Below are 54106 nucleotides of genomic sequence, written 5' to 3'. Positions count from 1 at the left end.
CGCCAGGGCACGGGTGACCACCCCCAGCCTGCCTACGTCTCCGCGGCCCCGGCGGGTTTGATCACCCGTAGCGTGGCGTACCAATCATCGGCGGCGGCCGTCGCCACGGAGAGGACCGTGCCCTCCACGGGGTGGGCCACCGCCTGGTACCCGGATGCCGCGGCATGGCCGAGCGCCTTCTTCAGACGCCGGGCCCGCAGCTCGGAGGCCTCCTGCCCGGTCGGCTCGGAAGCCTCCCGCCCGGTCGGCTCGGAAGCCTCCCGCCCGGTCGGCTCGGAAGCCTCCCGCTCAGCCGGCCCGGACGCCTCGTGAGAAAGGTCACCCTCCCCCGCGAGCACCTGGGACATCCCCCGAAGCAGCTGCGCCAGGATCGTCCCCGAATTGCCCCGCGCCCCGATCAGCGCACCGTGCGCCATCGCCCGTACCGCCTCGGCGAGCGACGGGCCGTCAGGGGAGTCGGCCGCCTCGTGCGCGGCGAAGATCGCCTCCACCGCGCGGGCCGCCGATTCCACCGTCAGATAGAGGTTCGTGCCCGTGTCCGAGTCGGCCACCGGATAGACGTTGATGGCGTCGATCTCCTCGCGGGCCCGCCCGAGAGCGTCCAGCGCGAGTCCGCACCAGCCGCGCACCACGAGTGCGTCGGGGGTCTGCGGCACTGTGCCTCCTGTGAGCAGCGGGATCATTCGCAGACTAGTGCTGACCGGTGCCGCAGCGGACCAGGGCCCGGAGCTGGGGGTGGGCCGGACATGGTAGTTTTCTTGTACCGACGCAGCCGATGTATGCTGCTTCGGTTGCCCGATTCGGATCGGGCCATTCCCTGGCAAGCCACTCAGATCCTTTACGGAACTCGACTCGGCATGCCGGGTTTCAACCGTAAGAGCATCTGAAGTCTTTGGAGTGACCCGTGGCTGCCAACTGCGACGTCTGTGGCAAGGGCCCGGGCTTCGGCAACAACATCTCGCACTCGCACCGCCGTACGCCGCGCCGCTGGAACCCGAACATCCAGCGCGTTCGTACCGTGGTCGGCGGGACGCCGAAGCGCGTGAACGCTTGCACCTCGTGCATCAAGGCCGGCAAGGTCTCGCGCTAATCGCAGCGCGGCCACCTAGCTGGTTGCTGCAGAGCCGGTTCGCCTTCGGGCGGGCCGGCTTCTTGCTTTTCCGTGCCGCGGGGAGTGATCTCCGTGAGCGGATACGTGAAGGGGGCCCGAGCTCATCCGCTCGGGCCCCCTTCACGTATCCGGGTCATGGCTTCCGCATCGCCCACGCATGGTCGACCGGCCCGATGCCCGCACCGAGCGCGAACCCGGCCGCGATCGCGCCCGTGACGTAGTCCTTCGCCTGCCGGACCGCCTCAGGGACCTCGAGCCCCTTCGCGAGCCCCGAGGCGATCGCGCTGGCCAGGGTGCAGCCGGTGCCGTGGGTGTGGCGGTTGTCGTGGCGCGGGGCGCGCAGCCAGAACTCCTCGGACCCGTCGGTCAGCAGATCGACCGCCTCCCCCGGCAGATGGCCGCCCTTGATCAGCGCCCAACGCGGTCCGAACTCCAGGAGCGCCGCGGCGGCCCGCCTGAGGTCTGCCTCCGCCGACACCCGTACACCTGTGAGCTGAGCCACCTCGTCCAGGTTCGGGGTGGCGACCGTCGCGACCGGCAGCAGCTTCGTGCGTACGGAATCGAGCGCCGCCTGGGCGAGCAGCGAGTCACCGTGCTTGGAGACCCCGACAGGGTCGACCACCGTCGGTGCGTCCGTGCCGGCCAGCAACTCGGCGACCGTCTCGACCAGTTCGGCCGAGGCCAGCATCCCGGTCTTCACGGCCTGTACGCCGATGTCGTCGGCCACGCTGCGGTACTGGGCGCGTACCGCCTCGACCGGAAGTTCCCAAACGCCCTGGACGCCCACCGAGTTCTGCGCGGTGACCGCGGTGAGCACGCTCATGCCGTGCGTGCCGAGCGCCAGCATCGTCTTGAGGTCCGCCTGGATGCCGGCGCCGCCGCCGGAGTCCGAACCGGCCACGGTGAGCACCAGGGGCGGGCGTATCGCTGCGGCACTCACGACTCGATGTCCCCGCCGAAGTGGTCCCAACCGCCCTTGCTGGTCCAGGGCGCGCCGTCGACCGTCACATGGGGCAGCGCGGAGGGGTTGAGGACCTCGCCGATGACCTTCCAGCGGGCCGGGAGCTTCACGTCCGGGGGGAAGGTCGCCACGATCGCGTGGTCCTCGCCGCCGTTGAGCACCCACTGCAAGGGGTCCACGCCGACGGCCTGTCCGATGTCGTTCATCTGCGAAGGCACGTCCATCGCACCGGACTTGATGTCGATACGGACCTTGCTGGCCTCGGCGATATGGCCGAGGTCGGCGATCAGACCGTCACTGACGTCCGCCATCGCGGTCGCCCCGAGACCGGCCGCCGCGGGGCCCGCGTGGTACGGCGGCTCCGGCCGGCGGTGCGCCTCGACGAACGCGCGCGGCGAACGGAAGCCCCGCGAAAGCACCGCGTGTCCTGCGGCCGACCAGCCGAGCCAGCCCGTGTACGCGACGACATCGCCGGCCTGTGCACCGCCGCGGGTCACCGGATCGTGGTTGCGCAGATCGCCAAGTGCCGTGATGGCCACGGTGATCGTGTCGCCACGGACCACATCGCCGCCCACGACGGCCGCGCCCGCGACCTGAGCTTCGTCGCGCAGTCCGTCCATCAACTCCGTTGCCCACGTGACCGGGAGATCCGCGGGCACCACAAGTCCGAGAAGCAGCGCGGTCGGTACGGCGCCCATCGCGGCGATATCGGCGAGGTTCTGCGCGGCCGCCTTGCGGCCGACGTCGTACGCCGTGGACCAGTCGCGGCGGAAGTGCCGTCCCTCGAGCAGGATGTCGGTGCTCGCCACGACCCTGCGGTCCGGCGCGGACACGACCGCGGCGTCGTCGCCGGGGCCGATCCTGACCGCCGGAGTCGTCGTGAGCCGGGAGGTGAGCTCTCTGATGAGCCCGAACTCGCCGAGCTCCCCCACGGTGCCCTTCATCCCATCGCCCTTTCTGCGCCAGTGCCCTTGCGGTAGCGGGGCCGATCGGCCGCGGGTACCGTCAACGAATACGTCAACTTCTTATGCGCGCACGCCGAGGCACGCGCAGCTGCATACGCCCCGGCGTACGTACCTGCGGCCCCGCGGGTCTCCCCGTGGGATGCGGCAACGCGATACCGTGGCGTCCTTTCTCCCCGCATGATCCCCGCGATCCCCGCGATGATCCTCGTGGCCGCCCTGGAGGTTCCGTGGTACAGGCGTACATCCTGATCCAGACCGAGGTCGGCAAGGCGTCGACCGTCGCCGATCTGATCGGCAAGATCCCGGGAGTGATCCAGGCCGAGGACGTCACCGGTCCCTACGATGTCATCGTGCGCGCTCAGGCGGACACGGTCGACGACCTCGGTCGCATGGTGGTCGCCAAAGTCCAGCAAGTGGACGGCATCACCCGCACTCTGACCTGCCCGGTCGTGCACTTGTAGCCCCCGTTTACGCTTGGCCGGTGAACTTTTTCCGTCACCGGCTCGTCCAGCTCCCCACCCTCGGCGTGCTGCTGCTCGCCACAGGCTGCTCATGGACGGACGACACGGTGACGGCTGCGGTTCCCTCCCCCGACTCCCGGACGTCCGGCCACTGCCGGAAACTGCACGAGGCACTGCCCGAGCAGCTGGACGGCCTCGACCGGAGTGATCCCGAGCCGAGCTCGGAGTTCACCGCGGGGTGGGGAGGCTCGGCGATCATACTGCGCTGCGGAGTTCCGCAGCCCCCGAAGATGCTGGAGAAGAACCCGCCGTCCACCACGGTGGACGGGCTCGGCTGGCTCGTCGAGGAGCCGGGGGACGGTTCGTACCGTTTTACGAGCGCACTGCGCGAGGCCTACGTCGAGGTCACCATCAGCAAGGAGCACGCGAAGCAGGGTGCGGGCTCGCTCGTGGACCTCGGGCGCGTGATCAAGAAGACGGTGCCCGAAGGCATCGCGACCTGATCCCCGTACGCAGACAGTTGCACGCATGGAAAAGCCGGACCCCGTACGAAAGGGGTCCGGCTTTCGCGGTACGCGGCCGCTCCTAGCGCAGCCCGGTCGACCGCCGCAGCGCCGCCTGCACCAGGCGGTCCACCAGTTCCGGGTACGAGACGCCGCTCTCCTGCCACATGCGCGGGTACATGGAGATGGGCGTGAAGCCCGGCATCGTATTGATCTCGTTGATCACGAACTCGCCGTCCTCGGTGAGGAAGAAGTCCGCGCGCACCAGACCCTCGCAGCTGGCCGCGTCGAAGGCCGCGACCGCGAGGCGCTGCACCTCGGCGGTCTGCTCGGGAGTCAGCGGCGCGGGCACGATGCCGGAGGCCGAGTCGATGTACTTGGCCTCGAAGTCGTAGAACTCGTGGTCGGTGACCGGCGGGATCTCGGCGGGCAGGCTCGCGCGCGGCCCGTCCTCGAACTCCAGGACGCCGCACTCGATCTCGCGGCCCCGGAGCAGTGCCTCCACGAGGAACTTCGGGTCGTGGCGCCGCGCCTCCTCGATGGCCTCGTCCAGGCCGTCGAAGGAGTCGACCTTGGTGATGCCGAAGGAGGAGCCGGCGCGGGCCGGCTTGATGAAGAGCGGCCAGCCGTGCTCACCGGCGAATTCGGCGATCTTCTGACGGGCGTCGGCCCGGTCGGCCTCCCACTCGCGCGGGCGGATCACCAGGTACGGGCCGACGGGCAGCCCGAAGGAGGTGAAGACGCGCTTCATGTACTCCTTGTCCTGACCGACCGCGGAGGCCAGAACTCCCGAGCCCACATAGGGCGTTCCGGAGAGTTCGAGCAGTCCCTGGAGGGTGCCGTCCTCGCCGTACGGGCCGTGCAGCATCGGGAAGACCACGTCGACCTCGCCGAGCGCCTTGGGCACGGTGCCCGGCTCGGTGTAGACGACCTCGCGGTTGGCGGGGTCGACCGGCAGGATGACGCCGCCCTCGCTGTTCTCCGCGACCTGCTCGACGGTCGGCACCTTGCGGTCGGCGATCGCCATCCGCTCGGGCTCGTCGGCGGTCAGCATCCAACGGCCGTCCGAGGTGATGCCGATCGGCAGCACGTCGTACTTGGTGCGGTCGATGGCGTTCAGGACCGCGCCGGCCGTGACGACCGAGATGCCGTGCTCGGAGCTGCGTCCGCCGAACACGACGGCCACACGCGGCTTGCGTACGTTCCCGCCGGAAGGCGCGGGCACAGGGCTCTGGGAGGTGGTCTCGCTGCTCATATCGCGTCGAGACTACCTTGCGTGACCGCGCCCCTGGGAGCCCCGGCGCGCAGGTCCGGCGGGTGTCACGGACCGTGACACCGCTATGACATGACGGTCAGTGGCGTCGGCGGCGTACCGGTCAGTGACGCTCGGCCTTCGCGCTGCGCGACATGAGTTCCTTGACTGCGACCAGCGGCGGCTTCCCGTTGTGCACGATGTCCACCACGGTGTCCGTGATCGGCATCTCCACGCCGTGCCGCCGGGCCAGATCGGCCACGGATTCACAGGACTTGACGCCTTCGGCGGTCTGCTTGGTGACCGCGATGGTCTCCTCCAGGGTCATGCCCTTGCCGAGGTTCGTACCGAAGGTGTGGTTGCGGGACAGCGGCGAGGAGCAGGTGGCCACCAGGTCGCCGAGGCCCGCGAGTCCGGAGAACGTGAGCGGGTCGGCGCCCATGGCGAGCCCGAGCCGTGCCGTCTCGGCCAGACCACGGGTGATCAGCGATCCCTTGGTGTTGTCGCCCAGGCCCATGCCGTCCGCGATGCCGACGGCGAGACCGATCACGTTCTTGACGGCGCCGCCGAGTTCGCAGCCGACGACGTCGGTCTCGGTGTACGGGCGGAAGTACGGGGTGTGGCAGGCGGACTGCAGTCGCTTGGCCACGGCTTCGTCGCTGCAGGCGACGACCGCGGCGGCGGGCTGTCGTGCGGCGATCTCGCGGGCGAGGTTGGGTCCCGTGACGATGGCGATCCGGTCGGCGGGCACCTCGGTGACGTCCGCGATGACCTCGCTCATGCGCATCGCGGTGCCGAGTTCGACGCCCTTCATGAGCGAGACGAGCACGGTGTCGGGGGCGAGCAGGGGCGCCCACTGCGTGAGGTTGGCACGCAGGGTCTGCGAGGGAACCGCGAGCACCGTGAAGTCGGCGCCGGCCGCGGCTTCGGCGGCGTCCGTCGTCGCCCTCACCCGGTCGGGGAGCTCGACGTCCGGGAGGTAGTCGGGGTTCCTGCGCGTGGAGTTGATGGCCTCGGCGAGCTCGGGCCTGCGGCCCCAGAGCGTCACCTCGCAGCCCGCGTCCGCGAGCACCATCGCGAAGGCCGTCCCCCACGAACCCGTACCGAAGACGGCCGCCTTCACCGGTGCAGTCACTTCTTCTCTTCCTCACCTTCACGTTCGGCCAGCTTGCGCCGCTGCTCGATCCGCGCCAGACGCGGGTCGTACGGCTTGTCGGGAGCCTTCTCACCGCGCAGCTCCTCGAGCAGGGCGGTGACGTGGCGCATGATGACCTCCGTTGCCTCCTGCAGGAGTTCGGGGGTCATCTCCCGGTCGTAGAACGCCGAAAGGTCCACCGGGGGGCCGGCGAGCACATGACTGGTCTTGCGCGGGAAGAGGTCGGGCTTCTTCGCATACGGCGCGAGCAGTTCGTTGGCGCCCCACTGCGCGACGGGAATCACCGGGCACTTGGTCTGCAGCGCGACCCGTGCGGCACCGGTCTTCGCGACCATCGGCCACAGGTCGGGGTCACGGGTGAGCGTGCCCTCCGGGTAGAACGCGACGCATTCCCCGCGCTCGACCGCCTCGATGGCGGCGCGAAACGCGCTCAGCGCATCCGTGGACTCGCGGTAGACGGGGATCTGCCCGGTGCCCCGCATCATCATGCCGACAAAACCGGTCTTGAAAAGCCCGTGCTTGGCGAGGAAACGGGGCACACGTCCGGTGTTGTACTGAAAGTGGGCGTATGCGAATGGATCCACATGAGAATTGTGGTTCACCGCAGTGATAAATCCGCCCTCGGCCGGAATGTGTTCCATCCCGCGCCAGTCCCGCTTGAGGAGAACAATCAGCGGCGGTTTGGCGATGACCGCCGCAAGGCGGTACCAGAAGCCGATTCTGCGGCGGGGCACTCGGACACCTTCCTCTACGGACCTGTGTGTGGCTGGGTGGGCGGCCGCACAAGTGTCGCCCCAGGTCCCCGGTCTGTCGAGAACACCGTACGCCCACGCCTGCGGACGCACCGCTCCTGCATGGGCCCCTCGGGGCCCGCTCCGGCGGACGCCGGGCCAGAATGGGCGCGATGCGCACCGACAACGGCAGGCCCACGCCGCTCGCGTGGACCCTGGTCATACCCCTGAAGCCCTTGGCGCGGGCCAAAAGCAGGCTCGTGGAGCCGGCGGTGGCGCCGCTGCGCCCTTCACTGGCCCTGGCATTCGCCCAGGACACCGTGGCGGCCGCGGCGGCCTGCCCTGCCGTACGGGATGTGGTGGTCGTCACGGACGACGAGCTGGCCGGACGGGAACTCTCGGCCCTGGGCGCCCGGATCGTGCGCGACGAACCCGGCACCGGCCTGAACGCCGCCCTCAGGCACGGGGAGCAGGCCGTACGTGCCCTGCGGCCCGAAGCCGCGATCGCCGCGCTCAACGCCGATCTGCCGGCACTGCGCCCGGCCGAATTGACCGCCGTACTCGACAATGCGGCGCAATTTCCGCGCGCATTTCTCGCGGATGCCGCCGGAATCGGTACGACACTGCTCTCGGCGTCTCCCGGAACGGAACTCGCCCCGGCCTTCGGCGGCGCCTCACGCGCCCGCCATACGGCGTCCGGGGCGGTCGAACTCACCCTGGCCGGCGTCGAGAGCGTCCGTCAGGACGTGGACACCTGGGAGGACCTGCAGGCCGCACACCGTCTGGGCCTCGGGCCGCGCAGCGCCGAGATGTTCAGAAGGTCTGCAGAGTCACCAGCGTGATCCGCCGGTCCTCGCCTTCGCCCGCCACCTCGATACGCACCCGCTGACCGGGCCGGAGCAGCCGCAGACCACCGGCGTCGAAGGCCTCGGCGGCGAACTCGACGGGAGTGCCGTCGTCGAGGAGGACACTGCCGCTGCGGGACTGGGGATCGTACGTGTACGCGGTGGCCTGCATGCCCGCAGCGTATCGGGCACCCCAGGGGCACTTGAACCTGGCGGAACGCACCGCGGGCCGGTCCCCCGGTAAGGGGACCGGCCCGGCGCGTGAGTGAGCCTTGCGAGGTGGGTGTCGGCTTGGGGCGAAGGTGTCCCGGGGTTTCTGGGGACTCCTATTCGTCGCCCCCAGCGCCCCCAGCGCCCCCAGCGTCACTTCTTCCTGGCGGTGGCCTTCTTGGCGGTGGTCTTGCGCGCCGTCGACTTCTTGGCGGGCGCCTTCTTCGCCGTGGCCTTCTTGGCGGGGGCGGTCTTCTTCGCCGTCGCCTTCTTGGCCGGGGCCGCCTTCTTGGCGGTGGTCTTCTTGGCCGTGGCCTTCTTGGCGGCCGGAGTCGCCTTCTTGGCCGTGGTCTTCTTCGCCGTCGCCTTCTTGGCGGTCGTCTTCTTCGCGACCGTCTTCTTGGCGGTGGTCTTCTTCGCGGCCGCCTTCTTGGCGGTGGTGGCCTTCTTGGCAGCGGCCTTCTTGACCGTCGCGGAAGCGCCGCCGGACAGGCTGCCCTTGGGCGCCTTCTTGACCGCCACGTCGTTCTTCGGGAGCTTCTTGGAGCCGCTCACGAGGTCCTTGAAGCCCTGGCCCGCGCGGAAACGCGGCACCGAGGTCTTCTTGACCCGCACGCGCTCACCCGTCTGCGGGTTGCGGGCGTAACGGGCCGGGCGGTCGACCTTCTCGAACGAGCCGAAGCCCGTGACCGAAACGCGGTCACCGCTGACAACGGCACGGACGATGGCGTCCAGTACGGCGTCGACGGCGTCGGAGGCCTGCTGACGCCCACCGACCTTGTCGGCAATCGTTTCTACGAGCTGCGCCTTGTTCACGTCTTCCCCTTCGGAGACATCGCCGGAACGAATCTGTTCTGGCTTTTTCGCACGTTAGGCAGATATATACCGCAAATCAAACACGAAACGGGCGAATCACCCACGTGCCGCAGCGAACTGGGGCTTCAACCTCAGCAAACTGGGGGCTTCAAGGAGTTCCGTCCGTGGATCCGCCATCGGATAAGGCCCTTGCGTCCAGCTCGTCCATGAACTGCCCAAGGCGTCTTGCCGCATCGACGAGATCGTGTTTGGCCGCGGCCGTAATGACCAGCAGCTTCCGGGTCAGCGCCATCCGTACGCTCTCCGGTACTTGCAGTTCACGCACCTTGCGGTGCGCCTCTTTCAGCTGGTCCGCGACCTCGCCGTAGAGCTCGAGTTGGCGTTCGCGTTCCATGCACCGATTGTGCCATCTGGCCTGAGTTGTCGCCTCACGAGGCCTCAGCGTGCCGCGCAGAAGGGGATTTCGGGGCGGCCGGAGGCCTGAAGTCGCTCCTCGCGCAGGCCCCGTGGCGCGTCCGGTCGGAGCTGCCAACTCGCCGTCGCCCAGGAGGATTTGAGGCCCCCGCGGCCCAAAACGCCGAACCGCGGCCTGCACGCAGACCGCGGTTCGCAAAAGTTGCCGGGCTCACTTGCCCGAATGGCGCATCACACCTGGACGGTGCGCGGCTTGTAGGCGGGGCGACCCGACTCGTAGGCCGCGATGTCGGGCTCGTTCTGCAGCGTGATGCTGATGTCGTCGAGGCCGTTCAGGAGCCGCCAGCGGGCGTTCTCGTCCAACTCGAAGTCGGCGGTGATTCCCTCGGCGCGCACCTGGCGTTCCTGCAGGTCCACGGTGATCTCGGCCGTCGGGTCGGCCTCCGTGAGCTCCCACAGCGCGTCCACGACCTTCTGGTCGAGTACGACGGTCAGGAGGCCGTTCTTCAGCGAGTTGCCGCGGAAGATGTCGGCGAAGCGGGAGGAGATGACCGTCTTGAAGCCGTAGTTCTGCAGGGCCCAGACGGCGTGTTCACGGGAGGAACCGGTGCCGAAGTCGGGTCCGGCCACCAGAACCGTGGCGCCCTCGCGCTCCTCCTTGTTGAGGATGAACTCCGGGTCCTTGCGCCAGGCCTCGAACAGGCCGTCCTCGAACCCGTCGCGCGTGACCTTCTTCAGCCAGTGCGCGGGGATGATCTGGTCGGTGTCGACGTTGCTGCGGCGCAGCGGTACGGCCCGGCCGGTGTGCGTGGTGAAAGCTTCCATGGCTGATCAGACTCCAGCGGGCGTACGGGCGTCGGCTTCGGACAGGTCGGCGGGCGAGGCCAGATGGCCCAGAACCGCGGTGGCGGCGGCGACCTGGGGCGAGACCAGGTGGGTGCGGCCGCCCTTGCCCTGCCGGCCCTCGAAGTTGCGGTTGGAGGTGGACGCGGAGCGCTCGCCGGGGGCGAGTTGGTCCGGGTTCATGCCCAGACACATCGAGCAGCCCGCGTGCCGCCATTCGGCGCCGGCTTCCTTGAACACCTTGTCCAGGCCCTCGGATACGGCCTGCAGACCCACGCGCGCCGAGCCCGGGACGACCAGCATCCGTACGCCGTCGGCGATTTTGCGGCCCTCGACGATCGCGGCCGCGGCACGCAGGTCCTCGATACGGCCGTTGGTGCAGGAACCGACGAAGACGGTGTCGACTTTGATGTCCCGCAGCGCCTGTCCGGCCTCCAGACCCATGTACTCCAGGGCCTTTTCGGCCGCGTGGCGCTCCGAAGCGTCTTCGTACGAAGCAGGATCGGGGACGTTCGCCGACAGGGGCGCACCCTGGCCGGGGTTGGTGCCCCAGGTGACGAACGGCGCGAGTTCCTCGGCCTTGATGACGACCTCGGCGTCGAACACCGCGTCCTCATCGGTCTTCAGGGTCTTCCAGTACGCGACGGCGGCGTCCCAGTCCTCGCCCTCGGGGGCGTGGGCGCGGCCCTTGATGTACTCGAAGGTGGTCTCGTCGGGGGCGATCATGCCCGCGCGGGCACCGGCCTCGATCGACATGTTGCAGATGGTCATGCGGGCTTCCATCGAGAGCTTCTCGATGGCGGGGCCGCGGTATTCGAGGATGTAGCCCTGGCCGCCGCCGGTGCCGATCTTCGTGATGATGGCGAGGATCAGGTCCTTCGCGGAGACACCCTCGGGCAGTTCGTCGCCCTCGACCGTGATGGCCATGGTCTTGGGGCGGGCGAGCGGCAGCGTCTGCGTGGCGAGCACGTGCTCGACCTGCGAGGTGCCGATGCCGAACGCCAGGGCGCCGAAGGCTCCGTGGGTGGAGGTGTGCGAGTCGCCGCAGACGACTGTGGTGCCCGGCTGGGTCAGGCCCAGCTGCGGTCCCACGACGTGGACGACGCCCTGCTCGACATCGCCGAGCGAGTGCAGCCGTACGCCGAAGTCCGCGCAGTTCTTGCGCAGCGTCTCCAGCTGCGCGCGCGAGACCGGGTCGGCGATCGGCTTGTCGATGTCGAGGGTGGGGGTGTTGTGGTCCTCGGTCGCGATGGTGAGGTCGAGGCGCCGCACCTGCCGGCCGCTCTTGCGGAGGCCGTCGAAGGCCTGGGGGCTGGTCACCTCATGCAGCAGGTGCAGATCGATGTAGAGGAGGTCGGGCTCGCCCTCGGCGCGCCGGACGACGTGGTCGTCCCAGACCTTCTCCGCGAGTGTCCTACCCATCGCTTTCCCTCCGGCCGGCCATCAGCGCCCGGCTCAACTAGAGATGTGTGGCGGCTACGTCCGTTCCCCACGTACCGGACGTCCACCGCCGGACCCATGCTTTCCGGGCCGTCGTCCGTACAGGGTGGCAAGTTCCTGGAAAATTTGAACTTGCGTTTCACAGAGTGAGACGCGAATATCGACGCATGGACAACTCTAGCGGCGTCGGCGTTCTCGACAAGGCGGCTCTGGTCTTGAGCGCTCTGGAGTCCGGTCCGGCCACCCTCGCAGGGCTGGTCGCGGCCACCGGACTCGCACGACCCACGGCACACCGCCTTGCCGTGGCCCTTGAACACCACCGCATGGTGGCGCGTGACATGCAGGGCCGTTTCATTCTGGGCCCCCGGCTCTCGGAGCTCGCGGCGGCGGCCGGTGAGGACCGCCTGCTCGCGACCGCGGGGCCGGTACTGACGCACCTGCGCGATGTGACGGGCGAGAGCGCCCAGCTCTACCGCCGCCAGGGCGATATGCGCATCTGCGTCGCCGCGGCCGAGCGCCTGTCCGGTCTGCGGGACACCGTCCCGGTCGGCTCGACGCTGACCATGAAGGCCGGCTCCTCCGCGCAGATCCTGATGGCCTGGGAGGAGCCCGAGCGCCTCCACCGCGGCCTCCAGGGCGCCCGCTTCACGGCCACGGCACTCTCCGGCGTACGGCGCCGGGGCTGGGCCCAGTCGATCGGCGAGCGCGAACCGGGCGTCGCCTCGGTCTCCGCGCCGGTGCGCGGCCCGTCCAACCGTGTGGTCGCGGCCGTCTCGGTCTCCGGACCTATCGAGCGCCTGACCCGCCACCCGGGCCGTATGCACGCCCAGGCCGTCATCGACGCGGCCGCCCGCCTGTCCGAAGCGCTGCGCCGCTCGAGCTGAACCCCTCCTGTACGTACGGAAGGCCCGCCTCAACGCCGCGGCGGACCCTCCGAGTTGATGCCCCACCGTCCATGGGGCGCCCTTGTTTCCCGTACGACCTCTCCAGACGAAAACCCTCAAGCGACCTTCAGCCGGTCGGCCGCGCGGTCCCCGCGACGGCCGACCGGCTGAGTGCCGTAAGCGGCACCCAGACCGAACTCCGGCATGTTCACGTAGACGTTCTCGTAACGGCCCTCGGGCACCAGATAGGTCTCGTGCCAAATGCCCACCGCTCCCCCGGCGTTGCGCGCACTGCGGTTGTACGCGGTCCAGGCCGGCCGGTGCTCCTTGCCTGCATCCATCGCGTACGCGAGGAGCTTCTCCTTCGACTCCCAGTACTGGATGACGGTGAAGAGCCTCGGCCCGCCGAGCACGAGGCGGTAGTGGAGCAGCCCGGACTCCTTGTCCTGGGAGAGCTCGCGGAGCATGCGCGGCATCGCACGGAAGACCGGAACCCAACTCCTGAGCCTGCGCAGCTTGTTGATCCGCATACCGATGAGGAAGACGACGACATCGCCCTCCGCGGCGGCCGTCCTGCGCTCCTGGATCACTTCGGTACTCATGACATCCCCCTGCCATCGATGAAGCCCTACGGCACCACCCATCGGATAGTGCCGCTATCCATGCTTAGATAGTGCCACTCTCCAAGGAGGGTGGCAAGGGCTACGGAAGGGTGCGACGGCTTCATGAAGCTTGCGGAACTGAGCGAGCGCAGCGGCGTCTCGACGGCCACGATCAAGTACTACCTGCGCGAGGGCCTGCTGCAGCCGGGACGCCGGGTCACCGCCACCCAGGCCGAGTACGGCGAGGAGCATCTGCGCCGGCTGCGCCTCGTCCGTGCGCTGATCCAGGTGGGCCGCGTCCCGGTGAGCACGACGCGCGAGGTGCTCTCCGCGCTCGGCGACGACTCCCTCGACCAGCACAGCAGGATCGGCGTCGCGGTCGAGGCACTCCCCCACGCACCCCTGCCCGCCGAGGACGATCCGGCCACCGAGCACGCGCGCCACGAGGTGGCGAAGCTCTTCGAGCGGCTCGACTGGGACGACTCCCGCGGCTCCGGGCCGAGTTCACCGTCGTACGGGACGCTGGTCACCGCGGTCGCCGCGCTGACCCGGCTCGGATACCCGTGCGGGGTCGAGGAGTTGCTGCCGTACGCCCGCGCGGTGTCCCAACTGTCGGTGACCGAGCTGGACTTGGTGGCGCGCTTCCCCGACGAGGAACGGGTGGAGGCGGCGGTCGCCCTCACGGTCCTCTATGAACCGGTGCTCCTCAGCCTGCGCCGGCTCGCGGAGACCGATGAATCAGGGCGCCGCTTCATGAATACGTAGCGGAATAGCCGGATTCTGCGGGAATTGCCCGCATTGATGAAATGCGATGAGGAATGCAAAAGGCCCTCCCCGAAGGGAGGGCCTTTCGTCTGCGTACCCCCGACCGGATTCGAACCGGCGCTACCGCCTTGAGAGGGCGGCGTGCTAGGCCGCTACACAACGGGGGCCAGCTGTACTGCAGTTACTGCGCTGGGCTACCAGGACTCGAACCTAGAACAAAGGAACCAGAAACCTTCGTGTTGCCAATTACACCATAGCCCACTGGTGGTCTAGACCACCTGCGTACCCCCGACCGGATTCGAACCGGCGCTACCGCCTTGAGAGGGCGGCGTGCTAGGCCGCTACACAACGGGGGCCCTAGCGATCCTGCATTGAGGTCAGGGGGAGCTACCCACACTATCCTCACGGGAAGGATCTGTACCCCCGACCGGATTCGAACCGGCGCTACCGCCTTGAGAGGGCGGCGTGCTAGGCCGCTACACAACGGGGGCCTTGCGGATCGATGATCCGCGGGTTGCAGATGAGCTCTGCGAGCTGGCCTACCTGGACTCGAACCAAGACTAACGGAACCAGAAACCGTCGTGCTGCCAATTACACCATAGGCCAACAAAACGCAACCCCCGTCAGGGATCTTGTTCTGTGGTGTGCGTCTCCCACCGGGCTTTCCCCCTGCGAGCGGCGCAGGAAGAACATTACCCGAAGGTGTCCGGCGCTCCAAAACGGGTTTGGCCCGCGAGCACGGCCGGGAGCTGGTCGAGGCCGGTGATCCGGATCAGTTCGGGCCGGCCTCCCTGTCCGGAGCGGTCGAGCCAGATGCCCTTGAGGCCCGCCTCCACCGCTCCGCGCGCGTCCGTGTCGGGCTGGTCCCCTACATACGCGACCTCGTACGGGGCGAGGTCCAGCGCGTCGCAGGCTGCGTGGAACGCGGCCGCCTCCGGCTTGGCCACCCCCAGCTCGGCCGCGCACAGGACGGCCTCGAAGCGGTCGCGTACGCCGAGGGTGCGCAGTTTGCGGTCCTGGTTGAGCAGCGAGGAGTTGGACAGGACGCCGTGCCGGTAGGTGTCGGCCAGGGCGTCGAGCGCGGGGACCGTGTCGGGGAAGAGCGCCCAGGCCGCCTCGTAGTGACCGAGGTAACGCTCGAACCACTCGTCCGCCTCGGTGTCGGTGAGCGTGCGCCCGGTGAAGTCGCGGACTCGGTCGCGGCGCTGCCCCTCCCAGCCGACCAGGCCCGCCTCGAAGCGAGCCCAGTGCTCGCGGGTGATCCGCTTCCAGTCGTCGAGGGTGCGGGTGGTGAGGCCTTCGGCGGTGAGGTGGGCCCGCATGCCGGCGGTGTCGGCCGAGGCGTAGTCGAAGATCGTGTCGTCGATGTCCCAGACGATGGCTTTGATCATGCGCTCCCCGTGGCTTCCGTCGTCGGTCGGCATAGGCCCGAACGTACGCGAAAAGGCCCGGAAACCGTGATGGTTCCGGGCCCTTCGCTCGCTTACGGGACTCAGGTACGAGCCCCGCGTACGAGAAGGAGTTACGCGGCCAGCTTCGCCAGGGCCGCGTCGATGCGGGCCAGGCTCTTGTCCTTGCCCAGGATCTCCAGGGACTCGAAGAGCGGCAGACCGACCGTGCGGCCGGTGACGGCGACGCGGACCGGGGCCTGGGCCTTGCCGAGCTTGAGGCCGTGCTCCTCGCCCGCGGCCAGGACCGCGTTCTTGAGGGACTCCGGGTCCGACCAGTCGGCGGTGTCGAGCTTGGCGCGGGCCGTGGTGAGCAGGGCCACCGGATCGCCCTTCATCGCCTTCGTCCAGGAGGCCTCGTCCTCGACCGGCTCCTGGCGGAACAGGAAGTCGACGTTGGCCGTGATGTCCGAGAGGACCTGCACACGGGTCTGCGCGTGCGGGGCGATGGCCTCCCACTTGGCCTGGTCGAAGTCCTCGGGCGCCCAGTTGGCGTGCGGGGCCTTCAGCCAGGGCTCGCAGGCGGCCGTGAAGGCCTTCACGTCGAGCATGCGGATGTGGTCGGCGTTGATCGCCTCGGCCTTCTTCAGGTCGAAGCGGGCCGGGTTGGCGTTGACGTCCGCGATGTCGAACTTCTCGATCAGGTCCTGCACCGAGAAGACGTCCTGGTCGGCCGAGAACGACCAGCCGAGCAGCGACAGGTAGTTGAGGAGGCCTTCGGGCAGGAAGCCGCGCTCGCGGTACAGGTTCAGGGAGGCCTGCGGGTCGCGCTTGGAGAGCTTCTTGTTGCCCTCGCCCATGACGTACGGAAGGTGGCCGAAGGCCGGGATCGTCTTGGCGAAGCCCAGCTCGATCAGCGCCTTGTAGAGCGCGATCTGGCGGGGGGTCGAGGAGAGCAGGTCCTCGCCACGCAGGACGTGGGTGATCTCCATCGCCGCGTCGTCGACCGGGTTGACCAGGGTGTACAGCGGGGCGCCGTTGGCGCGCACGATGCCGTAGTCCGTGACGTTCTCGGCCTGGACGGTGATCTCGCCGCGCACCAGGTCGGTGAAGGTGGTCGCCTCGTCGGGCATGCGGAAGCGGACGATGTGGCTCCGGCCCTCGGCCTCGTAAGCCTGCTTCTGCTCGTCCGTGAGGTCGCGGCAGTGGCCGTCATAGCCGGAGGGCTTGCCGGCGGCGCGGGCGGCCTCGCGGCGGGCGTCCAGCTCTTCGGTGGTGCAGTAGCAGGGGTACGCGTACCCGCCCTCGATGAGCTTGGCCGCGACCTCCTTGTAGAGGTCCATGCGCTGCGACTGGCGGTACGGGGCGTGCGGGCCGCCCACCTCCGGGCCCTCGTCCCAGGTCAGGCCGAGCCAGCGCATCGAGTCCAGGAGCTGCTCGTACGACTCCTCGGAGTCACGCGCGGCGTCGGTGTCCTCGATGCGGAAGACCATGGTGCCGCCGTTGTGCCGGGCGAAGGCCCAGTTGAACAGGGCGGTGCGGACCAGGCCCACGTGGGGGTTGCCGGTCGGCGAGGGACAGAAGCGGACGCGGACGTTCGCGTCCAGTGGGTTAGCCACGCTTGATCACCTTGTTGGTGAGAGTGCCGATGCCTTGGATGGTGACGGCGACCTCGTCGCCGACGTTGAGGGGACCGACGCCCGCGGGGGTGCCGGTCAGGATGACGTCGCCCGGGAGCAGGGTCATCGCCTCGGTGATGTTGACGATCAGATCCTCGATGGAGTGGATCATCTGGCTCGTCGAGCCGAGCTGACGCTGTTCGCCGTTGACGGTGCACTGGATCGCGAGGTCGCTCGGGTCGAGTTCGGTCTCGACCCAGGGGCCGATGGGGCAGGAGCTGTCGAAGCCCTTGGCCCTGGCCCACTGCTTCTCGCTCTTCTGTACGTCACGGGCGGTGACGTCGTTGGCGCAGGTGTAGCCGAAGATGACGTCCTTGACGCGCTCGCGCGGGACCTCGCGGCACATGCGGCCGATGACGACGGCGAGCTCGGCCTCGTGGTGCAGCTCGTTCGAGAACGACGGGTACTCGATGGGGTCGCCGTCGCCGACCATCGACGTGGTCGGCTTGAAGAACGCCCACGGGACGTCGGCGGGCTCGTTGCCGAGCTCCTTGGCGTGGTCCGCGTAGTTGCGGCCGAACGCGACGATCTTGTTGCCGATCACCGGCGGCAGCAGGCGGACCTTGCCGAGCGGGACCTTGACGCCGCTGAGCTCGAAGTCCGCGTAGGGGATGCCCTTGATGATGTCGAGTACGGGGCCCTCGGGGCCCTCCTCGACCGCGCCGAAGGCGACATTGCCGTCGATGGAGAATCTGGCGATGCGCACGGAAGCCTCTTGATTCCTGCTGGCGGGGTGTGGGGGCGCCGCCCCCACGGGTACGCCGCGCACACAGCACTGACAATGCGCCGAGCCGCCACGATCCAGGCGGGGCGTGGGGCGGCAGCCCCACAAGGCTACTTCTACTTGGCGGCGACCGCGTCCGCCACGGTGATCACGACCGGCTCCGGGGTGGCCGGGGCGTTCTGCAGAACCGTACGGCGGGGGTTGGCCGTGTTGGTGGGCAGCTCGGTGGTGTGCTCGGCGGGCTGCAGACCGTCGAGGTCCGTCGCGTCCGTGAGGTGCGCCAGGGTCGTGCGGCGCGGATTGGCTATACGGAACATCGGCGTCGTCTTCACGTTCTTCACGGCTGAACTGACCTCGGGTCTCTACTGGATGCGGCTGCCTGTGCGGCCGCTTGACGAACAGGCCATCCCTGTAAAGCGTCAGGCTAAACATGCGAATTCCCCGCGCCGCCGGGTTCCCGCCTTGATCAGCGTGTGAGTTTGCTCACCAGGGAGCGGATGAATCGGGCATAACGGAGTGTCAACTGTCCGGTGAAGATCGGACATTACGTAGCTGAACCCATCATTCCGATTCTGATCATGGCGACTGGGACACCCCCGCCCCGTAAGCAATTCCTAAGGAAATGTCCGCTATCCCATGGATCCCGCTCTACACCTGGTGACCCCGCCCTCACATGGCGTCACGCAGGTCACGGCCCGATACCCGGCCCTTGTTGGAGATCCTGCACTGTGCTGGAATTCCCGGGACCGCCGCAGATATGAGCCGGCGCGCATGGCGCAACGCAGCGTCGAGCGGCGGCGGGAGAAGGGGGAGACGCGCCGGTCACTGACGACCACCGGGGCTTTCTCGCCCCAAAACGCCGACACCGTCCCGCCGTTTGCGCGGAGGGACGCCTGGTCCAGAGGTTGCGACGCTAGTGCAGGGACGTTTCAAGAGGGATGGCTCGGGCTCTGCCCAGGGCCGCCAGACCGGAGGGGTGGCCGAGCCGGAGCTGCGCGCCGGGACCGGCCCCACCACAGGCAACTCCGCACCCCCGCACGCCTCGGGCTCCTCACCGGCCGGTGATGCCGAGCGCTCCGCGGGAGGTGCCGCGGCAGGCGGTGCGACCACACCTGCCCTGGCCGCCGCGCGCAAGGGCCCCGGCCCTCGCGTAGCCCTGCGCAACTGGCGTATCTCCACACGTCTGGTGTCGCTGCTCGCGCTGCCCGTGGTCGCGGCCACGTCGCTCGGCGCGCTGCGCATCAACACGTCCATGGACGAGATCGAGCAGCTCGACAGCATGAAGCTGCTGACCGAGATGACGAAGGAGGCGACCGAGCTCGCGAACGCGCTCCAGGAGGAGCGCGACGAGACGGCCGGTCCCCTGTCCACCGGGTCGCCGAGGACCTCGCCGGAGATCGAGGGCCTCTACGACAAGACGGAGACCGCTCAGAAGCAGTTCCTGTCGGCCACCCAGGGGTTCGACGAGAACCGCGACGACCGGGCGCTCAACTCGGTTCGCAACAACCTCACGCAAATCGCGAGCCAGCTCAACACCATCAAGACCATCCGCGACGATGCGTACGGAGAGAACGTCTCCAGCTCGCAGACGGTCAGCTCGTACAACCGGCTCATCGAGCAGCTGCTCGACCTGTCGCGCGACATGGCGCTCGCCACGAGCAACCCAGCGATCATCGAGCGGACCCGGATCCTGTCGTCGTTCTCCGCCGCCAAGGAGTACGCGTCCATCCAGCGGGCCATCATCGCGGCCGCCCTGCCCGACAGCGACAAGGAGCGCGGCGAGCTCTCCGAGACCGACCGCCAGTACGGTGAAGCTGCGTTCAAGAACGAGAGCCTCGCGCTCGACAACGTGAAGCGCGACTACTCCTCCACTGGCGAGGACGCGGTCGAGCTCCTCGCTCCGGTCGACAACAAGCCGATCGTCAAGGAGACCAACCAATACGCGAAGCGCGTACTGACGCAGGCGACCGGTCTCAAGAGCGCGGACTTCCGCTCCTACAAGGACTGGAGCGACGACGCCAGCACCAAGATCGTCGCGATGGGCCTCATCGAGCGCCAGCTGCTCGACGACATGGAGCAGACCGCCCGTGAGCTCCGTCAGGACTCCGAGCAGGAAGCCATCCTCAACGGTGCGCTGATCCTCCTCGTCCTCGGCATATCCCTCGTCGGCGCCTTCGTCGTGGCCCGGTCCATGATCCGGTCGCTGCGCCGTCTGCAGGACACCGCGACCAAGGTCGCCCAGGACCGGCTGCCCGAGCTGGTCAAGCAGCTCTCCGAGTCCGACCCGCAGGACATCGACACCTCCGTCGAGTCCGTCGGTGTGCACTCCCGGGACGAGATCGGCCAGGTGGCCGCGGCCTTCGACGACGTGCACCGCGAGGCCGTACGTCTGGCCGCCGAGCAGGCGCTGCTGCGAGGCAACGTCAACGCGATGTTCACCAACCTCTCGCGCCGTTCGCAGGGCCTCATCCAGCGTCAGCTCTCGCTCATCTCCGAGCTGGAGTCGCGCGAGGCCGACCCGGACCAGCTGTCCTCGCTGTTCAAGCTCGACCACCTCGCGACCCGCATGCGCCGTAACGGTGAGAACCTCCTCGTTCTCGCCGGTGAAGAGCCCGGCCGCCGCTGGACCCGCCCGGTCCCGCTGGTCGACGTGCTCCGCGCCGCCGCCTCCGAGGTGGAGCAGTACGAGCGCATCGAGCTGGCCGCCGTGCCGGCCACCGAGGTCGCGGGCCGTGTGGTCAACGACCTCGTGCACCTGCTCGCCGAGCTGCTCGAGAACGCCACCTCGTTCTCCTCTCCGCAGACCAAGGTCAAGGTGACCGGTCACGCGCTGCCCGACGGCCGCGTACTGATCGAGATCCACGACACCGGTATCGGCCTCTCGCCCGAGGACCTCGCGGCGATCAACGAGCGGCTCGCGTCGCCGCCCACCGTGGACGTCTCGGTCTCGCGCCGCATGGGTCTGTTCGTGGTCGGCCGTCTGTCGCAGCGTCACGGCATCCGTATCCAGCTGCGTCCCTCGGACTCCGGCGGTACGACCGCGCTCGTCATGCTGCCCGTCGATGTCGCCCAGGGCGGCAAGAAGGCCCCGTCCTCTCCCGGTGCGGGTGCGGGCGGCGGTATCGCCCAGGCGGCCGCCGGTGCAGCGGCCGCGCGGCAGCAGACCGCAGCGAACCAGTCCGCGGGACGGCTCGCCGCTCCCCCGCAGCGCAGCCAGGTCGCGGGCTCCGGCCCGCGGGCGGCGCTTCCCGGACGTGACGGCGGTCCGGCCGCACCTCGGCCGAACGCGCCCCAGGGCAACCCGCAGCAGGGCAACGGCTTCGGTGGCCAGCGCGGCGGTACGCCGGCCGGCCGCGGCGGCAACGCTCCGCAGCAGCCCGCTGCTCCCCAGCAGCAGCCTCAGCGCGCTCGTGGCGAGGGCCGCCCCCAGGACGGCCGTCAGCTGCCGCCCATGGGCGGACCGCGTGCCGAGCTGCCCGGTGGCAACCCCCAGGCGCGTACGCCCAGTTGGGGCAAGGACATCCCGCAGGAGCAGCCGCGCGGGCACGAGGAGCCGGAATCCACCGGGCTCTTCGGGCGCCCCGGCGCGGGCCGCGACGACCGGCAGAACACGCAAGGACCTGGCTCCACGGCCCAGTTCGACCGTCCGGACTACAACGGTCCGCGCCCGGCCGGGATACCCAACCCGCCCAGCCCCGCGCCCCAGCAGCGGCCGCAGGGCCAGGACACCGGTCAGTTCCAGCGCCCCGGCTCCACCGGCCAGTTCGCGCAGCCCGGTCAGCCCTCGGGGCCCGAGCGGCCGCAGGCGCCGCGCGGTGGCGCAGGTCAGCGGGACACCGCCGACTTCGCCGTACCGCGTCCGCCGGCCCCCCGGCAGCCGGCACCGCGTCCGGTGCAGCCGCAGCAGCCCGTACAGCCTCCGGCGCCTCCCCGGCAGCAGGCCGACAGCGACGCATGGGCACTGCCGCCGGCCGGTCCGGGCGACGGCCGTACCCCGCTGTACGACACCCTGGAGACGAACTGGTTCCGCGAGAGCCAGCAGGGCCAGCAGCAGAGTCAGGCTCCGCAGCAGGCACAGGGCCAGCAGGACCAGGCACAGCAGGCACCCCTGCCGCCGCGCCCCCAGCAGGCACCGGCTCAGAGCGCCACCTGGCGCAACTCCCCCAATGACGAGCTCGGCCGTCAGGCCGAGCGGGTGCGTCAGCCCTCCGCGGGCGGCGTCACCACCTCCGGTCTGCCGCGCCGTGTGCCCCGCGCCAACCTCGTGGCGGGCACGGCCGAACAGCAGCAGCACCAGGGCGGCCCGCAGGTCTCCCGCCGTCCCGACGACGTTCGCGGGCGGCTCACGAATCTGCGGCGCGGCATTCAGCAGGGCCGGCAGGCGGGCTCCGGTGACACCGGCAGCTTCCCCAGCCCCTCTCACCAGCAGGAGCGATAGTTGAGTCCGATGAGCCAGGCGGCACAGAACCTGAACTGGTTGATCACCAACTTCGTGGACAACACCCCAGGGGTGTCACACACGGTGGTGGTCTCCGCCGACGGACTGCTGCTCGCCCTGTCCGAGGGTTTCCCGCGTGACCGGGCCGACCAGTTGGCGGCGGTCGCCTCCGGTCTGACCTCGCTGACCGCGGGTGCGTCGAGGATCTTCGAGGGCGGAAACGTCGCCCAGACCGTGGTGGAGATGGAGCGCGGCTTCCTCTTCCTCATGTCGATCTCCGACGGTTCCTCGCTCGCCGTACTCGCCCACCCGGACGCCGACATCGGCCTGGTGGGTTACGAGATGGCGCTGCTCGTCGACCGCGCGGGCACGGTCCTCACCCCGGACCTGCGCGCGGAACTGCAAGGCAGCCTGCTGCACTAACGGCCGCGTACCAACGAACCGATTCCGTCCGGCCGCCCCCGCGATCCCCCCACCGGCCACATTTCAGACGGCACCGACAACTTGCTGTCCCGCCCGGAGGATTCATGACCCCGCCCACCGCCTCTCACGATCCGTACGGTGCTCAGACCGACTACGGCATGGAGGCCGAGCAGCCGCTGGTACGCCCGTACGCGATGACGGGCGGCCGGACCAGGCCGCGTTACCAGCTGGCCATCGAGGCGCTGGTGAGCACCACGGCCGATCCGATGCAGCTGCAGGGTCTGCTCCCCGAGCACCAGCGCATCTGCCATCTGTGCCGTGAGGTCAAGTCGGTCGCCGAGGTCTCGGCGCTTCTTTCCATGCCGCTCGGCGTGGCCCGGATCCTGGTCGCCGACCTGGCCGAGGCCGGTTTCGTGGCCATCCACCAGCCCGGCGGCGACGAGAACGCCGGTGGCCAGCCTGACGTAACACTGCTCGAGAGGGTGCTCAGTGGACTTCGCAAGCTCTAGCGGCGAGGCCGTACGTTCCACCACCAGCGCGAAGATCGTGGTGGCGGGCGGCTTCGGCGTGGGCAAGACCACGTTCGTCGGCTCCGTCTCGGAGATCAACCCGCTGCGTACCGAGGCCGTGATGACCTCGGCCTCGGCCGGGATCGACGACCTCACGCACACCGGGAACAAGACGACCACCACGGTCGCCATGGACTTCGGCCGCATCACGCTGGACCAGGACCTGATCCTGTACCTCTTCGGTACGCCCGGTCAGGACCGCTTCTGGTTCATGTGGGACGACCTGGTCAAGGGTGCGATCGGCGCCGTGGTCCTCGTGGACACGCGCCGACTCGCGGACTGCTTCCCGGCCGTTGACTACTTCGAGAACTCGGGGCTTCCGTTCGTCGTCGCCCTGAACGGCTTCGAGGGCCACCAGCCGTACCAGCCGGACGAAGTGCGCGAAGCGCTGCAGATCGGACCGGACACCCCGATCATCACGACCGATGCGCGCCACCGTGCGGATGCGAAGTCCGCGCTCATCACGCTCGTCGAGCATGCACTGATGGCGCGTCTGAAGTAGTCACGTACGGGCAGCAAGTCGTCCTGGACATACGGAAGTTGCCGTAAGTTGTCTAGAGGCTTGTGTGAGCACCCTGTGTCCTTTGACACGATCCGCCTCTGTGTTCATAACGTTTCGACAGAGAATTCCGGGCCCACCGACACCGCTTGCTGTCACTCGGTATCGCTGCGCTCACAAGAGCCCCGCCATTTGGCGGGGCTCGCTCTTTATGACCGTTTTATCTGAGGCGCAGGTCACCCGGAATCATTTCTTCCGAACGTTTGGAATCGCCTGCGCTGACGTGCTGGAATGCGCTGAACTGCCCAGTAGTACCGGGCCGGACACACTGCCCCGAACCCGGGCTGGAAGACGACAGCGGCACAACGTACGTGCCGACGCCGAGAGGTTGTTGGTCGAGTGAGGCGAAGCAAGAGCAGTCCCGAGCCGTCGGCACGGGGCAACTTCACCCCGCCCCAGCGGGAAGCCATGGCTCCCGCGCCCACGCAGGGCCCCGACCCCGCGCCGGCCGGCGGCGGGGGACGGATGTCCCCGCGCAACTGGCGTGTGCCCGTACGCCTGAACGCGATCCTCCTCATACCCGCCCTGGTCGCCCTCGTCATGGGTGGCTTCCAGGTGAAGGGCTCCATTGACACGTGGAGCGAGGCGCAGGACGCGGAGAAGACGGCGCTCATCGTGCGCGCGGCCGCCGAGTACAGCCACGCGCTGCTCGACGAGCGCGACCTCAGCGCGGCTCCGCTGCTGCTCGGCGAGGGCGACTCCCCGCAGGTCAAGGACCTCCGGGACAAGACGGCCGAGGCCAAGAAGAAGTTCGACCTCGCCGTCGCGGACATGCCCGCGAACCAGGGCCTCGAGCGCCGGCTGAAGCTCTTCAAGGCGAACGAGTCCAAGCTCGAGGACGTACGCAAGAAGGCCTACACGCGGTCGCAGGACCCGCTGACGACCGAAGAGGCGTACACCGACATCCAGCACTTCCTGATGGAGTTCGCCAACGAGCTGAGCCTGGGCACCGGCAACGTGACGAGCTACGGCCGTACCGTCTACGCCGTCTCGCTCGCCAAGGCCTCCGCCTCGCTGCAGCGCTCCATCGGTACGCACATCCTCGTCCGCCCGAGCCAGAAGGCGGCCGACCTGCGCAGCCAGCTGCAGTCGCTCAGCACGTACCGCTACCTCGAGGGCATCGCCATCGGCGAGTACAACTCCAGTGGTACCGAGGCCGACGCCAAGGCCCTCAAAGAGCAGATGACGCAGCAGCAGAAGTCCACCGGCATCGAGCTGCCGCCCGGCGCCGAGGCCGGAGCGCAGCAGTCGCGGCAGTACAGCGCCATGCCGGTGATGGACTTCCAGCTCACTGCGATGGCGGCGGCCCTTCAGAACCCGGAGACGGCCGCCGGCACGCTCAAGAAGGCGGGCGTCAGCGCCGAGTCCTGGCAGAAGCTCGCCACCGCGAAGATGAACGGCTACGGCGCCATCGAGGACGACCTGATCGACCGGGCCGTCGACGACGCCTCGCAGATCTCCTCCGACGCCGAGCGCGACGCCTACATCAACGGTGCGGTCGTCGTCGTGGCCCTGCTCGCCGCGTTCATCATCGCCGGGCTCATGGCCCGCCAGATGTCGCGCGCGATGCGCCGGCTGCGCACCGCCGCCTTCGACGTGGCCGAGCAGCGCCTGCCGATGCTGGTCGACCAGCTCTCGCGCACCGAGCCGGGCCGCGTGGACACCCGTGTCCAGCCCATCCCGATCACCACGACCGACGAGATCGGCGAGGTCGCCCGCGCCTTCGACCAGGTGCACCGCGAGGCCGTACGACTGGCTGCGGAGCAGGCGCTCCTGCGGGGCAACATCAACGCGATCTTCACCAACCTGTCGCGCCGCAACCAGTCCCTGATCGAGGGCCAGCTGACCCTGATCACCGACCTGGAGAACAACGAGGCCGACCCGGACCAGCTGGAGAACCTCTTCCGTCTGGACCACCTGGCGACCCGTATGCGCCGCAACGGCGAGAACCTCCTGGTCCTCGCCGGCGAGGAGCCCGGCCGCCGCTGGGACCAGCCGGTCCCCCTGGTCGACGTGCTGCGCGCCGCCTCCTCCGAGGTGGAGCAGTACGAGCGCATCGAGCTCACCGGCGTTCCGGAGGCCGAGATCCACGGCCGCGCCGTGACCGACCTCGTGCACCTGCTCGCCGAGCTCCTGGAGAACGCCACCACGTTCTCCTCGCCGCAGACCAAGGTCCGCGTCACCGCGACCCGTCTGCCCGACGGCCGCGTGATGATCGAGATCCACGACAAGGGCATCGGCCTCACCGCCGAGGACTTCGCGGACATCAACCACAAGCTGGCCAACCCGCCGACCGTGGACGCCGCGATCTCCCAGCGCATGGGCCTGTTCGTGGTCGGCCGCCTGGCGGACCGGCACGGGGTCCGTGTCCAGCTGCGCCCCTCGGGCGAGCAGGCCGGTACGACCTCGCTCGTCATGCTCCCGGACATCATCACGCACGGTGGCGGTGGCTCCCAGCTGCCCGAGAGCGAGTTCACCGTCTCGCAGATGATCCCGCAGCAGCAGTCCTACGAGGCCGCACCGCTGCGCACCGCCGCGGAGCTCGGCTTCGACGACACCCGCTACGAGCCGGGGGCCCTCACCGAGGAAGCCGTCCGCGAACTCGACCCGGTGGGCCGCTCGCTGATGCGTGAGGAGCGCCGCGCGGCGCTCGAGGCGTCGACCGCCGACGGCGGCCGTCCGCTCTTCCGCGACGAGGTCGACGGCGAGTACGAGCAGCAGGGCGCGTACGACCAGAACGGCGCCTACGACCAGTCGTACGAGCAGAACCAGAACTACGCCCAGGACCCGAACGGCTACGGCCGGCAGGACGCCTACGAGCCGGTCCCGCAGGGCGCGTACCCGAACCAGGACGGTTACCAGGACTCCGGCTATACGGAACCCGGTTACGCCGACCAGTCGGGCGCGCAGCAGGACGGCTACGGCGACTACAACGACCAGGGCGACTGGCAGAACCAGGGTGGCTACCAGGAGCCGTACGAGGGTGGCTACCAGGCCGAACCGGAATCTGTTCCGGGCGCTCCCGCGGGCGACCGCGACCGCGTAGGCTTCGACCGGAAGAGCTCCCAGGGCCCGTCCCCGAGCGCCGTCCACGAGACCACCGACGCCGGCCTTCCGCGCCGCGGCACCGCCGGCGGCGGCAACGGTCAGCAGTGGCCGGGCAGTTCGGGCCAGGGCCAGGGCGGGCTGCCGCAGCGTCCGCTCGCGGGCAACGCGCAGACCGACGGTCCGTCGGCCAACGGCAACAGCGCCGAGGGCAGCGGCTCCGACGACTGGCAGTCCGCCAACGACGCGCGCTGGCAGCGGGCCGAGCAGCTCAAGCAGCCGAGGGCGGGCGGGGTCACCCAGTCCGGCCTCCCGCGCCGGGTGCCCCGGGCCAATCTGGTCGAGGGCACCGCGGAGCAGACCCCGCAGGGCGGCCCCCAGGTCTCCCGCGACCCCGAGGAAGTACGGGGCAGGCTGAGCAACCTGCGCCGCGGCGTTCAGCGCGGTCGTGACGCGGGTGGCACCCCCGACCAGAACGGCCGGGGCTTCGGCTCCGGCAGCAGCAACTACAACCAGGAGCGTTAGTGTGAGCCCGATGAGCCAGGCGGCGCAGAACCTGAACTGGTTGATCACCAACTTCGTGGACAACACCCCCGGGGTGTCGCACACGGTGGTGGTCTCCGCCGACGGACTCCTTCTGGCGATGTCCGAAGGCTTCCCGCGTGACCGAGCCGACCAGCTGGCGGCCGTCGCCTCCGGTCTGACCTCGCTGACCGCGGGGGCCTCCCGGATCTTCGAGGGCGGTCTCGTGAACCAGACCGTTGTGGAGATGGAGCGAGGATTCCTCTTCCTCATGTCCATCTCGGACGGTTCGTCGCTCGCCGTTCTCGCACACCCCGAGGCGGACATCGGCCTCATTGGGTACGAGATGGCCCTTTTGGTCGACCGCGCGGGCACGGTTCTCACCCCGGACCTGCGCGCGGAGCTCCAGGGGAGCCTTCTCAACTAACAGACAGGCAGTGCGAATTCGCGTCCCGTGGCCTTAAAGTTTCGGGACGCGGCTCCACATGATGGTTCCGGGTAATTCGGAGGAGGAAGCACGTGGCAGGTCCCACACCGCGAGACGGTTCGTCTTCAGGCAACTGGTCGTACGGCCAGGACCAGGGCGAGAACTCGCCCAACCGCTACAACTTCCCCTCCACGCCCAGCCACCAGGAGCGGTACGCACCGCCGCAGCGGCCGCGTGACCCTTATGAGCAGCAGGCGCCCCGGATCCAGCCGGTGCAGCCCGCGCCCCGCTCGCCCGAGGCGTCACCCGGCCGAGCCGCGCACAACCCTCTGGTCCGCCCGTACGCCATGACGGGCGGCCGGACGCGGCCCAGGTACCAGTTGGCCATCGAGGCCCTGGTGCACACGACCGCGCAGCCGCACCAGTTGCAGGGCCAACTGCCCGAGCATCAGCGGATCTGCAATCTGTGCCATGAGATCAAGTCGGTCGCCGAGGTCTCGGCACTTCTCTCCATTCCCCTCGGCGTGGCCCGGATCCTCGTCGCCGACCTGGCGGAAGCCGGTCTTGTGGCCATCCACCAGCCCGGCGGCGACGAGAACGCCGGCGGCCAGCCTGATGTGACACTGCTCGAAAGGGTGCTCAGTGGACTTCGAAAGCTCTAGCGGCGGTGCGGCCCGCTCCACCACCAGCGCGAAGATCGTGGTGGCGGGCGGGTTCGGCGTGGGCAAGACCACGTTCGTGGGCGCCGTCTCGGAGATCAACCCGCTGCGTACCGAGGCCGTGATGACGTCCGCGTCCGCGGGTATCGACGACTTGACGCACACCGGCGACAAGACGACGACGACCGTGGCGATGGACTTCGGCCGTATCACCCTGGACCAGGACCTGATCCTGTACCTCTTCGGTACGCCCGGTCAGGACCGCTTCTGGTTCATGTGGGACGACCTGGTGCGCGGTGCGATCGGTGCGATCGTGCTGGTGGACACCCGTCGTCTGGCGGACTGCTTCCCGGCGGTCGACTACTTCGAGAACTCCGGGCTGCCGTTCGTCATCGCCCTGAACGGCTTCGACGGCCAGCAGCCGTACCAGCCGGACGAGGTCCGTGAGGCGCTGCAGATCGGGCCGGACACCCCGATCATCACGACCGACGCGCGCCACCGTGCGGATGCGAAGTCGGCGCTCATCACGCTGGTCGAGCACGCGCTGATGGCCCGGCTGCGGTAGGTCTTCCCGGGCTGCGGCCCGGTGGCCCCGTTCCCCTTGGGGGTGCGGGGCCTTTTTGTTTCAGGGGAACGGAAACGCCCCGCACCCCACCAAGGGGGCACGGGGCGTCGGAAGCCCGGGAGGGCGGCGGGGCTCAGCCCTGCCAGGAGTGCGGGGCACGGAAGCCCGGGGTGCGCTCCAGGCGGCGCCAGCCGGCCTTGTCGCGGCCGCGGGACGGGGCCGGGGCCTCGGGGGCCGCGGCGGCGCGTGCGAGCAGGATCGCCGTGATGGCCGCGAGCTCTTCGGGCTCGGCGTGACCCTTCTCGACGCGAAGGAGGTTCTCGGCAGGAGAAGTCATGGGGTTCGGATCTCCGTAAGGGGTGAGGCAGGAAGTCGGAGGCACCGCGTCACTGCGGCGGGTTGCCGTGCTTGCGCGACGGCAGATCGGCGTGCTTGTTGCGCAGCATCGCCAGGGAGGAGATGAGCACCTGTCGGGTCTCGGACGGGTCGATGACGTCGTCCACGAGGCCGCGCTCGGCCGCGTAGTACGGGTGCATCAGCTCGGCCTTGTACTCCTTGACCATGCGCGCCCGCATCGCCTCCGGGTCCTCGGCCGCCGCGATCTGCCGGCGGAAGATGACGTTGGCGGCACCTTCGGCGCCCATCACCGCGATCTCGTTGGTGGGCCAGGCGTAGGTGAGGTCCGCACCGATGGACTGGGAGTCCATGACGATGTAGGCACCTCCGTACGCCTTGCGCAGGATCAGGGAGATCCGGGGCACGGTCGCGTTGCAGTAGGCGTAGAGCAGCTTGGCGCCGTGGCGGATGATTCCACCGTGCTCCTGGTCGACGCCGGGCAGGAAGCCGGGTACGTCCAGAAGGGTGACGATCGGGATGTTGAAGGCGTCACACATCTGGACGAAGCGCGCGGCCTTCTCGGAGGCCTCGATGTCGAGCACGCCTGCGAGGGTCTGCGGCTGGTTGGCGACGATGCCGACCACCTGACCATCCAAACGCGCGAGGGCACAGACGATATTCCGCGCCCAGCGCTCGTGGATCTCGAGGTAGTCGCCGTCGTCGACGAGCTCCTCGATGACCTTGTGCATGTCGTACGGGCGGTTGCCGTCGGCCGGGACCAGGTCGAGGAGCACGTCCGAGCGGCGCTCGGCGGGGTCCTCGGAGGCGACGACCGGCGGGTTCTCGCGGTTGTTCGAGGGCAGCATCGAGATCAGGTAGCGGACCTCGGCGATGCAGGTCTCCTCGTCGTCGTACGCGAAGTGCGCGACGCCCGAGGTCTCGGCGTGCACATCCGCGCCGCCGAGTCCGTTCTGCGTGATCTCCTCGCCGGTGACCGCCTTGACGACGTCGGGACCGGTGATGAACATCTGCGAGGTCTCGCGGACCATGAAGACGAAGTCCGTGAGGGCGGGGCTGTAGGCCGCGCCGCCCGCGCACGGGCCGAGCATGACGCTGATCTGCGGGATCACGCCGCTCGCGCGGGTGTTGCGCTGGAAGATGCCGCCGTAGCCGGCGAGAGCGGAGACGCCCTCCTGGATACGGGCGCCGGCGCCGTCGTTGAGGGAGACCAGCGGCGCACCGGCCGCGATGGCCATGTCCATGATCTTGTGGATCTTGGTGGCGTGGGCCTCGCCGAGGGCGCCGCCGAAGATCCGGAAGTCATGCGCGTAGACGAAGACCGTGCGGCCCTCGACCGTGCCCCAGCCGGTGATGACACCGTCGGTGTAGGGCTTCTTGTTCTCCAGGCCGAACCCGGTCGCCCGGTGCCGGCGCAGCTGCTCGACCTCCTGGAAGGAGCCCGCGTCCAGGAGCAGCTCGATGCGCTCGCGCGCGGTGAGCTTGCCCTTGGCGTGCTGGGCCTCGGTGGCCTTCTCGCTCGGTCCGGCGACGGCCTTGGCACGGATCGCGTGCAGCTCGGCCACGCGGCCACGGGCGTCGGTGGGCTCGCCGCCGGCAAAAGCAGCCTCATCCAAAACGGTCATGTAGCGACCTTACGAAGCACCCATGGGGAAACGGCCCGTCGACTTCGCACAGTCTCCGGCCCGTTTTCCTGGTACCCCCGGACAGAAGCCCACTTCAGTGCAGGGCAACCGACTGCTCAAGGGGTGGCCACGTTGTAGAGGTCACACAATGGCCAGAGGGAGGGGCGGTCCGCGGGCACGTTACGCCATGCGGGTCGCGACACGGGCCTGGATCGCGTAGCTGTTGAAAGTTAAACCAAATGGGTCTACTGTCGAAGACATCAAGGGAACCGACCTTCCTCAAGGAGCACGTCATGGGCATCTTCGGCCGCAAGAACGACAGCACCGACACCACGTCCGCCCCCGCCCCGGTCAACCCGGAGCTGGCCGGCCTGACCGGTGACTACACGATCGACCCGGCGCACACCTCGCTCGGGTTCACGGCCCGCCACGCGATGGTCACGAACGTCAAGGGCGCCTTCCTCGACTTCGAGGGCACGCTGCACCTCGACGGCAACGACCCGTCGCAGTCCACCGCCTCGATCGACGTCAAGATGGAGAGCATCGAGACCGGACAGGGCGACCGTGACGGCCACCTGAAGAGCGCGGACTTCTTCGACGTGGAGAAGTACCCGGCGATGACCTTCCGGTCCACCTCGGCCGAGGCGCTCGGCGGCGAGGACTACCGGATCACCGGCGACCTCACCATCAAGGACGTCACCAAGCCGATCTCCATCGACCTGGAGTTCAACGGCGCCGCCAAGGACCCCTTCGGCAACGAGCGCGTCGGCTTCGAGGGCAAGGCCGAGCTGCTTCGCTCGGAGTGGGGCCTGACCTGGAACGCGGCCCTGGAGACGGGCGGCGTCCTGGTCTCCGACAAGATCAAGCTGACCTTCGACATCTCGGCGATCCGCCAGGCCTGACGGGTGGGGGCCCTCGGCCCCCGTAACCCTGGAGTGCACAACCCCTTGTGACACCGGGGGAGTTGACGCAGACTCGCGGAATGTTGATCCACTTCCTGACCCAGTCGGCCGACGGCTATATCGAGGGGCCGAACGGAGAGTTCGACTGGCCTCACATGGGGCCCGAACTCTCCGCCTACTCCCAGGCGCTCGCCGACGACGCCGACGCGTTCCTCTACGGCCGCAAGGTGTGGGACATGATGTCCGGATTCTGGCCGAAGGCCGAGGAGTACTCGGACGATCCGCATGACCTGGCCTTCGCCCCGCTGTGGCGCGCGATGCCGAAGTACGTCGTCTCGCGCACGCTCGAGAAGGCCGACTGGAACACCGAGGTGATCAGCGGCGATGTGGCCGCACGCGTCGCCGCCCTCAAGGAGGGCGGCAAGCGGATCATGATGTTCGGGGGCAGCGAACTGGCCTCCGAACTGACCGAGCGGGGCCTGGTCGACGAATGGGTCCTGGTGATCAACCCGATCTTCCTCGGCGGCGGGAAACCGGCGTACGGCCCGATGACGCAGCGCACCCAGTTGCGGCAGGTGGACTCCCGCGTGGTGGACGGCAAGGTGACGCTGCTCCGGTTCGTACGGGAGGACGCGTCCGAACCCGTACAACAGGTGGCGGCCGAACCCGTACGGCAGGAAGCCGCCGGGTAGTTCAGGCCAAGCTGCACAAGCGGATCGCAGCGATCCTGTAGTCGGCGGGCCCAAACGGTGACAAGTGTGGACGGCATGACGTCCACCGGCGAGATCCGCCCCTTCCGCATCGACATACCGCAGGCCGCGTTAGACGACCTGAACGACCGGCTCCGCAGGGCCCGTTGGACCGACGACGGTCCCGGCGAGCCGGGTGAGTACGGGACGAGCACCGACGTGGTGCGGCGCCTGGCCACGTACTGGCGCGACGGCTACGACTGGCGCGCGTGGGAAGCCCGGATCAATGCGCATCCGCAGTTCCTGACGGAGATCGACGGGCAGGACATCCACTTCCTGCATGTCCGCTCCCCCGAGCCCGGCGCCTTCCCGCTGATCCTCACGCACGGCTGGCCCGGCTCCTTCGTGGAGTTCCTGGACCTGATCGGGCCGCTCACCGACCCGGCGGCGCACGGCGGGGACCGCGCCGACGCGTTCCACCTGGTCATCCCCTCCCTGCCCGGCTTCGGGTTCTCCGGGCCCACCAAGGACAAGGGCTGGGGCATCACCCGTACGACCAAGGCGTGGGCCGAGCTGATGAGGCGGCTCGGTTACGAGCGGTACGGGGCCGTCGGCAACGACGGCGGGTCGTTCATCTCGCCGCACCTCGGGCGGCTCGAACCCGAGCGCGTCGCCGGCGTCCATGTCACCCAGGTCTTCTCGTATCCCTCGGGCGATCCCGCGGAGTTCGAGCGGCTGACGGACGAGGAGCGGCAGGCGATGGGGATCCTGCAGTGGTTCATGGAGAACAAGCTCTCCTTCAACACCCTGCAGTCGCAGCAGCCGCAGACGCTCGCGCACGCGCTGGCCGATTCGCCGGTGGGGCTGCTCGGCTGGAATGTGCAGCTCTTCGCGGCCGGTACGCCCGGTGAGGTCGTCCCCGACGACGACTTCATCCTCACGAACGTGGCGCTGTACTGGCTGACGGGAACGGCCGGTTCGGCCATGCGCTTCTACTACGAGATGGCGCACGAGGAGGTGCCCACCACGGGTGGGGCGGCCTCCGAGCCGACGACCGTGCCGCTCGGGGTGGCCTCGTTCGAGGGCGACATGCGGCCGTTCCGTACGTTCGCCGAGCGCGACCACAGCAACATCCGGCAGTGGAATCTGTACAAGGAGCCGGGCGGGCACTATGCGGCCCATATGGAACCCGCGGTGATGTCACGGGACATCCGGGGGTTCTTCCGCGGGTTGCGGTAGCCGGCGGTGAGGGGCGCACCGACGGGTGCGCCCCTCGGGTCAGAACCCTCCGCCGAAGTCCCCGCCGCCCCCGCCACCGAAGTCCCCGCCGCCGAAGCCTCCGTCTCCGAAACCCCCTCCGAAGTCATCGGAGTTGAAGTCAGAGCCCGAGGGGTCGCCGCCGCCCATCGAGGGGTCCGAGTAGGCGTAGGCCGGGCTGGACATCATCGAGCCGAGCATGGTGCCGACCAGGAGGCCCGGCAGGATGCCGCCGCCGAAGTAGCCGCCCGCCCAGGGGCCGTACGCGGGGCCGGCCTCGTAGTACGGGCGACGGCCCTGGTCGGTGTCGACCGTGCGGACCGCCGGGTCCTCGCCGTCGTCGATACGGGCCTTGTCGGCCGCGCACACCGGTACGTCGCGGGCCGGACCGCCGGGCGGTGCCCAGGACGCGTCGGCCACGGACGGGCCGTGCCGGGGGTCGAAGAAGCAGGGAAGCCGGCGCTCGGGCAGGGCGCGGCCCTCACGGCGTGCGGCAAGGACGGCGAGGGAGTAGCGGCCGTCCTCCAGGGCCTGCGTCACGCCCTTGACGTCCTCGGGGCGCTGCGCCGATGCCATGATCGATTTGGCGGATTCGTACGAGTCGAGGGCTCGCTCGTAGTCCTCGCGCATGGCGTCCGTCGCGCCCTTCTCGCCCGGGTGGAAGTCGAGGCGTTCCAGCTCCTCGCCGAAGGCCGTGATGTCCTCGTCGACGACGACACGCAGCCTCTCCAGAGCGGCGCGCGTCTCTTCGGCCTTCTTCCGCTTGTTGCGCTTGACCAGGACGTACGCGCCCGCGCCACCGGCCACGGCGACTGCGCCGAGGCCGATCAGGGCGCCGGCCGGGACCCCGTCGTCGGCTGCTGTGCCACCGCGGGCGTCACGGGTGGCGACGTTCACGTACTCCTGGAAGTCGCCCCCCTGCGCCAAGCGCTCCAGGTTGGCGACCGACCGGGGAGACATGAGGGACCGGTCGGCACGCACCTTGAACTCGTCGCCGAGCTGCACCCCGTAGACGCCCGGCTCCCCGACGGCGGTGCGCAGGTCGGCGAAGACATTCGCCTTGTCGGGGAAGTCCGCCGGCAGCACAGCCAGGAACACAGGCTTGCCCGAGTCCTCGATCTGCTGGGCGAGCCGGTCGGCGTCCGAGGACGACAGCTGTCCGGAGGCCGCCGGATCGACGTACACCGGACTCTTCTCCAGACCGTCCGCCACGGCCGAGATGTCCGAAGCGGCCGAGGCCCCGGGTGCCGCCGCGAGGGCGGCTCCCAGGGCCAGCAGCAGTCCGGACAGGGCGACCATGATCCGCCTTGTCCCGTTGATCCGCTTCGTAAGCTTTCTCATACTTCGAAGCTAACTCAGCCAGCGCCGGTACGGGCGGGTCGGAAGGACTATTCCGTGGGCTCCACCCCGGCCCGCAGCAGTCCGTAGGTGTACGCGTCCTCCAGGGCCTGCCAGGACGCGGAGATCACGTTCTCCGCGACACCGACCGTGGCCCACTCCCCCTGACCGTCCGAGGTGGAGATCAGCACCCGGGTCGTGGACTCGGTGCCGTGCCGACCTTCGAGGATGCGGACCTTGTAGTCGACGAGTTCGAGCTTGGCGAGCTGCGGATAGATCCGCTCGAGGCCGCGGCGCAGGGCGTTGTCGAGGGCGTTGACCGGACCGTTGCCCTCACCCGTGGTGACGATGCGCTCACCCTTGGCCCACAGCTTCACCGTGGCCTCGTTGGCGTGGGTGCCGTCGGGCAGGTCCTCGACGATGGCGCGCCAGGACTCCACGCGGAAGTAGCGGCGGGCGCGGCCGTCGACCTCCTCGCGGAGCAACAGCTCGAAGGAGGCGTCGGCGGCCTCGTACGTATAGCCCTTGAGTTCGCGCTCCTTGACCCGCTCGACCACCCGGCCCACCAGCTCGCGGTCGCCGCCGAGGTCGACGCCGAGCTCCTTGCCCTTGAGTTCGACGGAGGCACGGCCCGCCATGTCGGAGACCAGCATGCGCATGGTGTTGCCGACGAGTTCGGGGTCGATGTGCTGGTACAGGTCCGGGTCGACCTTGATCGCGGAGGCGTGCAGTCCCGCCTTGTGCGCGAAGGCCGAGACGCCCACGTACGGCTGGTGCGTGGAGGGCGTCAGATTCACGACCTCGGCGATCGCGTGCGAGATCCGGGTCATGTCCTTGAGGGAGCCCTCGGGCAGGACGTGCTTGCCGTACTTGAGCTCGAGGGCGGCGACGACCGGGAAGAGGTTGGCGTTGCCGACCCGCTCGCCGTAGCCGTTGGCCGTGCACTGGACGTGGGTGGCGCCCGCGTCCACGGCGGCGAGGGTGTTGGCGACCGCGCAGCCGGTGTCGTCCTGGGCGTGGATGCCGAGCCGGGCGCCGGTGTCGGCGAGCACCGTGCCGACGACCGCCTGGACCTGGGCGGGGAGCATGCCGCCGTTGGTGTCGCAGAGGATGACGACCTGCGCGCCCGCCTCATGAGCCGTGCGGACGACCGACTTCGCGTACGCGGGGTTGGCGCGATAGCCGTCGAAGAAGTGCTCACAGTCGACGAAGACCGTGCGGCCCTGCTCGCGCAGATACGCGACCGTTTCGGCGATCATCGCGAGGTTCTCGTCGAGGGTGGTGCGCAGGGCGAGTTCGACATGGCGGTCATGGGACTTGGCGACCAGCGTGATCACCGGGGCGCCGGACGCGAGCAGCGCCCTGACCTGCGGGTCCTCCTCGGCCTTGGCGCCGGCCCTGCGGGTGGCGCCGAACGCCACGAGCTGGGCGTTCTTGAACGTGATCTCGTCGGCGGCGCGCGCGAAGAACTCGGTGTCGCGGGGGTTGGCGCCCGGCCAGCCGCCCTCGATGTAGCCGACGCCGAAGTCGTCCAGGTGCCGCGCGATGGTCAGCTTGTCCGCGACGGTGAGGTTGATGCCCTCGCGCTGCGCGCCGTCGCGCAGCGTCGTGTCGAAGACGTGGAAGGCGTCGCGGGGGCCGTAGGGCCCTTCGGTATCTCCGTGCGAGGTTTCCGTGGCTTGGGTCATGCTGCTGGCTCCTGATTCGGATCTCGGTCTACCGGAAGGACCGGCTCCGCCGTCCTCCTATGATCCCTGGCGCTCCGTGTCCGGCTGAGGGTGGGCCGGAAAACGAAAAAACCCCTCGTGGGTACGAGAGGTTTGCGCGCGGGTCGAGGACGACGGTGTCCGCCCGTACGTCGGTCGGTACGGGACGGTCACTGCGGACCGGCGCGCCTGCTGCCAATAATCATGGCGAACGAGAGCACGGTCGCAGTCTTGCACACTCCCCGGCGGCCGCCGGAGGCGTCTCAGGATGCGGTCTGTGCTCCGCGCCACTGTCAGGGGTCCCCCCGCAACTCCTGTGCCCCAAGGCCCTCTTGTGGCCCACTGGTCTGAACCATCACACTGCAAGCGCTCACCGTCTGTTGTGTACACGACACCCCCATACGACACCCCACTGTCGGGAGGCAGCACGTGAAGCGCACCCTTGCCCTTGCCGCGGCCCTGGCCGCGCTCCCCCTCACCCTGGGCTCGCCCTCCTACGCGGCGGAACCCGCGCCGATGCCCGCGCAGGAGACGTACCGCCAAAACACCGCACTGAAAGCCGAGTTGGGCAGCCGCAGCGCCGGCAGCTATCTCGACGCCGACGGCGAGCTGATCACCACGGTGACCAGCGAGGCCGACGCCGCTCTCGTCAGGGCCGAAGGCGCAAAGCCCGAGGTCGTCGCACGCAGCGGGGCCGAGCTGCGCAGCGCGCAGCAGGCGCTGACGGACACCTCGATACCCGGTACGTCCGTGGGCATCGACCCCCGGATCAATCAAGTGGTCGTGGAGGCCGACTCGACCGTCTCCAAGGCCGAGTACAGACGGCTGCAGCGGGCGGCCGCCGCGCAGGACGGCGCGGTCCGGGTGGTCCGTATCCCTGGGGTCTTCAAGGAGGAGGTGGCGGGCGGTGACGCGATCTACGGCGGCGGCTACCGCTGCTCCGCCGCCTTCAACGTCTCCTCCGGCTCGACCCGCTACTTCCTGACGGCGGGGCACTGCACCAACGCGGCCGCCGACTGGCGCGCCACCAGTGGCGGTGCGGTGATCGGGCAGCGGCACGGCACCAGCTACCCGACCAACGACTACGGCATCGTCCGCTACACCGACGGCTCGTCCCCGTCCGGCAACGTCAACCTCTACAACGGCAGCCACCAGGACATCACTTCGGCCGCGGACCCGGTCGTCGGCCAGGCGGTGCGCAAGAGCGGCTCGACGACCAAGGTCACCTCGGGCACGGTCACCGCGACCAACGTCACGGTCAACTACGGCAGCGGCAACATCGCGTACGGCATGGTCCGTACAACGGTCTGCTCTGCGGGCGGCGACAGCGGCGGTGCCCACTTCTCGGGCTCCACGGCCCTTGGCATCCACTCGGGCAGCGGCGGCTGCAGCGACGGCGTCAACGGCTCGGCGATCTTCCAGCCGGTCCGCGAGGCGCTTTCGGCGTACGGGGTGAATGTGTACTGAGCCGTCCTGCGGGCCGCTGTCCGCCGCACCGGTTTCGGGGTGCGGCGGACAGCGGCCTCACCGCCGCGTCAGCGCGTCGTCGAGGAACTCCCGTACGTGGGAAAGGACTTCATCACGGCCGGTGCCCGGCAGGCCCACCGCCACATGGACCGAGAAGCCGTCGAGGAGGGCGCGCAGCCGGAGGGCGAAGCGCTCGGGGTCCAGGGGCCGGAACTCCCCGCGGGAGATGCCCTCGGCGAGCAGGGCGACCAGGTCGCGGTGCCAGGCGCCCTCGATGGCCAGCTGGCGGCGGCCCGCCTCGACGGAGGCGTCGGCGTACGGGGAGCGGTTCCAGACCTCCATCCACAGGGCCCAGTGCGGGTCCCGAGGACCTTCGGGGACGTACAGGTCGACATAGGCGTCGAGGCGTTCCCGTACGGGAGAAGTGCCCGAGAGCAGTGCGCGCCGCCGCTCGCCCAGGCGGCCCTCGCTCCACTCCAGGGTCTGCAGGAGCAGCTCGTCCTTGGTCTTGAAGTAGTAGAGGAGATGCCCGCTGCTCATCGCGACCTCACGGCCGAGCGCAGCCATGGTGAGCTGGTCGAGTCCGCCGTCGGCGACCATCGCCATGGCGGCGGCGAGCACGTCCTCGCGCGGAGGTGCGTGCTTGCGCGAGCGCGGTGGCGTGGTCATCGCGTCGTGCTCATCTCGGACGGCTCCTCGGTGCTTCGGCGTGCGGGGAGAGCGTACGGCTCAGCTCGTACGCGGCTGCTGCTGGGTGATGCAGTGGATACCGCCGCCGCCCGCGAAGATGGTGCGGGCGTCGACCAGCGTGACCGTGCGGTCCGGGAACAGGCGCCGGAAGATGCCCGCCGCGTGCTCGTCGCGCGGGTCGTCGAAGGCGCACAGGACGACCCCGCCGTTGCAGAGGTAGTGGTTGATGTAGGAGTAGTCGGCCCAGCCGCCGTCCTCCTCGCGGACTTCGGTCGGGGCCGGGATCTCGACGACCTCGATGCGGCGGCCCTTGGCGTCGGTCTGTGTGCGCAGGAACTCGACGTTCTCGCGGCACAGTTCGTGGTCGGGGTGGGACGGGTCCGGCTGGGTGTGGGCGACCACCACGCCCGGTGCGGCGAAGGCGGCGACGATGTCGACGTGGCCGAGGGTCCCGTAGCCGTGCGGCGGATAGTCGGCGGTCAGACCGCGCTTCAGCCAGATCGCCTTCGTGGTGCCGAGCTTCGCGTGGATCTCCGCCTCGACCTGCTCGCGCGACCAGCCGGGGTTGCGCTCCGGACCGAGCTGCACGGTCTCGGTGAGCAGCACCGTGCCCTCGCCGTCGACGTGGATGCCGCCGCCCTCGTTGACCAGGGGTGAGCTGTGCACGGGGACGCCGGCGAGGTCCGCCACGTACGAGGCGATCTTGGAGTCGTGCTCCCAGCGGGCCCACTCCTGGGCGCCCCAGCCGTTGAACACCCAGTCCACGGCGGCCAGTTGGCCTTCGTCGCCGAGGACGAACGTGGGGCCGATGTCGCGCATCCACGCGTCGTCGAGCTCCCGCTCGACCAGCTCGATGTCCGGGCCGAGCAGTTCGCGGGCAAAGTCCGCCTGGCCGGGGCCGTGAACCATCGTGACCGGCTCGAAACGGCGTACGGCACGGGCGACCGAGGCCCAGGCCTCGCGCGCCTCGGTGAGCTCGGCGTCGTTCGAGAAGGTGGTGTTGGGGCCGGGCCAGGCCATCCAGGTGCGCTCGTGCGGGGCCCACTCGGCGGGCATACGGAAAGTCATTGCGGCTCTTTCGGGGATCAGAGGCAGTGTCGTTTACAGGAAGTAGAGGCGGTTCAGGGATACGGAGTCGGCCGGCTCCGAGCGCATCGGCCGCCCGTCGAGCGTGACCAGACCGCTGCGGGCGTCCACGTCGACCGCGCCGATACGGGAGTTGAGCAGCAGGTCGCCCGGGCCGATGCCCCGGGTCCCGCGTACGCCGACGCGGCGCCGGCGGGTGGGCAGCCGGTCGCCTTCGAGGGCGGCGGCCGCCTGGGAGACGAAGGCGACGGACAGGTCGGCGGCCGTGGCGCCGTGCGCGCCGAACTGCGGTCCGAGGACGAGGGGTTCGCAGGTGTCGGTGGCCGCGTTCGGGTCGCCTGTGACCCCGTACGCGGGGAAGCCCGACTTGAGGACCAGCTGCGGCTTGGCGCCGAAGAACGCCGGCTGCCAGAGCACGATGTCCGCCATCTTGCCCACCTCGATCGACCCGATCTCGTGCGCGAGACCGTGGGCGAGGGCCGGGTTGACGGTGAGCTTGGCGATGTAGCGCAGGACGCGCGCGTTGTCGTCGTGGGCGCCGTCGCCGTCGAGCGGGCCGAGCTCGGCCTTCATCTTGCCCGCCATCGCGAACGTACGCCGGACCGTCTCTCCCGCCCGCCCCATGCCCTGCGCGTCGGACGAGGTGATGCCGATGGCACCCAGATCGTGCAGCACGTCCTCGGCGCCCATGGTCCCGGCGCGGATCCGGTCGCGGGCCATGGCGGCGTCGCCCGGCAGGTCGGTCTTGAGGTCGTGGACGGAGACGATCATCCCGTAGTGCTCGGCGACCGCGTCCCGGCCGAAGGGCAGGGTGGGGTTGGTGGAGGAGCCGATGACGTTCGGGACGCCCGCCATCTTCAGGACGTTCGGTACGTGGCCGCCGCCGCAGCCCTCGATATGGAAGGCGTGGATGGTGCGGCCGTCCAGGACGCGCAGGGTGTCCTCGACCGACAGGCACTCGTTCAACCCGTCGCTGTGCAGGGCGACTTGGACGTCGTACTCCTCGGCGACCCTGAGCGCGGTGTCCAGGGCCCGCGTGTGCGCGCCCATGTCCTCGTGCACCTTGAAGCCCGACGCTCCACCCTCGGCGAGGGCCTCCACCAGCGGGGCTTCACGGGAGGACGAACCGCGCGCCAGGAAGCCGATGTTGACCGGCCAGGCGTCGAAGGCGTTGAAGGCGTGCCTCAGCGCCCAGGGCGAGTTGACGCCGACGCCCCAGACCGGGCCGAACTCCTGGCCGATGACCGTGGTCACCCCGGAGGCGAGCGAGGCCTCCATGATGCGCGGCGACAGCAGGTGGACATGGGTGTCCACGGCGCCCGCGGTGGCGATCATGCCCTCGCCGGAGACGATCGAGGTCCCGGTGCCGACCACGACCTCCACGCCGTCGAGCGTGTCCGGGTTCCCGGCCCTTCCGATCGCGTGGATCCGGCCCTCGCGGATGCCGATGGAGGTCTTGCGGATGCCCTGCACGGCGTCGATGACAAGGACGTTGCTGATGACGACGTCACAGGTCTCGCGGACGGCGGCGGCCTTGAGGTGCAGCCCGTCGCGTGCGGTCTTGCCGAAGCCGGCGAGGAACTCCTCGCCGTACGCCTGCGAGTCCTCCTCGACCCGGACCACGAGGCCCGTGTCGCCGAGGACGACGCGGTCGCCGGCGCGGGGGCCGTGCGTGGCCGCGTACTCGTGCGGGGTCAGTCGGCGGGCTTCGGCCGGGTGGCCTCCGGGGCGGCTCATCGCTCGTCCTCCTTTGCCAGGGGCTCCATGGGGTCCGCTCCTGCCGGGGGCTCCATGGGGTCCGCTCCGAGATATCCGCAGGCGGCCGCGCGCCGCAGCGCCTCCTCGCGAGCACCGGCCGCGTCCAGCGGTCCGTCGACGAGGCCCGCGAACCCGATGGCGATCCGCTCGCCGCCGATCGGCACGAGGCCGACCTCCGCCGACTCACCGGGCCCGAACCGTACGGACGCCCCGGCCGGGATCGCGAGCCGCATCCCGTACGCCGCCGCGCGGTCGAAGTCGAGGCGCGGATTGGCCTCGAAGAAGTGGAAGTGCGAGGTCACGCTGACGGGGACGGACGCGGTGTTGCGTACGCCGATACGTACGGTCGCGGCCGGCTCCTGATGAACGGGCCCCGGCAGGACCGCACCCGGAGCCGCCTCCCCCAGCGATTCCCCGGCCAGTGGTTCGGAGACCACGGCGAGTCGCGACCCGTCGTCGAACACCGCCTCCACATGCACCTCGGTCACCACGTCGGCGACGCCCGGCAGCACATCGTCCGGCCCGAGCACGGCCTTCGCCCGCGCGATCGCCTCGGCCAGGCGCAGCCCGTCACGGGCCGCCTCGCACACGGTGTCGGCGATCAGCGCGGTGGCCTCGGGCACATTGAGCCTGAGGCCGCGCGCCCGCCGGGCACGGGCCAGCTCGGCGGCGCCGAACAGGAGCAGGCGGTCGCGTTCGGTGGGGGTGAGGCGCATGGGGCGGGTGCTCCCTTGATGACGTTTAGAGCACCACTCTAAACGCTGGCGTACGCGGTTGACATCGTCGAGGTCACAGCTTGAGATCTGTCACATCGAGCAGCACTCAAAAGGGCGCTGCGGCTCAGCCGGCCGCGTCCTCGACCAGCCGCCAGGCACGGCCTGCGGTGTCGTAGCGCAGGGTGCCGCGCACCAGGGTCAGGTCGAGGGCTCGCAGCTGTCGGTACGCCTCGTCGTCGAGGTCGCGGGTGAGCAGCACGCGGACGCCGGTGTCGGTGTCCTGGAGGGCCACGGGGCGCGGGGCCGGGGTGCGCCGGACCGCCTCCTTGAATTTCCGGTAGGCGTCCTCGGCGAGCTTGCCGCCGAGGCTCCCGAGAAAGGCGTGCAGGGGCAGCGTGACGAGGATGAGGAGCTCCAGGCTGCGGCGTACGGGGACGGCCCTGACTCGGACGGTGAGGCCGAGGTCGGTGAGGGCTTCGACGAGGGGGGTCTCGACGCCGGGGGCGTCCTGTTCGGGGACGAACAGGTCGGCGGCGGGCGGGGGTTGGGTGGTCATGGGCCGCCTTCGTCAGGGAGTGCGGGTCAGGTCGAGCAGCAGGACGTCGGCGCCTTCGATGACGGCGAGCAGGGTCCCGTCGCGGCTGTAGTCCACACGGCTCACACCGGGCGGGCCGTATTTCGGGTTCTCCATCGGGGACCGGTGCTCCCACAGGACGTTCCTGGTGCGCAGATCCCACACCTTCGCGCCCGACATGTCGGCAGTGGCGAGCGTGGTGCCGTCCGGGCCGAAGGCGAGGTCGCTGCAACGGAGGCCATGCGCCAGCTCCAGGACCCGGCCACCTGCGGGGAACTCCCAGACGTGAACAGTCTTTCCGCTCGCCGTGGCGAGGCGGGTGCCGTCCGGGCTGAAGGCCACGGCGTCCACGGCGTCGGTATGGGGCAGGTACAGGATCTCGTCGCCGGACCCCGCGGCCCAGACCCGGGCGTATCCTCCGGGAGGCCCGATGGACCGCACAGCTGCCGGCGCCACCGTATGTCCGACCGCGGCGAGGCAGCTGCCGTCGGGCGAGAACGCCACCGCTCTGGTCTGCTCGGTGATCGGGATCGTCAGTCTCGGGCTCCCGAACCCGCTGAGCGTCACCGCTTCGTGGTGAACGGTCGCGGCGACCCGGCCGCCCTCGGCGACAGCCGCCGTCATACTGCTCCCGTTGCCGAGCGGATGCTTCCCGACCAAGGTGCCGGACGCGGTGTGCCAGACGCGTACCGAACCACCCGCGATGGTCGCGAAGGTCTCGCCCGCGGCATCGAAGGACACATCGAGGACCAACTCCTGGTACATGAAGGTCGACTTGACGGCGTCCAGTGCTTCGGCCAGGTATCCGCCACTGCGGACCCGGCACACACGCCCGCCTGCGCGATCGACGACCACGGCCACCCAGCGACCGCCGCCGATGGCCAGGCGGCCGGAGTCCCTGCTGAACGCCAGCGAAACGGGTCTCTGGGGACCGCTGACGCGGGTGATGCGGGGTGGTGGCCCTGTGGTCCCACGGCGGAACCGCCCGCTTCCGGGCCGGGCGGGGACAGGCCCTGCCACACCGGCGGGGCCATCCGCCTGCGGTGCCTGTTCGGGGCTGCCGAGGAGGCCGGCGCGCCGGAAACGGGCCGGCCCGCCACCGGGCTCCGTGCGCGGAGGCTCAGGCTGGGGACGTACGAGCCCCGGTTCCGGACGTACGGGTGCCGGCGTCTGTGCGAGCCCCGGTTCCGGACGTACGGGTGCCGGCGTCTGTACGGGTGTCGATTCCGGGCGTACGGGTGCCGGCACCTGCGCGGGTGCCGGTTCCGGGCGCACAAGCTCCGATTCCGGGCGTACGGGTGCCGGCGCGGACGAGGGCTCGGCCACGGGCCGCACAGCCTCGGCCCGCGCCTTCTCCGCCACCGTCTCCGCGACCTCGAACAACACCCCCTCCGCCGCCCGCATGAAGAGCACCGGTGTCCCCCACTCCAACGTCCCCGGCAACGCGAGCCGGATCGCCTGCCGCGCCTGCGTCACCGCCGCGTCCACGGGCAGCCGGTGCGCGAGGCCCTCGTAGAACGTGCGGCCGAACTCGACCGCCGCGCGGTCGGAGATCGCGTACTGCATCGCGAGCGCGGCCGGCACCCCGGCGCGCAGCAGCGCACCGCCCATGCTGGAGAAGGGGTCGGCCGCCGCCGAGCGGCCGGTCTCGCAGGCGTTGAGGACGACCAGGCGCAGCGACCGCTGGTCGTGCAGCATCATCGCGAGGTTCTCGGCGCCCAGTTGGTACGTGCCGCCCTCCTCGCCCGCGAGCGCCAGCGTGCCCTCCTGCGCGGCCGGGTCGAAGCCTCCATGGCCGATGAAGTGCAGGACGTGCCAAGGGCCCCGCCGGGTGAGCGCGGTGCGCAGTGCGCGCCAGGTCTCGTCCTCGACCCAGCCGAGTTCGATGAGCCCGGCCTCCCGCAGACCGGCGAGTGCGCCGCCGAGACGGTCACGTTCGGCCTGCACCGCGAGGGGTTCGAGATCGTCGGGGCGGGCTGCCATGCACAGGATGCGCAGGGGCGCGGCGACCGCCAACGGGCGCTGGGGTGACGCCAGTTGGGGGCGGCGGACCAGCGGCATCGTCGTACAGACGTAAGCGTTCTCGCCGCTGTCGAAGAGGAACTCCCAGGGCAGCCGCGCGAGTTCGGGCGAACGCACTCGCAGCACCAGGCGCAGCGACCGGTCCGCCTCGGCCGCGCGGTGCCGGGCCGCGGCGAACAGCGCACGACCCTCCCCCGCGAACAGCATGTCGAAGAGGATCCGGCCCAGTTCCTGCACGGGCCGCTCCTCCGGCGACGCACTGCGGCGCACCACGGCGGACGAGGCGAGGATCGCGTCGGGGACGCGGGCCGTGAGGATGCGCAGCTCTTCGGCGCCGACCGGCAGGCGCACCCCGTCGGCGCTCGCCTCGGCGCCGTCCGGGGCGCGCAAGGTCACCTGGTAGGCGCCGGGTCCCGCAGGACCGATCTCGGCCTGGAAGTCGACTGTGTGCACGGCTCGCCCCACCCTCGTCCCCACCAGGGGCCGGGTCCACGATCCCACGCGGGCAGGCCCCCAGACATGCGAATGACGCGGATACGCGGCACGGGTGGACTCGCCCGGCCCGGCCGCGTGGGTCCACCGGCTCGGGGGTCCCGGCAGGTCTCCTTGCCGGATGATCTCTTGCGCACCGTCAGCGGGGCGGTAGGCCCGTGCACATCCTCATCGGTATCGCCGGCCTGGCCGTCTTCCTGGCCCTGGCCTTCCTGCCGTCCCGTGATCTGCGGCTGCTGCGCGTCAAGGCGCCCTACATCGCGCTGATGCTGGTGGTCCAGTTCGTCCTGGGTCTCGTCATGCTGAAGACGAGCCTCGGGCAGAGCGCCGTCGACGCCCTCGCGGACGGGTTCGGCAAGCTTCTCGAGTACGCCGGTGAAGGCACGGCGTTCGTCTTCGGGAGCCTCGCCGATCCTGACGCCGAGGGGAACGTGCCGTTCCTGCTCAGCGTGCTGATGCCGATCATCTTCGTCTCCGCGCTGATCGGCATCCTCCAGTACCTGCGGGTGCTCCCGCTGATCGTGAAGTACCTCGGCATTGTCCTGTCGAAGGTCACCGGGGCCGGCCGGCTCGAGTCGTTCAACGCCGTGTCGGCCGCGATCCTCGGCCAGTCCGAGAGCTTCATCGCGATCAAGACGCTGCTGCCCACGCTGACCCCGAAGCGCCTCTACATGCTGAGCGCCTCGGCCATGTCCACGGTCTCGATGTCGATCGTCGGCGCCTATATGACGATGATCGAGCCGCGTTACGTCGTGGCCGCCATCGTGCTCAATCTCTTCGGCGGCTTCATCGTGGTCTGGCTGCTCAACCCGTACGAGCTGACGCCCGAGGAGGACGTGGTCGTCACGCCCGAGCGGAAGAAGCGGTCGTTCTTCGAGATGCTCGGCGAGTACATCCTCGACGGCGCGAAGATCGCGGTCACCGTCGCGGCCATGCTGATCGGGTTCGTCGCGCTGATCGCGCTGATCAACGGGCTCGTCTCGGGGCTCACGGGCGGCACGAGCTTCCAGGAGATCCTGGGATACGTCTTCGCCCCGTTCGCCTTCCTCACCGGGGTGCCCTGGGACGAGTGCGTCGACGCCGGGCAGATCATGGCGACCAAGCTGGTCTCGAACGAGTTCGTGGCGATGCTCGCGTTCACCGACGCCAACCCGGGCGGGAAGGTCGAGCTCAGCGAGCGGGCCACGGCGATCGTGCAGACGTTCCTGGTGTCCTTCGCCAACTTCAGTTCGATCGGGATCATCGCCGGTGCGGTGAAGTCGCTCTCGCCCGCGCACGGTGATCAGATCGCCCGCTTCGGGCTGAAGCTTGTGTACGGGGCCACGCTGGTGTCGTTCATCAGCGCGACGATCGTGGGGCTGATCTCGTAGCCGATCCCGCCCGCATCCGAACTACGTTCGGATCTGCTCAATCGCCGCAGGGGCTGGATGTGCCCAAGGGCTGATGAGCCCAGGGGCTCGAAGAAGGCCGGGCTCCCTCGACGGGGAGCCCGGCCTTCTACGTGCGTACGACAAGGACCTAGCCCAGCGTGTGCATCCAGCCGTGCTTGTCCGTGGCCGTGCCGCGCTGGATGTCGAGGAGGGACTCGCGCAGGCGGAGCGTGACCGGGCCCGGCTCGCCGGCGGACTGGGTCCACTCGCCCGCGTTGCACTTGACCGTGCCGACGGGGGTGATCACCGCGGCCGTACCGCAGGCGAAGACCTCGGTGAGCGAGCCGTTCTGGGCGTCGCGCTGCCACTCGTCGAGGGAGATGCGGCCCTCGGTGGCCGTGTAGCCGAGGTCGCGGGCGACCTGGAGGAGCGAGTCACGGGTGACGCCCTCGAGGATCGAGCCGGTGAGCTCGGGCGTGACGATCTTGTCGCCGTACACGAAGTACAGGTTCATGCCGCCGAGTTCCTCGACCCACTTGTGCTCGACCGCGTCGAGGTAGCAGACCTGGTCGCAGCCCTTGGCGGCGGCCTCGGCCTGGGCGAGGAGCGAGGCGGCGTAGTTGCCGCCGGTCTTCGCGGCGCCCATGCCGCCGGGGACGGCGCGCACGCGGTCCTCGGAGAGCCAGATCGAGACGGGCTTCACGCCGCCCGCGAAGTACGCGCCGGCGGGCGAGGCGATGACCATGAAGAGGTACTCGTTGGCGGGCTTGACGCCCAGGCCGACCTCGGTCGCGAACATGAACGGGCGCAGGTACAGGGACTCCTCGCCGCCGTGCGCCGGGACCCAGTCCTTGTCCTGCTGGACGAGCAGGTCGCAGGCCTCGATGAAGGTCTCGACGGGCAGCTCCGGCATCGCGAGCCGGCGGGCCGAGGCCTGGAAGCGCTTGGCGTTGGCCTCCGGGCGGAAGGTGGCGACGGTGCCGTCGGGCTGCCGGTAGGCCTTGAGGCCCTCGAAGATCTCCTGCGCGTAGTGCAGGGTCATGTTCGCCGGGTCGATCGAGAGCGGTCCGTACTCCACGAGCTGGCCGTCGTGCCAGCCGCGGCCCTCGGTCCACTTGATGGTCACCATGTGGTCGGTGAAGTGGCGGCCGAACCCGGGGTTGGCCAGGATCGCCTCGCGCTCGGCCGCGGAGAGCGGGTGCGAGGAGGGCTTGAGCTCGATCGTGGGCGTCGTCATGAGTGGATGTCCTTCACCGGTTTCGTGTGTGTCGGAGCGCGCTCACGTCAGTCCTCGGAAATGTTCCAGCCCCGGACGACTGAAGCAGAACTGCTACCCGCATTCCGCGGCCCCACGTTCGATTATCGCTCGTGAATGGGCGTGGGCGAAACGGGTGTGATGCGACCCAAGGGTTGATGGTGACACCCGGCGGCGGATACGAGAAGCCGCCGGGTGCCTTGTGCAGGCGGCCCGGCGGCTCGAGGTGGTGCTTCCGACGGGCTCGTGGTGACCCGTCGGCGAGTGTCCGAGGGTCAGCCGGCTACTCGTACGGCGAGCGCATCGCCGATTTCCTCGGTGGTACGGGGGCTCTCGCCGCGCTCGCCCAGGTCGGCGGCGACGGCTTCCTCGATACGCGCGGCCTCGGCCTCGTATCCGAGATGGCGCAGGAGCAGCGCGACGGACAGCACGGTGGCGGTCGGGTCGGCCTTGCCCTGGCCCGCGATGTCGGGCGCCGAGCCGTGCACGGGCTCGAACATCGAGGGGAACTCGCCGCTCGGGTTGATGTTCCCGGAGGCGGCGACGCCGATGCCGCCGGAGACGGCCGCGGCGAGGTCGGTGATGATGTCGCCGAAGAGGTTGTCGGTGACGATCACGTCGAAGCGGCCGGGGTCGGTGACCAGGTAGATGGTCGCGGCGTCGACGTGGATGTAGTCGGTGGTGACCTCGGGGAACTCCTTGGCCACCTCGTTGAAGACGTTGGTCCACAGGTGGCCGGCGAAGGCGAGCACGTTGTTCTTGTGCACCAGGGTCAGCTTCTTGCGCGGGCGGGCCTGGGCGCGGGCGAAGGCGTCGCGGACGACGCGCTCGACACCGAAGGCCGTGTTCACGGAGACCTCGGTGGCGACCTCGTGCGGGGTGCCCTTGCGGATGGTGCCGCCGTTGCCGGTGTACGGGCCTTCGGTGCCCTCGCGGACGACCACGAAGTCGATCTCCGGCTGACCGGCGAGCGGGGTGGCCACACCCGGGAGCAGCTTGCTCGGGCGGAGGTTGACGTGGTGGTCGAAGAGGAAGCGGAGCTTCAGGAGGAAGCCGCGCTCCAGGACTCCGGACGGCACGCTCGGGTCCCCGATCGCACCGAGCAGGATGGCGTCGTGCGCCTTCAGCTGCTCGACGTCGGCGTCGGTGAGGGTCTCACCGGTGGCGTGGTAGCGCTTGGCGCCGAAGTCGTACTCCTGCGTCTCGAGCTTCACGTCCTGCGGAAGCGCGGCGCGGAGGACCTTGAGTCCCTGGGTCACGACCTCCTGGCCGATGCCGTCACCGGGGATCACTGCGAGATTGATGCGTCGAGACATGTCCGTCACCGTACTCGGGGTCCCAGGTGTTGACACACGGTGTCCAGCATGCGGACCGATTCTCCGGTGCGGTGACGGGAGGGCGCACAGGAAGGACACCGGGCGTTCATCCGGGCGACCAGGGGCAGTTGGGCGCCGCTGGGAAGTTCACCGGCATGAGTGAGACACCCCGGGTCGGCATCCCCGAACAGCTCGCCGGCCGGATGAGCATGGCGGAGCAGCACGAGTACCTGCGGGCCAGGCACGCCCGCCCCAAGGTCAGCCGGCGTGCGGCGCTGGTCGGCGGTCTGGTCACCGCCTCGGCCGCCGGGACGGCCGGGGCGCTGGTGAATGGAAGTGCGAGCGCCGCGCAGGGCCCCACCTTGCGGACCGCGCCCGCCACCGCCAAGGTCGACGGCTCGCTCGTCGCCCCCTTCGGGCGTCATCTCGCCTTCGGCGCCGACCCGAAGACGCAGATGCGGATCAGCTGGCAGGTGCCGTTCGCGGTGCGGAAGCCGTACGTGCGCGTCGGCCTCGCCCCCTGGGACCTGGGCCGCAGGTTCGAGGCCGAGGTGCGCGACCTCACCACGCCCGCGCTGTCGAAGAAGCTGCCGGCGGTCGAGCAGTACTACCTGCACGTCGCACTCGACGGTCTGCGCCCCGGCACCACGTACTACTACGGCGTCGGCCACGAGGGCTTCGACCCCACGCGGCCCGAACGCCTCGCCACGCTCGGCTCGTTCCGCACCGCGCCCGCCGCTCCTGAGACGTTCGTGTTCACGGCCTTCGGCGACCAGGGCGTCAGCGCGCACGCGCTCGCCAACGACCAGGTGATCCTGGGCCAGAACCCGTCCTTCCATCTGCACGCGGGCGACATCTGCTACGCGGACAGCAGCGGGCACGGCAAGGAATCGGATACGTACGACGCCCGGGTCTGGGACACCTTCCTGGCGCAGACCGAGTCCGTCGCGAAGTCCGTGCCGTGGATGGTGACCACCGGCAACCACGACATGGAGGCCTGGTACTCCCCCGACGGCTACGGCGGCCAGCGCGCCCGCTGGTCCCTGCCCGAAAACGGCTTCGACCCGGAGAACTCCCCGGGCGTCTACTCCTTCACGTACGGCAATGTCGGCGTCGTGGCCCTCGACGCCAATGACGTCTCGTACGAGATCCCGGCCAACAAGGGCTACAGCGGCGGAAAGCAGACCGCCTGGCTCGACCAGCGGCTGCGGGAGCTGCGCGCGCGCAAGGACATCGACTTCGTCGTGGTCTTCTTCCACCACTGCATGTACTCGACGTCCACGCACGCCTCCGACGGCGGGGTGCGTGACGCGTGGCTCGGGCTGTTCACCAAGCACCAGGTCGATCTGGTGATCAACGGCCACAACCATGTGTACGAGCGGACCGACGCCATCAGGGGCGGCGAGGTCGGCAGACCCGTACCGATCGGCGCGTCCACCGATCCGACCCGCGACGGCATCGTCTATGTGACGGCGGGCGGGGCCGGCAAGGAGCTGTACGGCTTCCCCGCGGGCGTGAAGGACAGCTACGAGGGCGCGGTGCACGACCGCGAGTCGATCCTCAGCTTCCACTGGACCGAGCAGCGGCTGCCCGATCCGGACACGGTCGAGTGGTCACGGGTGCGCTACACCGGCTACTCGTTCCTCGCGGTGGAAGCGAGCGCCGGGGCGCGACCGCGGCTCGAGGTCTCCGCGCTCGCCGAGAACGGCGAGCGCATCGACCACTTCGGGATCGCGCGGGGTCGATAAGGCCGGATCAGTGACCTGCGGCTCCGCCGTTGTCCCTGCGGTCGAGGGCGCGCTGGAGGGCGGCGGCGGCGTTCTTGCGCTCGGCTTCGGCGGTCCCCGATCCATGACGGACGCGGAGGACACGGCGGGCGGCGACGGTCGTCTCGGACATGCTGACTCCTTGGGGCATGAGTGGAGTACGAAATGAGGGGTCGACAGAGTCGAGGAGATATCGAGACGCCTAAGTGGCGGGGAGCGAGGGCCCGCAGGGGTTGCCTGCATGGGGGCACGGCTCACAACCGCCGTTCGCTTGATCGAGCGAGTCGTTCGGCTCCTACCAAGCTAGGACAGGTCAGCCGGTCTGTCTCCACAATTACTCGGACTTCCTAGTATCTGAGACGGCAGGCAAAATTCATCGGCCGTACGTTTGGTTCTCAGCTCCTGGGGTCCGGTCCGCCCGACGGCGCCCGGTCCGCCCGCAGCTCCCTGATCAGCGCGCGGACCGCGAGGCTCCGCGCGAGCTCGGGTGTGGTGACGTAACCGACCTCGCGGGTGGGGCGCTCCGGGCCGAGATCGGTGATCGCGACCGTGGCCGGCGCTCCGGTCAGGGAGAGCGCCGGCATGATCGCCATTCCATGGCCGGCGCTCACCATGGAGAGCACGGCTCCGTCGTCCTCGGTCCGCATGCTCGCGCGCGGGATCCAGTCCTGGGCGGCCCACCAGTCGCGCGTGTACGAGGTGCAGGCCTCCGTCCAGTCCACGAGCGGCAGCGACCGCGGGTCGGGGTGCCCGGCCGGGTGCACGAACGAGTAGGGCTCCTCCAGGAGTACGCCGCCCACGAGCCCTGCCGGGATCGGCGAGCTGGTGCCGATCGTGGCGATCGCCAAGTCGGCCCGCCCCGCGGCCACTTCACCGGCCGTGCCGGGCCCCACTTCGCGTACGACCCGCACCTCGGGCTCGAGTCCGGGGTGGGCGGCCCGCAGCCGGGCGAGCACCGGCGGCAGCAGATGCAGCGCGACACTGCGGAAGGCGGCGATCCGCAGCGTCCCCTCGACCGCACCGCCCGCCGCCCCGCGCGCCTCGGCCACCAGGGTGTCGAGCAGGCGCAGGATCCGGCGGGCATGCGCCACGGCCCGCTCCCCCGCCGCCGTCGGACGCGCCCCGGTGCGGCCCCGCTCGAAGAGCACGGCTCCGATCTTGCGCTCGCTGCCGCGCACCGAGTGCGAGACCGCGGACTGGGTGAGCCCGAGGGCCGCGGCGGCGGCCGAGAACCCGCGCTCGCGCTCCACGGCCACCAGGATGCGCAGTTCGTGCGGGGCGAGATCGACGGCGGAATCTCTGGTCATGGGTGTGCCCACCTCGGCGTATGAGGACAGTTCATGGAACGGGCTGTGCCATGAGCCCAACCCTCTGCCCGGCGCGCGCATTCCTTCCTACGGTCGCGTCCATGACCGAGATCGCGCTCACCGTGCAGCAGACCGCCCGCCCCACCGGCTTCCCGACCGCCGACCACTTCCGCTTCGTGGAGTCCGCCCTGCCCGAGCCCGCGCCGGGCGGGCTCCTCGTCGAGAACCTCTACTGGTCGGTGGACCCGTACCACCGCGAGATGATGGACGGCGCCTTCGCCCTGGACGCACCGCTCGAAGGCCGCACCCTCGGCCGCGTCCTGGAGTCCCGCGACCCGGCGATCCCGTCCGGCGCACTCGTCTTCCACCGCGAGGGCTGGCGTACGCACTCCGCCGTGGCGGCCGAACAGGTGCGGGTGCTCCCGCAGTTCGAGGGCGTGCCGCTGTCGGCGCATCTCGGCATTCTCGGCGGCACCGGACTGACCGCCTATGTGGGGCTGACCCGGATCGCCCGTCTGAAGGAGGGCGACGACGTGTTCGTGTCGGTGGCCGCGGGAGGTGTGGGCACGGCGGCCGGCCGGCTCGCGCGGCTGCTCGGCGCGGGGCGGCTCGTGGGCAGCGCGGGGTCGGCCGCGAAGGTCGAGTACCTGCTGGACGAGGTGGGTTACGACGCCGCGTTCGACTACCACGACGGGTCCGCCGCCGATCTGCTCGCCGAGGCGGCACCGGACGGCATCGACCTCTTCGTCGACAACGTCGGCGGTGAGCAGCTGGGCGCGGCGGTCGGTGCGCTGCGGCGCTACGGGCGGATCGTACGTATCGGCACGATCGGCCAGTACAACAAGGAAACCCTCGCCCCGGTGCCCGTGGACCTCTCCGAGATCGTGGAGAAGAGCCTGCGTATGGAGGGCTTCCTGGTGAGCGACTACCGGTCGCTGCAGGACGAGTTGTACGAATTCGTGGTGCCGCATCTGCGCAGCGGCCGGGTGCGTTCGGACGAGACGGTCGTCGACGGGTTCGGGCGGATCGTGGAGGCGTTCCTGGGGATGCTGCGGGGCGAGAACCTGGGGAAGATCATCGTCCGGGGCTGAGTGCACGCGCGGCGCCCGACGCGGCGGTACTCAGGCCGGTTTGAGTATCCGTGCCGTGTCGGACCCACGGGGTCCGGCGGGACAGTCATCCCATGAACGGCCTCTACGCTCTCAAGCCCTGGTACGCCGACCGGCTGGCCGGCGCCCGCGCCGCGCTCGTCCGGCGCCAGGTGTCGCCCGATGCGCTGACCTGGGCGGGTGTGCTGTGTGCGGGCGCCGCGGCGGTGGCGCTCGGGCTGCTGCCCGCGCGCTGGTCGGCGCTCCCCGTCGCGGTCCTGCTCGCGGCCCGCCTTGCCGAGGGCGAGGTCGCGAGCCGCGCCGCCGACGGGTCCCTCGAGTCGCTCAAGGGCATCGGGCCCAAGACCGCC

The 54106-nt window shown here is 69.7% G+C and carries 50 protein-coding genes, 5 tRNA genes and 2 pseudogenes; 22 read left to right on the top strand and 35 right to left on the bottom strand.

Features of this window, described 5'->3' with window-relative positions:
* Positions 1–86 precede the first annotated feature (86 nt).
* Positions 87–683 (bottom strand): annotated as a pseudogene (locus ABT367_RS18210) (DAK2 domain-containing protein); the annotation flags it as partial.
* 221 nt (positions 684–904) lie between these two features.
* Here ABT367_RS18210 and rpmB point away from each other — a divergent pair.
* Positions 905–1090 carry a 50S ribosomal protein L28 gene (gene rpmB, locus ABT367_RS18205; protein ID WP_004924906.1) on the top strand — a complete coding sequence of 62 codons (186 nt, stop codon included), beginning with the start codon at positions 905–907 and terminating at the stop codon, positions 1088–1090.
* A 154-nt stretch (positions 1091–1244) separates the two neighbouring features.
* Here rpmB and thiD read toward each other — a convergent pair whose 3' ends face one another.
* Together thiD and ABT367_RS18195 are read right to left on the bottom strand one after the other, a co-directional pair.
* Positions 1245–2051, bottom strand: coding sequence for a bifunctional hydroxymethylpyrimidine kinase/phosphomethylpyrimidine kinase (gene thiD / locus ABT367_RS18200; RefSeq protein WP_352254094.1), 807 nt, complete (start codon positions 2049–2051; stop codon positions 1245–1247).
* The gene (locus tag ABT367_RS18195; RefSeq protein WP_352254093.1) at positions 2048–3016 is read right to left on the bottom strand and encodes a thiamine-phosphate kinase; all 969 of its coding nucleotides are present in this window, start codon (positions 3014–3016) and stop codon (positions 2048–2050) included. The genes thiD and ABT367_RS18195 overlap by 4 nt, the downstream gene beginning before the upstream one ends.
* 248 nt (positions 3017–3264) lie before the next feature.
* Here ABT367_RS18195 and ABT367_RS18190 point away from each other — a divergent pair, with 248 nt between their 5' ends.
* Together ABT367_RS18190 and ABT367_RS18185 are read left to right on the top strand one after the other, a co-directional pair.
* Positions 3265–3498 (top strand): Lrp/AsnC family transcriptional regulator, encoded by a 234-nt coding sequence (locus ABT367_RS18190; protein ID WP_052579718.1) that lies wholly within the window; start codon positions 3265–3267, stop codon positions 3496–3498.
* Between the two features lie 20 nt (positions 3499–3518).
* The gene (locus ABT367_RS18185) at positions 3519–4001 is read left to right on the top strand and encodes a DUF3515 domain-containing protein (protein ID WP_352254092.1); all 483 of its coding nucleotides are present in this window, start codon (positions 3519–3521) and stop codon (positions 3999–4001) included.
* Positions 4002–4083: 82 nt separating this feature from the next.
* Here ABT367_RS18185 and ABT367_RS18180 read toward each other — a convergent pair whose 3' ends face one another.
* The 3 genes from ABT367_RS18180 to ABT367_RS18170 all read right to left on the bottom strand — a co-directional run bounded on the left by ABT367_RS18180 (position 4084) and on the right by ABT367_RS18170 (position 7143).
* Positions 4084–5256, bottom strand: a complete 1173-nt coding sequence (locus ABT367_RS18180; protein ID WP_352254091.1) for a D-alanine--D-alanine ligase family protein — start codon at positions 5254–5256, stop codon at positions 4084–4086.
* A 121-nt stretch (positions 5257–5377) separates the two neighbouring features.
* Positions 5378–6388: an NAD(P)H-dependent glycerol-3-phosphate dehydrogenase gene (locus ABT367_RS18175; RefSeq protein ID WP_352254090.1), complete on the bottom strand. Its 1011-nt coding sequence runs from the start codon at positions 6386–6388 to the stop codon at positions 5378–5380.
* Positions 6385–7143, bottom strand: a complete 759-nt coding sequence (locus ABT367_RS18170; RefSeq protein ID WP_352254089.1) for a lysophospholipid acyltransferase family protein — start codon at positions 7141–7143, stop codon at positions 6385–6387. The genes ABT367_RS18175 and ABT367_RS18170 overlap by 4 nt, the downstream gene beginning before the upstream one ends.
* A gap of 170 nt (positions 7144–7313) precedes the next feature.
* Between ABT367_RS18170 and cofC the strand changes: the two genes are divergently transcribed.
* On the top strand, positions 7314–7982 hold the full coding sequence (gene cofC, locus ABT367_RS18165) for a 2-phospho-L-lactate guanylyltransferase (protein ID WP_352254088.1): 669 nt from the start codon (positions 7314–7316) through the stop codon (positions 7980–7982).
* On the opposite strand, the gene ABT367_RS18160 is transcribed toward cofC, so the two are convergent.
* The 5 genes from ABT367_RS18160 to leuC all read right to left on the bottom strand — a co-directional run bounded on the left by ABT367_RS18160 (position 7954) and on the right by leuC (position 11690).
* Positions 7954–8157 carry a hypothetical protein gene (locus tag ABT367_RS18160; protein ID WP_352254087.1) on the bottom strand — a complete coding sequence of 68 codons (204 nt, stop codon included), beginning with the start codon at positions 8155–8157 and terminating at the stop codon, positions 7954–7956. The genes cofC and ABT367_RS18160 overlap by 29 nt on opposite strands.
* Positions 8158–8348: 191 nt before the next feature.
* Positions 8349–9011: an HU family DNA-binding protein gene (locus ABT367_RS18155; protein WP_165332572.1), complete on the bottom strand. Its 663-nt coding sequence runs from the start codon at positions 9009–9011 to the stop codon at positions 8349–8351.
* 148 nt (positions 9012–9159) lie between these two features.
* Positions 9160–9405 carry a hypothetical protein gene (locus ABT367_RS18150; protein WP_165332571.1) on the bottom strand — a complete coding sequence of 82 codons (246 nt, stop codon included), beginning with the start codon at positions 9403–9405 and terminating at the stop codon, positions 9160–9162.
* 251 nt (positions 9406–9656) lie between these two features.
* Entirely contained in the window at positions 9657–10250 is a 594-nt protein-coding gene (leuD, locus tag ABT367_RS18145; protein ID WP_352254086.1) for a 3-isopropylmalate dehydratase small subunit, read from the bottom strand.
* A 6-nt stretch (positions 10251–10256) separates the two neighbouring features.
* Positions 10257–11690 carry a 3-isopropylmalate dehydratase large subunit gene (gene leuC / locus ABT367_RS18140; protein WP_352254085.1) on the bottom strand — a complete coding sequence of 478 codons (1434 nt, stop codon included), beginning with the start codon at positions 11688–11690 and terminating at the stop codon, positions 10257–10259.
* Positions 11691–11875: 185 nt separating this feature from the next.
* On the opposite strand from leuC, the gene ndgR reads away from it, so the two are divergent.
* A complete protein-coding gene (gene ndgR / locus ABT367_RS18135) occupies positions 11876–12592 on the top strand; it encodes an IclR family transcriptional regulator NdgR (RefSeq protein WP_352254084.1) in 717 nt (238 codons plus the stop codon).
* A 116-nt stretch (positions 12593–12708) separates the two neighbouring features.
* On the opposite strand, the gene ABT367_RS18130 is transcribed toward ndgR, so the two are convergent.
* Positions 12709–13194 carry a DUF4188 domain-containing protein gene (locus tag ABT367_RS18130; protein WP_352254083.1) on the bottom strand — a complete coding sequence of 162 codons (486 nt, stop codon included), beginning with the start codon at positions 13192–13194 and terminating at the stop codon, positions 12709–12711.
* 123 nt (positions 13195–13317) lie between these two features.
* On the opposite strand from ABT367_RS18130, the gene ABT367_RS18125 reads away from it, so the two are divergent.
* Positions 13318–13959, top strand: coding sequence for a MerR family transcriptional regulator (locus ABT367_RS18125; RefSeq protein WP_352254082.1), 642 nt, complete (start codon positions 13318–13320; stop codon positions 13957–13959).
* Between the two features lie 94 nt (positions 13960–14053).
* On the opposite strand, the gene ABT367_RS18120 is transcribed toward ABT367_RS18125, so the two are convergent.
* From ABT367_RS18120 to ABT367_RS18080, 9 genes are all read right to left on the bottom strand, one after another.
* A tRNA-Glu gene (locus ABT367_RS18120) sits at positions 14054–14126 on the bottom strand.
* A 22-nt stretch (positions 14127–14148) separates the two neighbouring features.
* Positions 14149–14220: transfer RNA gene (locus ABT367_RS18115), tRNA-Gln, on the bottom strand.
* A gap of 22 nt (positions 14221–14242) precedes the next feature.
* A tRNA-Glu gene (locus ABT367_RS18110) sits at positions 14243–14315 on the bottom strand.
* Between the two features lie 62 nt (positions 14316–14377).
* Positions 14378–14450 (bottom strand) — tRNA-Glu (locus tag ABT367_RS18105).
* Between the two features lie 43 nt (positions 14451–14493).
* Positions 14494–14565, bottom strand: a tRNA-Gln gene (locus ABT367_RS18100).
* A gap of 86 nt (positions 14566–14651) precedes the next feature.
* Positions 14652–15383, bottom strand: coding sequence for an HAD family hydrolase (locus ABT367_RS18095; RefSeq protein ID WP_352254081.1), 732 nt, complete (start codon positions 15381–15383; stop codon positions 14652–14654).
* 98 nt (positions 15384–15481) lie between these two features.
* Positions 15482–16966 (bottom strand): glutamate--tRNA ligase, encoded by a 1485-nt coding sequence (gene gltX / locus ABT367_RS18090; RefSeq protein ID WP_352254080.1) that lies wholly within the window; start codon positions 16964–16966, stop codon positions 15482–15484.
* A complete protein-coding gene (locus ABT367_RS18085; RefSeq protein WP_352254079.1) occupies positions 16959–17732 on the bottom strand; it encodes a fumarylacetoacetate hydrolase family protein in 774 nt (257 codons plus the stop codon). Before ABT367_RS18085 ends, gltX begins: the two co-directional genes overlap by 8 nt.
* A 134-nt stretch (positions 17733–17866) precedes the next feature.
* Positions 17867–18091 (bottom strand): hypothetical protein, encoded by a 225-nt coding sequence (locus ABT367_RS18080; RefSeq protein WP_328707790.1) that lies wholly within the window; start codon positions 18089–18091, stop codon positions 17867–17869.
* 575 nt (positions 18092–18666) lie between these two features.
* On the opposite strand from ABT367_RS18080, the gene ABT367_RS18075 reads away from it, so the two are divergent.
* The 8 genes from ABT367_RS18075 (at position 18667) to ABT367_RS18040 (ending at position 28957) form a co-directional block, all read left to right on the top strand.
* Positions 18667–22188, top strand: a complete 3522-nt coding sequence (locus tag ABT367_RS18075; RefSeq protein ID WP_352254078.1) for a sensor histidine kinase — start codon at positions 18667–18669, stop codon at positions 22186–22188.
* A 9-nt stretch (positions 22189–22197) separates the two neighbouring features.
* Positions 22198–22611 carry a roadblock/LC7 domain-containing protein gene (locus tag ABT367_RS18070; protein ID WP_352254077.1) on the top strand — a complete coding sequence of 138 codons (414 nt, stop codon included), beginning with the start codon at positions 22198–22200 and terminating at the stop codon, positions 22609–22611.
* Positions 22612–22715: 104 nt separating this feature from the next.
* Positions 22716–23120, top strand: coding sequence for a DUF742 domain-containing protein (locus tag ABT367_RS18065; RefSeq protein ID WP_199547492.1), 405 nt, complete (start codon positions 22716–22718; stop codon positions 23118–23120).
* Positions 23101–23682: a GTP-binding protein gene (locus tag ABT367_RS18060; protein ID WP_165332561.1), complete on the top strand. Its 582-nt coding sequence runs from the start codon at positions 23101–23103 to the stop codon at positions 23680–23682. The genes ABT367_RS18065 and ABT367_RS18060 overlap by 20 nt, the downstream gene beginning before the upstream one ends.
* A gap of 396 nt (positions 23683–24078) precedes the next feature.
* On the top strand, positions 24079–27309 hold the full coding sequence (locus ABT367_RS18055; RefSeq protein ID WP_352254076.1) for a sensor histidine kinase: 3231 nt from the start codon (positions 24079–24081) through the stop codon (positions 27307–27309).
* 10 nt (positions 27310–27319) lie between these two features.
* On the top strand, positions 27320–27733 hold the full coding sequence (locus tag ABT367_RS18050; protein ID WP_093608336.1) for a roadblock/LC7 domain-containing protein: 414 nt from the start codon (positions 27320–27322) through the stop codon (positions 27731–27733).
* Between the two features lie 92 nt (positions 27734–27825).
* Positions 27826–28395: a DUF742 domain-containing protein gene (locus ABT367_RS18045; protein WP_352254075.1), complete on the top strand. Its 570-nt coding sequence runs from the start codon at positions 27826–27828 to the stop codon at positions 28393–28395.
* Positions 28376–28957 carry a GTP-binding protein gene (locus ABT367_RS18040; protein ID WP_093607982.1) on the top strand — a complete coding sequence of 194 codons (582 nt, stop codon included), beginning with the start codon at positions 28376–28378 and terminating at the stop codon, positions 28955–28957. The genes ABT367_RS18045 and ABT367_RS18040 overlap by 20 nt, the downstream gene beginning before the upstream one ends.
* A 133-nt stretch (positions 28958–29090) precedes the next feature.
* Here ABT367_RS18040 and ABT367_RS18035 read toward each other — a convergent pair whose 3' ends face one another.
* Positions 29091–29294, bottom strand: coding sequence for an acyl-CoA carboxylase subunit epsilon (locus ABT367_RS18035; protein ID WP_165332558.1), 204 nt, complete (start codon positions 29292–29294; stop codon positions 29091–29093).
* A 49-nt stretch (positions 29295–29343) separates the two neighbouring features.
* The gene (locus ABT367_RS18030) at positions 29344–30936 is read right to left on the bottom strand and encodes an acyl-CoA carboxylase subunit beta (protein ID WP_352254074.1); all 1593 of its coding nucleotides are present in this window, start codon (positions 30934–30936) and stop codon (positions 29344–29346) included.
* A gap of 293 nt (positions 30937–31229) precedes the next feature.
* Between ABT367_RS18030 and ABT367_RS18025 the strand changes: the two genes are divergently transcribed.
* From ABT367_RS18025 to ABT367_RS18015, 3 genes are all read left to right on the top strand, one after another.
* Positions 31230–31838 carry a YceI family protein gene (locus ABT367_RS18025; protein ID WP_352254073.1) on the top strand — a complete coding sequence of 203 codons (609 nt, stop codon included), beginning with the start codon at positions 31230–31232 and terminating at the stop codon, positions 31836–31838.
* A gap of 80 nt (positions 31839–31918) precedes the next feature.
* The gene (locus ABT367_RS18020) at positions 31919–32530 is read left to right on the top strand and encodes a dihydrofolate reductase family protein (RefSeq protein ID WP_352254072.1); all 612 of its coding nucleotides are present in this window, start codon (positions 31919–31921) and stop codon (positions 32528–32530) included.
* A 75-nt stretch (positions 32531–32605) separates the two neighbouring features.
* Positions 32606–33766, top strand: coding sequence for an epoxide hydrolase family protein (locus tag ABT367_RS18015; RefSeq protein ID WP_352254071.1), 1161 nt, complete (start codon positions 32606–32608; stop codon positions 33764–33766).
* 39 nt (positions 33767–33805) lie between these two features.
* Here ABT367_RS18015 and ABT367_RS18010 read toward each other — a convergent pair whose 3' ends face one another.
* Both ABT367_RS18010 and cimA read right to left on the bottom strand, forming a co-directional pair.
* Entirely contained in the window at positions 33806–35125 is a 1320-nt protein-coding gene (locus ABT367_RS18010) for a hypothetical protein (RefSeq protein ID WP_352254070.1), read from the bottom strand.
* 47 nt (positions 35126–35172) lie between these two features.
* Positions 35173–36810, bottom strand: coding sequence for a citramalate synthase (gene cimA, locus ABT367_RS18005; RefSeq protein ID WP_352254069.1), 1638 nt, complete (start codon positions 36808–36810; stop codon positions 35173–35175).
* A gap of 447 nt (positions 36811–37257) precedes the next feature.
* On the opposite strand from cimA, the gene ABT367_RS18000 reads away from it, so the two are divergent.
* Entirely contained in the window at positions 37258–38295 is a 1038-nt protein-coding gene (locus ABT367_RS18000) for a S1 family peptidase (protein ID WP_352254068.1), read from the top strand.
* Between the two features lie 57 nt (positions 38296–38352).
* Here the strand turns inward: ABT367_RS18000 and ABT367_RS17995 are convergent, their stop codons facing one another.
* The 6 genes from ABT367_RS17995 to ABT367_RS17970 all read right to left on the bottom strand — a co-directional run bounded on the left by ABT367_RS17995 (position 38353) and on the right by ABT367_RS17970 (position 45594).
* Entirely contained in the window at positions 38353–38964 is a 612-nt protein-coding gene (locus ABT367_RS17995; protein WP_352254067.1) for a TetR/AcrR family transcriptional regulator, read from the bottom strand.
* 60 nt (positions 38965–39024) lie between these two features.
* Entirely contained in the window at positions 39025–40053 is a 1029-nt protein-coding gene (locus ABT367_RS17990; protein ID WP_352254066.1) for an agmatine deiminase family protein, read from the bottom strand.
* Positions 40054–40086: 33 nt separating this feature from the next.
* Complete coding sequence (locus tag ABT367_RS17985; RefSeq protein WP_352254065.1) at positions 40087–41808, bottom strand: urease subunit alpha; 1722 nt, start codon at positions 41806–41808, stop codon at positions 40087–40089.
* A complete protein-coding gene (ureA, locus tag ABT367_RS17980; RefSeq protein WP_352254064.1) occupies positions 41805–42545 on the bottom strand; it encodes an urease subunit gamma in 741 nt (246 codons plus the stop codon). Before ureA ends, ABT367_RS17985 begins: the two co-directional genes overlap by 4 nt.
* Positions 42546–42669: 124 nt before the next feature.
* Positions 42670–43101, bottom strand: coding sequence for a hypothetical protein (locus tag ABT367_RS17975; RefSeq protein ID WP_352254063.1), 432 nt, complete (start codon positions 43099–43101; stop codon positions 42670–42672).
* Between the two features lie 12 nt (positions 43102–43113).
* Positions 43114–45594 (bottom strand): CHAT domain-containing WD40 repeat protein, encoded by a 2481-nt coding sequence (locus ABT367_RS17970; protein WP_352254062.1) that lies wholly within the window; start codon positions 45592–45594, stop codon positions 43114–43116.
* A 197-nt stretch (positions 45595–45791) separates the two neighbouring features.
* Between ABT367_RS17970 and ABT367_RS17965 the strand changes: the two genes are divergently transcribed.
* Positions 45792–47003 carry a NupC/NupG family nucleoside CNT transporter gene (locus ABT367_RS17965; protein WP_352254061.1) on the top strand — a complete coding sequence of 404 codons (1212 nt, stop codon included), beginning with the start codon at positions 45792–45794 and terminating at the stop codon, positions 47001–47003.
* 148 nt (positions 47004–47151) lie between these two features.
* On the opposite strand, the gene ABT367_RS17960 is transcribed toward ABT367_RS17965, so the two are convergent.
* Together ABT367_RS17960 and ABT367_RS17955 are read right to left on the bottom strand one after the other, a co-directional pair.
* On the bottom strand, positions 47152–48240 hold the full coding sequence (locus tag ABT367_RS17960; protein WP_352254060.1) for a branched-chain amino acid aminotransferase: 1089 nt from the start codon (positions 48238–48240) through the stop codon (positions 47152–47154).
* Positions 48241–48533: 293 nt separating this feature from the next.
* A complete protein-coding gene (locus ABT367_RS17955; RefSeq protein ID WP_352254059.1) occupies positions 48534–49574 on the bottom strand; it encodes a 3-isopropylmalate dehydrogenase in 1041 nt (346 codons plus the stop codon).
* 155 nt (positions 49575–49729) lie between these two features.
* Here ABT367_RS17955 and ABT367_RS17950 point away from each other — a divergent pair, with 155 nt between their 5' ends.
* Positions 49730–51322, top strand: coding sequence for a purple acid phosphatase family protein (locus ABT367_RS17950; protein WP_352254058.1), 1593 nt, complete (start codon positions 49730–49732; stop codon positions 51320–51322).
* Between the two features lie 7 nt (positions 51323–51329).
* Here ABT367_RS17950 and ABT367_RS17945 read toward each other — a convergent pair whose 3' ends face one another.
* Both ABT367_RS17945 and ABT367_RS17940 read right to left on the bottom strand, forming a co-directional pair.
* The gene (locus tag ABT367_RS17945) at positions 51330–51473 is read right to left on the bottom strand and encodes a RuvX/YqgF family protein (RefSeq protein ID WP_165333404.1); all 144 of its coding nucleotides are present in this window, start codon (positions 51471–51473) and stop codon (positions 51330–51332) included.
* Positions 51474–51735: 262 nt separating this feature from the next.
* On the bottom strand, positions 51736–52647 hold the full coding sequence (locus ABT367_RS17940) for a LysR family transcriptional regulator (protein ID WP_352254057.1): 912 nt from the start codon (positions 52645–52647) through the stop codon (positions 51736–51738).
* Between the two features lie 101 nt (positions 52648–52748).
* Here ABT367_RS17940 and ABT367_RS17935 point away from each other — a divergent pair, with 101 nt between their 5' ends.
* A complete protein-coding gene (locus tag ABT367_RS17935) occupies positions 52749–53738 on the top strand; it encodes an NADP-dependent oxidoreductase (RefSeq protein WP_352254056.1) in 990 nt (329 codons plus the stop codon).
* A gap of 92 nt (positions 53739–53830) precedes the next feature.
* Positions 53831–54106 (top strand): annotated as a pseudogene (locus ABT367_RS17930) (hypothetical protein); the annotation flags it as partial.

The organism is Streptomyces mesophilus (genome assembly GCF_040300965.1).
Classification (GTDB): domain Bacteria; phylum Actinomycetota; class Actinomycetes; order Streptomycetales; family Streptomycetaceae; genus Streptomyces; species Streptomyces mesophilus_A.
The sequence above is the reverse complement of the archived record's forward strand: the minus strand, read 5'-3'. Positions and strand labels throughout refer to the sequence as shown.

Coding starts and splice junctions, on each gene's coding strand:
- ABT367_RS18095 (WP_352254081.1), bottom strand. CDS start 15,383: ATGCCGACCGACGACGGAAGCCACGGGGAGCGCATGATCAAAGCCATC.
- ABT367_RS17945 (WP_165333404.1), bottom strand. CDS start 51,473: ATGTCCGAGACGACCGTCGCCGCCCGCCGTGTCCTCCGCGTCCGTCAT.
- ABT367_RS18065 (WP_199547492.1), top strand. CDS start 22,716: ATGACCCCGCCCACCGCCTCTCACGATCCGTACGGTGCTCAGACCGAC.
- ABT367_RS17990 (WP_352254066.1), bottom strand. CDS start 40,053: ATGACTTTCCGTATGCCCGCCGAGTGGGCCCCGCACGAGCGCACCTGG.
- ABT367_RS18195 (WP_352254093.1), bottom strand. CDS start 3,016: ATGAAGGGCACCGTGGGGGAGCTCGGCGAGTTCGGGCTCATCAGAGAG.
- ABT367_RS18070 (WP_352254077.1), top strand. CDS start 22,198: ATGAGCCAGGCGGCACAGAACCTGAACTGGTTGATCACCAACTTCGTG.
- ABT367_RS17975 (WP_352254063.1), bottom strand. CDS start 43,101: ATGACCACCCAACCCCCGCCCGCCGCCGACCTGTTCGTCCCCGAACAG.
- ABT367_RS17995 (WP_352254067.1), bottom strand. CDS start 38,964: ATGACCACGCCACCGCGCTCGCGCAAGCACGCACCTCCGCGCGAGGAC.
- ABT367_RS18025 (WP_352254073.1), top strand. CDS start 31,230: ATGGGCATCTTCGGCCGCAAGAACGACAGCACCGACACCACGTCCGCC.
- cimA (WP_352254069.1), bottom strand. CDS start 36,810: ATGACCCAAGCCACGGAAACCTCGCACGGAGATACCGAAGGGCCCTAC.
- ureA (WP_352254064.1), bottom strand. CDS start 42,545: ATGCGCCTCACCCCCACCGAACGCGACCGCCTGCTCCTGTTCGGCGCC.
- ABT367_RS17960 (WP_352254060.1), bottom strand. CDS start 48,240: ATGACGACGCCCACGATCGAGCTCAAGCCCTCCTCGCACCCGCTCTCC.
- ABT367_RS18160 (WP_352254087.1), bottom strand. CDS start 8,157: ATGCAGGCCACCGCGTACACGTACGATCCCCAGTCCCGCAGCGGCAGT.
- ABT367_RS17950 (WP_352254058.1), top strand. CDS start 49,730: ATGAGTGAGACACCCCGGGTCGGCATCCCCGAACAGCTCGCCGGCCGG.
- ABT367_RS18010 (WP_352254070.1), bottom strand. CDS start 35,125: ATGAGAAAGCTTACGAAGCGGATCAACGGGACAAGGCGGATCATGGTC.
- ABT367_RS18050 (WP_093608336.1), top strand. CDS start 27,320: ATGAGCCAGGCGGCGCAGAACCTGAACTGGTTGATCACCAACTTCGTG.
- cofC (WP_352254088.1), top strand. CDS start 7,314: ATGCGCACCGACAACGGCAGGCCCACGCCGCTCGCGTGGACCCTGGTC.
- leuC (WP_352254085.1), bottom strand. CDS start 11,690: ATGGGTAGGACACTCGCGGAGAAGGTCTGGGACGACCACGTCGTCCGG.
- ABT367_RS18030 (WP_352254074.1), bottom strand. CDS start 30,936: ATGACCGTTTTGGATGAGGCTGCTTTTGCCGGCGGCGAGCCCACCGAC.
- ABT367_RS18150 (WP_165332571.1), bottom strand. CDS start 9,405: ATGGAACGCGAACGCCAACTCGAGCTCTACGGCGAGGTCGCGGACCAG.
- leuD (WP_352254086.1), bottom strand. CDS start 10,250: ATGGAAGCTTTCACCACGCACACCGGCCGGGCCGTACCGCTGCGCCGC.
- ndgR (WP_352254084.1), top strand. CDS start 11,876: ATGGACAACTCTAGCGGCGTCGGCGTTCTCGACAAGGCGGCTCTGGTC.
- ABT367_RS18020 (WP_352254072.1), top strand. CDS start 31,919: ATGTTGATCCACTTCCTGACCCAGTCGGCCGACGGCTATATCGAGGGG.
- ABT367_RS18015 (WP_352254071.1), top strand. CDS start 32,606: ATGACGTCCACCGGCGAGATCCGCCCCTTCCGCATCGACATACCGCAG.
- ABT367_RS18180 (WP_352254091.1), bottom strand. CDS start 5,256: ATGAGCAGCGAGACCACCTCCCAGAGCCCTGTGCCCGCGCCTTCCGGC.
- ABT367_RS18130 (WP_352254083.1), bottom strand. CDS start 13,194: ATGAGTACCGAAGTGATCCAGGAGCGCAGGACGGCCGCCGCGGAGGGC.
- ABT367_RS17940 (WP_352254057.1), bottom strand. CDS start 52,647: ATGACCAGAGATTCCGCCGTCGATCTCGCCCCGCACGAACTGCGCATC.
- ABT367_RS17935 (WP_352254056.1), top strand. CDS start 52,749: ATGACCGAGATCGCGCTCACCGTGCAGCAGACCGCCCGCCCCACCGGC.
- ABT367_RS17955 (WP_352254059.1), bottom strand. CDS start 49,574: ATGTCTCGACGCATCAATCTCGCAGTGATCCCCGGTGACGGCATCGGC.
- ABT367_RS17985 (WP_352254065.1), bottom strand. CDS start 41,808: ATGAGCCGCCCCGGAGGCCACCCGGCCGAAGCCCGCCGACTGACCCCG.
- ABT367_RS18125 (WP_352254082.1), top strand. CDS start 13,318: ATGAAGCTTGCGGAACTGAGCGAGCGCAGCGGCGTCTCGACGGCCACG.
- ABT367_RS18035 (WP_165332558.1), bottom strand. CDS start 29,294: ATGACTTCTCCTGCCGAGAACCTCCTTCGCGTCGAGAAGGGTCACGCC.